Origin of the sequence: Bacteroides sp. LFL-34, from assembly GCF_027257075.1 — a bacterium.
GTDB classification, from domain to species: domain Bacteria; phylum Bacteroidota; class Bacteroidia; order Bacteroidales; family Bacteroidaceae; genus Bacteroides; species Bacteroides ovatus.
On sequence record NZ_JAPQKZ010000038.1, the window covers coordinates 1 to 57,671 of the forward strand.

Consider the following 57,671-nt stretch of genomic DNA (forward strand, 5'->3'; position numbering starts at 1 on the left):
AACAATCCACCTACGCTCCCTTTAAACCCAATAAATCCGGATAACGCTCGGATCCTCCGTATTACCGCGGCTGCTGGCACGGAGTTAGCCGATCCTTATTCATATGGTACATACAAAATTCCACACGTGGAATACTTTATTCCCATATAAAAGAAGTTTACGACCCATAGAGCCTTCATCCTTCACGCTACTTGGCTGGTTCAGGCTCTCGCCCATTGACCAATATTCCTCACTGCTGCCTCCCGTAGGAGTTTGGACCGTGTCTCAGTTCCAATGTGGGGGACCTTCCTCTCAGAACCCCTATCCATCGTTGTCTTGGTGGGCCGTTACCCCGCCAACAAACTAATGGAACGCATCCCCATCGATAACCGAAATTCTTTAATAAAAATATCATGCGATATTCGTATGCCATCCGGTATTAATCTTTCTTTCGAAAGGCTATTCCGGAGTTATCGGCAGGTTGGATACGTGTTACTCACCCGTGCGCCGGTCGCCATCTTCAGTTTGCAAGCAAACTAAAATGCTGCCCCTCGACTTGCATGTGTTAAGCCTGTAGCTAGCGTTCATCCTGAGCCAGGATCAAACTCTTCATTGTAAAAGTATTTTTATCATCCCTTAGGATGACTTTTTTGCTCTGTTCAGGACGCCGTAAATTTATTGACCTTATTCAAATACCTATTAGTCTTAATTGTATCACTACTTCATAAGACAAGTATTGACGGTTCTATTTTTTTACTTGTACTACTTGTATTGTTTATCAATATTTCAAAGAACTTGCTGCTTTCGTTTTAAAAGCGGGTGCAAAGGTAAGGGCTTTATTTTTAACTACCAAACTTTTTCGGAAGTTTTTTTTAGTTTTTCTTTTTACTCGATTTCTCTGGCTCTCTATGCGAAAGGGAAAGAAGGTATGAAAGAATAACTCTTGCCAATTTCCTTTGCGAATCGGACTGCAAAGATAAGAACTTTATTTATTATAATCCAAACTTTTTCGGAAGTTTTTGTTCTTTTCTTTAAGTGGGATTCCACTTTTTCACTAAGTCAATTTGTCAAGGCTTTCTTCTCTTGGAAAGCGGGTGCAAAAGTACGCCCTTTTGGTATACACTCCAAATATATCAAACTATTTTTTCTAATTATTTTTGAGTACATTTGCTAAAGTGCTGACGCATAACGATGTTGTAGAACATATTTTTTATGTATAGGGAAATTGTGCGCGGAAACGACGAGAGGGATACACATTATTATATCACACGCGGGCGCGTAAAGGCGAAAAAGGAAAAAGCAAGAAGATGCCTGTAAGGGAAAAATCTGTAGTACAAAGACTCACCAACTCAACCCATTTATTTAAACTTAGGTCAATACCTCCTTTTTTCAGATTACAGAGTGCAGAACGGAAATGTTCGAGAATAGTATACATTCTCGCTTAGTGATTAGTAAGGGCTCACCAATGTGAACAAATAAGCTATCAAATGTAGACAAACAAGCTCACTACTGTAAACAAGTCTATCTACTATAGTGAGCCCATAAGAAGCATTAAGAGTTTACAGAAAGATCATTAGGTATTAACCTATAATTGATGAAAGAATATAGAATAAGAGACGGTACTTCAAAAGCAGATACTAATGACACACTTTCGGCATTTATATGATAGAAAAAGGATCAAAATAGTGAGATATGAGATTAGTTGTTTACATCCAAACAGAAGTATATTTCACTATAAATCAATAAATTAAAAGTAAAACTAAAATTAAATAGGGTGAGGGTAACTTTTTACCCTCACCCTACTGCCACACGTTCCCTCACACCTTGCAACCACGATGAATAAAGGGATTGAACGAAGGTGTGAGGGTGTGAGGGTAAAAGTGATATAAAAATATAATCAGCTACAATTTTTCTTGGAGCAGACCGGGCTAAGGAACTACTATCGTTCCTTTCGCTGCCCTGAAATCAAGAGTTATTATAGTGTTGGCAGCCCATACATAATCTTTGTTCGGTTCATCCATGCCCTCTTTACGCAAATAGATTTCAAGAGTCTCCGGATTAACAGCATATTCGCGTTTCCAAGCACCAAATGAAGGATTAAGATTATCAAAAGCAGGAATATAAGGATGTATTCTGAAACGTCCTCCATTAGGTAAAGTAACAGAGAATGTTTTCCCGTCGCTACTTTCCGTAAAAGGCAAGATCTTTTCGTTGTTTCCTCCGGCTGCCGTTCCATACCCATAGATTACAGGCTTTTGGATGGAGATGGTCTTCGAACCTAAATCAACGAAAATGATATAAGTACCACTTTGGGGGATAACCACCAGTCCTTCGTCAGAGATTTCGAAGCCCACATTATTAGTCAGTCCGGTAAACTCTCCATCACCAAATATCTTGGATGTAGAGAAACGAAGTTTAGTTCCGGCATTGAAATAATTAATATGTATCCATCGGTCGGCACTGTTCCAAACCTTATCTAATGAGATAACCCCATCCGAGCCCCAATTCATGTTTCCAAATTCATCGCCAACCATATAAATAGCCTTCGCTGTTGAGGGGACATCACTTGGAGAGGCAAAAGTCACAGCTATTTTACCTCTATCTTGAGAGAAATCAAGTTCTATTGGTATATTAGAAGCAACAGGAACCGGTTCCAGTGCAGCACCTACACCACGATAATAGATTTGTCCATTATAGATGTTGAATTCCATAGTGTTCCAGTCTCTATTGTTATAGTCGGAAGTTGCATACATCTGAAGATTGCCTTGTGTTGTAGTGACAGCAGAGAAATTCTGCCCGGAAAGATCGAACGATACTTCCTGTCCGTCAAAACACTCACCTATTCCATAAACGGCAGGTTTCTCAAAAGCTATAAGATTACGGTTCATATCTACATATACCAAATACAGGCCGCTTGTTTCTACCGTCGCTCTTCCGTTACTGCCTACAACATAATTGACATTTGTACCCAAAGAGGCAAAACTTTCCGCATCAGATTTTTCCGATGCCCATTTAATTCCCTGACCAGCATTGAAATACTTGATAGTCCAGAATGCACCATTGCCAAGCTGTCCCACAGGGGCCATCTCTACCACATTTGTCGAATTCCAATTCCAGTTTCCAAATTCATCTCCAATCATATATAGTTTCTCCGGATACCCCTCCGGTTCGGGTTCTATGATCTCATTGCCCGTCATCTTCGCAAAGAATTTTCCTGTCAAGACTTCATATTGAAGCGTTACTTTATACTCACCTTTGTTTTTAAGATTGAGCTGCACTTGCGACTGGTTGGTTAGTTCGGCATATTCTTCAGTTAAAACATTCATTTTTATACTTCCTCCCGTTCCGGTGTACATAGAAGAGAATGTATATTTCTCCGTATCTGTTTCCTTCACATCAAAAGACGTATTATCGGTATAATTAAACGAAAACTCTGCCGGTAATATCACTTCTAACTCGCCACTGGACACCCAGGTAGCCACATGGTTAATATGGTCGTAAGACGGTTTTTGAAGAAAGAGTTCGTTTTCACCGTCTTCTGTCAGTTCGAATTTACTCGTCAAACGGAAATTGAATGGAACAATATTAACCTGTTTCAATAAAGGATTCACAATTAGCTGATACAATCCATCTTCCATTACTCTGAAACCGCCGGTTCCAGGAGCCAAAGAATAAGTTGACACCTCACTGTTGTCGTTTTGCAAAAGCGCTCCCTGCCCATAATAAACGGGTTGCCCATCCGGTCCGACTAAAGAGATATAAAAATCTCCGCTGGATGTCAGCCATGTGTTCAATGCGACCAAAGTGCCCTCTTTTATCACATTCATTTTACCATTGATTGCCTCTACCGAGAATTGGGACGCACTCCCCGTCAGATAGATACCTTCGGGAACATTGATTTCCCGTTCATAGTGTATCCCGTCGTCGGCACAACGACAGAAAATAAATGGCAACGAAAATACAAATAATAATTTTATTATAGTTTTCATCTTCATGATTACATTAAATTATAAATAACTATACTATTGGAATCTAATGGTATTTGACTAAAATTTCACATCAAACTGATGTTGCTTCTTGTCTTTTCCATTCGCTCCTACCACATCAATCACCATTTTTCCATCTTTTATCTTACAAAGCAGATAGCTGTTATTATCATTGACAAGGATGGGAAAGTTGGCTTTATCGGGTTCTGATTCACGGAAATAATATTTATGAGTGTGTCCGGATAACATCAGATCAATTCCAGCCGTATTTAAAACGGGCAACAAGGTTTGCTGCAAATGATAGTTTCCATGCCAATTGCCTATCGTCGGCGGGATGTGCAGGAATGCGATCCGAAGGGATGATTGCTTAAAATCGTTTTCTTCCACCACACTCCGCAACCATAGGGTTTCTTCTTCTCGATAATTGTCATAGTCGGCAATACCGGCATACTCCAAATCCGAATCCGGCTTATCTTCACCGGAATCAAGAACAAGAAAACAAACCTTACCTATGTTGAAACGATAATAAAAAGTTCCGGTAGACGTAGGAAAATACTTTATCAACGCATCGGAATAAACTCCACGTGTTTCATGGTTTCCCCGGTTGAAAACAATAGGCACTTCGGACGCAAACAATTCGACACAAGCATCAATATAATCTTTACATATCTGCTCCTGCCCCTCTACCCATGACGACATATCTCCATTAAGCAAAACGAAATCAAGAGATTTGAAATCTACTTCCCGACACAGAGACTTCATATAGTCACTCCGCCCGTGAATATCATTTAATACCAGAAAGGAAATTTCTTTCTTCCGGTCGTCGAAAGTTCTGAATCTGAAAGGTTCTTGCTTGTATACATTTGAAGCAGCAATCAATCCATAAGTTACCCAGTCACTCGAAGGCCAAGAGACAACTTCTCTCGAAAAAATCCGGTATCTGTATTCCCTGCCGGGTTCCAAATGTTTGATGCGTACACGGTGGATTGTATCATTGGCCCGCTTACGTCCGGACTCCGTATCGTAATATCGCGGACGTTCCTTCCCATAGAAATGATCTTCACCGGCAGGCGCCACTTCCACCCACGAAAGAGCAGGTTTGTTTGTAGTCCATACCACTGTCACGCCGTCGGTACTCATATCACACAGGTAAGGACCGTGTGTGATCTTTATACTGTCACCGTCATGTGCAGAAAGCCGAGCGGCAAAGATGACAAAAAATACAATTATCCAATTTCTCATAGAACGGTTCCTCCTTCTAATTTATTAGTTTGACCGATATGGTTTGTAAATCATTACTGTTGCAGCCGGTCATAATTTCAAATTCACCGGGTTCTACCACATAGTTCATGGCAGCATCATAAAAGCCTAAAGCTAAAGGAGAAATGTCAAACTGAACGGTCTTTGACTCCCCCGCTTTCAGGAATATTTTTTTGAATGCCTTCAACTCCTTTACCGGACGCACAACAGAAGCAACTTTATCATTCACATACAGTTGCACAGTCTCTTCGCCATCTCTGTCTCCGGTATTGGTTACTGTCACCGAAACGGAGATGGTCTCCTGTCGCGTATATTCTTTTTGGGTGCTCTGCGGAACTGAATAACTGAATGTGGTATAACTCAAACCGTAACCAAAAGGATAGAGCGGAGCATTCGGAACATCGATATGCCGGGTGGTTGAGGAATGGGGCATATCTCCCGGACGTCCGGATTTCTTATAGTTATAGTAAACCGGTACTTGTCCCTCTACCCGTGGAAAAGAAATGGTCAATCTTCCGGAAGGATTATAATCACCGAACAGTATATCAGCAATAGCGGTTCCTGCAGAAGTACCTAAAAACCAGGTTTCGAGAATGGCCGATACGTTCTTGTCCACCCATTCGATAGACAGCGGACGCCCATTCATCAATACGACGACAACGGGTTTCCCTGTGGCAACCAGTTCTTTTATCAATTCTTCCTGCACACCCGGCAAATCCAGTTGGGCACGGCTTCTCGATTCGCCACTCATCAAAGCTTTTTCACCGACAACGGCAATCACCATATCACTTTTGGAAGCCAATTTCACTGCTTCTTTGAATCCTGACTTATCTTCTCCGTCAAAATCGCAACCACGGGCATATCCAACTTTCGTTTTGTTACCGCCGATTTTGTTCTTTATGCCCTGCAATACAGTCGTCACATGGCGATCTTCCCCTCTTGCTCTCCACGAGCCCAGCAGTTCGGTCTGATTATCGGCCAGCGGACCTACCACGGCAATGGAACGGACATTTTTTGCCAGCGGTAATGTATGATTGTCATTCTTCAGCAGGACAGCCGATTTATGAGCCATGTCCAGTGCTGCATCCAGAAATTCTTTTTTCATGATTGTCTGCGATTCGTATTCTTCATTACAGAATTTATATGGATCAACAAACAGTCCCAAAGCATATTTGATATGCAGAATCCGACTGACGGAATTGTCGACATCTTCCATACTGATTTTACCGGCTTCTATCAGTTCTTTCATGTATTTATTATAGAGCCCATCTGTCATATCCATGTCGATGCCGGAATTGAAAGCCAGACGGGTAGCGTCTTTATCGTCTTCCGCCACTCCCTGCGCCACCAGCTGCTTCACTGCTTCCCAATCGCTTACCACAAAACCATTGAAATTCCATTGCCCTCTCAATAAGTCTTTGAGCAGGAACGGATGTGCGGACGCAGGAATACCATTTATATCATTGAAAGCACTCATAAAAGTAAGTACTCCCGCATCAATGCAAGCCTTAAAAGGAGGTAGATAAGTATCAAACAAAGTCCGTTCCGACATATCCACCGGAGCATAATCTCTTCCCGCCTGGGGAAGTCCGTAAGCTACCCAATGCTTTGCACATGCCAATACTGAATTATTCTCCCAAAGATTCCACTGAAAACCATTCACTCTTGCTTTGGCTATTTCACTTCCCAGGTAGGTGTCTTCTCCTGCTCCTTCCACTACCCTGCCCCAACGGGCGTCTCTTGCGATGTCGACCATAGGAGCGAACGTCCAATGTAGTCCGGCTGCCGAGGATTCAATCGCAGCAATCTTGGCAGCTCGTTCGATCGCTGCTAAATCCCAACTACACGATTCCGCCAAAGGAGTCGGAAAGATTGTCTTATATCCATGAATCACGTCCATCCCAAAAAGAATCGGTATCTTTATCCGGGAATAACGCATATTCTTTTCCTGCAAATCACGCAATGTCTTTGCACCGGATATATTCAAAACAGAACCTACAAGTCCGCGTGCTATCAATGAATCGCTCAAATATTCTGATTCAGGACCGGTTAGAAGGGTACGGCCTACGTATTGGGATAACTGGCCGATCTTCTCTTCCACAGTCATCCGTGAGAGCAAATCTTTAACAAATGAATCCGCTTCCGGAGTATGAGGTAGTTTACTATTTCCGACGATCCGGGTATGCGGATCGCGAACATAAACTCTTATCCAATCAATATCGAAATCAAATTGCTGCAATTCCTCCGCAGGATAGCCGACATCCAACTTGTCAAATGCTCCTACCTGCCCGGTGATAGCAATATCCCAAACTCTGTCCAGCCGATTCTCTTTACGAGCCTTAGTGATAAAATCAGTATATGCATCCCCCAACTGTGTACGGGTATGTATCTGGTAATTGACTTTATTATCTATCAGAAACGTAATGATGGCATGATTGTTATCAACAGGATCGGGATCTATCTGAACCGCATATACATGGAAATTATCTCCCGGCTTATCGTCTCCGATTTCAGTATATCGTATCTGACCTTTGGGTAGATTGATTCCCAACTTTTGCGTTTCCGAATTGAACAAATGCAAAGTTTGATTCGCTTTGGCCGGATAAGGATTTTCCCCGAAAGCTTTGGTAAAAAACTCCAGTATATCTATTTCGGCTACTCCAGCTCCTTTATAATGCCTCAACCAAAGTGCATTCCAAAGCCCATATAGATATGGGACTTTGGCTTTGATCTCTATGCGGCAGAAAAGAGGATAATATTTCTCCGTATCGGAATCTCTGCTGGACAGCGCTCCCGACCACCATCCGGTCTTGCTCTTCACACTGGGATGAACGGGACTGAGCGCATCTTTACTTTTGAATGAGCGAATTCGACAAATCTTCTCTCCTGTAGGAAGGGTTTCGATAAAGACCTGCTCCGGACGGTATGTCTGAAGCATGGCTTTATTTTCCTGATTATAGGTGGGTCGCCCCACTTTTGGGGAACCATATATTCCCCAATACCGGGAGTCAATCACATCTCCGTTAAACTCGTCTCCATCGTAATAAATCCATCCGGGAGGGGTTTCTGATGAAGGAGGAATAACGGTTTGGGCTTTCACCACCCCGATACAGCAAAATATGATTATTAGAATCTTTATTTTCAACATGATATTTCTTTTTAATGATTTACCAACCCGGATTCTGTTTCCAGTTCTTCAACTGCAGAATCTCACTTTCAGGTATGGGATACCAATACATTTTAGAATCAAACACTCTCTTTTCTACCACAGCACGGGAATAATCAAACTTCTCGACGGGATATTCCGGCTTTTCAGGAATCTCTGGTTCTGTTTCATCCCGGGTAAATACACGTACCCAATCTACATCCATCGAAACGTTTCTCAAATTGGCATTCCTGTCTTCGGGATAGCCGATACCATTTTCATTCTTTCCTCCGATTTGTCCGGTTATCGCAATGTCCCAGGTTCGCTTTTCTCTTCCCTCCGCTATTGCTTTGGTTATAAATGTATTATATCTGTCATCATAGTCAATCGTCTTGAATGTATTGGTTACTTTACCATCCAACAGGTAGCTGATGATAGCATGCTTATCCGGAGAAACCGGGTCCGGATCTACCTGAACGCCATACGTATGGAAGTCTGCTCCCGGATCAAAATCAAGCACTGTATGTCGTCCGTACCCATTCACGTTGATTCCCAGATTGCCTGTTTTATTATCATGCAAATGTAAAGCCTGGCTAAGCCGGCGGGGTGAAGCCGTATTCTCAAATTCCTTGACGAAAAACTCTTCGATGTCAAGTTCCGCAACACTGGCTCCTGCATAATGACGACACCACGGTCCCATCCATATACCATATATATAAGGTATTTTTGCACGAATCTCAATGCGGGAATGCAGAGGGTAATATTTCCCCTGATAACCATATTTGTCGGTATCCCGGCTGGACAAAGCTCCCGACCACCATCCTTCTCTCGTACTGGCAGTGCTTAATGTCGGAGCCGGTGGATTGTCGTCCTTGGTGGCTGTTATCCGGGCAAAGCTCAATCCGCCACTCCCTTTCTCAATCGTAATCTGTTTTTTACGATAAGTCTGGATATTTCCGGTGGGTTGTCCATACTGGGAGTTTCCTACCGGAGTGTCGCTTCCATACTGTCCCCAATATGAGTTGTTTATGACCAAATCATTGAATTCGTCTCCATCGTAATAATGCCATCCTTCCGGAACTTCGTTAGCCGGTATTACGGAATTCCGGGTAACAGCTCTTCGAGCCTGATTCTTACGGGTGATTTCAAGACCTAGCAAATCTCCTCCGAGTGTTTCTTGCGCAATCTTCCACCGTCTTACATCCCACGAACGATGCTCCTCAAATGCCAGTTCGACACGACGTTCACGCCGGATACGCTCACGCATTTCGTCCTGCGTCAATCCGGAAGGCAGATTCGGTTGTCCGGCACGGCTGCGCACTCGATTGACGTATTCTGCTATATCCGCATTTTCGGGATCGTATTCGTTCAAGGCTTCCGCATAATTCAGGTAAATCTCCGCTAAACGAAACAACGGCCAGATATGTCCCTGACTTCCTCCGCCGGTTTGGATATTCACATCTTCATTAAGGTATTTTTTCAGATAGAATCCGGTTTTGGTTGCATTGGTAACGCCCAGACCGTCTTTTCCACCGTCCCAATTCTCTACCGCCGTGCTTTTCCAAACGGAATCATTCAGCAGAATGGTAGCATTCAACCTGTCATCCCGGTAGAATTGCGGACGAACGGCATTTTCCTCATTCTCCCAACTAAAATAGCTGCCATCTTTCATTTCATAAGAGTCTACCAGATTCAACGAAGGATTGACGCCGCCTACCCCACCATAACTGACAGGAAAGTTGTATTTTTCAAAGTCGGAACTGTTTCCGTAACGACGCATCAGAATAAACTCGGAATTCTGAAAGTTATTCTTGAATAAAGTGGCATAACTGCCATACAACGAATATATGCCCAGATCAATTACGTCTTTCGCAGCCTGTGCCGCAGCTTTCCATTTCTCCATATCGGAAGGAAGATCGCTTTCCGAAAAATTCTGCCAGTCCAGATACAAGGGACTGGCCGCATACAATAAAACTCTGCTTTTCAAAGCCAATGCGGCTCCCTTCGTTGCACGTCCCAAATCCGAATCGATTCCTCGTCCCGGAGTTAAATCGAGCACTTCGGCTACCTTATCACATTCGCTGGAGATGAATGAGATGCAATCGTCCATAGACGGGCGTGGAGTCTCCGAATAATCCGCATTGACGGATAGTGTAGAAGTAATCACAGGTACAGGTCCGAAACGTTTCACCAGCTCGAAATGGAAAAACGCTCTTAAAAAACGGGCCTCATATTTCCATGTTTTCAAGTCATTCAGACGGTTCTGATATTCATTCTGATTATCCGGATCGAGTCTGTATTTATCCAGATTCACTCTGTCTACATTTTCTATAAATTCATTCGCTATGCGAATTCCTGCGTAATACTTATTCCACAAATCATCCGGATTGGACCTTGAATTCCAGGCTCCGGTGTTGAAGTGCTGGATGTTGCAGGAGGCATTAGCATGTTCGGCATCATCGGTAGCGGCATCCAACATAGCTTCGGAACCGATACGGTTGAAACCATCAGGCAGATACCGATAAGCATTGACTAGAAATTTGCTTGTACGTTCATAGGAAGTAAAGGTCATCTCGTTGTCGATAAACGAATCATACTCTCTGTCCAGATAATCACTGCATCCGGACAATATGCTGATAGCAGCAAGAGCATTCAATATGATAGATAAACCTATTGGGTATTTCATAATTATTATATTTTTGTTCTTACCTATTAAAAATCAATTTTTATTCCCAGGTTGTAGGAACGTGTCAACGGATATGTAATCAAAGAACTGCTTTCCGGGTCGGCCAATCCGTCAAGATGACTCACGGTGAAAAGATTGCTCGCATTAGCATACACATACAATCTGGACAATTTTATCGCTCTTGCTATTGACTGGGGGAAGGTATATCCAATCCGGATATTCTTCATTCTGAAGTAGTTTCCGTTTCTTTTCCAATATGTAGATATCCGGTAATTGTTTTCAAATGTCCGGGTAGACAAACGGGGATAAGAAGCATTGGGATTCTCCGGTGTCCAGCTGTCGAGAGCCAGTTTTGAAGCAGAGCCATTGTCGGTAAAGGAATAAGCCAACGGCCCGCTCAAATAGATGTCTCTATTGGCAACGCCATGAAATAAAGCCTCAACGTCTATCCCTTTCCATTCAAAGCCTATTTTCAAAGCATAATTCCACTCCGGAATATTAGAATATCCCACAGGATAGGAGTCATTGGAATCGACTACTCCATCACCATTTTTATCGATATATTTTATATCACCGGGGTTTACTTCTCCAAACTGCGGTACCGGTAAATGTGACTTCAGACTTCCATTCGAATCGAAATCACTCTCCTGATACAGTCCGTCAGCAACAAGTACAAAAGGAGTATTCACGGAACGTCCTTTACGATATTGATAATCGTAGAGTTTCACTTCTTCCGCCATATCGACAATTTCATTCTTTGCATACCACGCCGATGTTTCAACGTAATAGTTGAAGTTATTTTTAAGACTGCTTTCGTACCTGATCGTACCCTCGAAACCTTGATTCTTTACTTTACCTACATTCATATAAGGCAATATGTCGCCATAAGAGGCTCCAACAAATCCGGGAATAGTGGAATACGGCTGTGACAGGATATCATATCTTTCTTTATGGAAATAATCGAATTCTACCGACAGCCCTTTCAGTAAAACTGCATCCAATCCGATATTGAATACACGTTCCTTCTCCCAACTAATATCGGGATTGGCAATCATATCTGCCCGAAACCCGCCTGTTGATGACGACCCTGTACCTAAAAAATAGGAGCCGTTACTGCTATAAGTCTGGTCGAACAGATAACGTCCGTTCTCATTCTGATTGTTTCCAACCAGTCCGATAGATGCTCTTAGTTTCAAATATTCAACCCAGTTGATATTTTTCATGAAGTTTTCTTTCGACAGTATCCATCCGGCGGAGAAAGCGGGAAAGAATCCATATCTTTTTCCAGGAGCATAATCATCACAACCTGTATATGAAGCTGCAAATTCTCCTATGTATTTTTGATTATAAGAGTAAGTTACCCGCCCTGCATAATTCAAGTATTTAATGTCATCACGACTTCCATATTTCTGATATAAATCAGACAGGAAAAAGATGCTGGCAGTGAGTTGATGTTGCTTGAAAACGCGATCATAATCCAACTGTGCCTTAAAGTTCAGACGGCTCCAGTCAGTACGGAATCCTTCATCGGATTCCAAAGGAGAATCAGCGCCGTAGGGTGTATATAGCACCTCTCCCCCTGCTCCTTTGGAAAGAGAATAACGGGCATAATTCTGATTCTTTATAGATGAATCCGCCATATAGTTGTTGTAGGCAATACCGGCACTGACACTTAATCCCTTTGTCAGTTTCTCCAGGTCGTATTTAGGCATAAAAATCAGTTGGAAAGTCCGGCTGTTTTCTTTATAAAGCCCTCTGCTGACGATATTACCGACCGGGTTGGTAAAAGCGGCATTTCCTCCATACGATCCGTCGGGGTTGTACACCGGAAATGCATTCGGAGCTGTTCTCCATATCGCTCCCAAAAGTCCGTTGGCAGAACTGCTGCCTCCGGGAATAGAGCGATTACCTACACTCCCGCTAAAATTGAGTCCGGTAGACAGGTGCTTGCTTATCTGGATATTCAAATTAGACCTGAAATTAAAGCTCGCATAATAGGCATTCGAGTTTTCCCGGCGTTTTTTATCGGTGTCTTTGTAGAAACCGATGTTCTGCAAAAGATTCATCATTACATAGTATTGCACCACATCTCCTCCTCCTTTAAAACTTAAATCAGCCATACTCAAAGGAGCTGTATTATTCAAAATGGCCTTTTTCCAGTTTACATTGGGGTAAAAGTAAGGATCGGTGTTGTTCTGATAGGCATTCAATTCCTCTGGAGTGTATAAACGAGGCAATCCGTCATTCACACGCGCCTGATTGTATAAGGTGGCATAATCATACGCATTGATAGGATCGGGAACGCCCAACGGTTGTTGTATTCCCGTTTGTAAACGGATACTGACTTGCGGAGCGGAAACGCATCCTTTCTTGGTTGTCACCAATAAAACACCATTTGCACCACGCATACCATATAAAGCCAGAGCCGAAGCGTCTTTCAATAATGTTACAGACTCGATTTCCGCAGTGGACAGACTTTCAATCGGGGCTTCGAAACCGTCGACATATACCAGCATTTTTTGTCCGCTTGCATAGGAAGTACGTCCCCGGAGGTAGAGATTCGCGATAGAGAAATCATAGCCGGGCTCTCCGCTTTGTTGCAACAATGTTAGTCCGGGAAGCTGTCCTTGCAGACTATTTCCCAAGCTTGCGGAAGTAGTTTTCAGCAAATCTTCCCCACGTATGGAAGAAATGGCACTTGTTCGCCTCCATTCCGGTTGTTGCCCATAGGCGACTTCTACAAGTGCAGAATCGGCTATGTGTTGAGCAAACAAAACGGGAGCATAAAAAGTGAGAATAGTAGTCAAAAGTATAGCATAACGCTTCCCTTTGTATATACTGTTTATTATTGTCATACCTTTTATTTTTAGTTGATTGAACATATTTACCATCCCGGATTCTGAAGCATATACCCTTTATCTATTTCGGTCTGCTTGATAGGATGTAAATAAGAACGGTCACTCCATAATCTGTTTTCAAAGACATAAGGTTTGTAATGTACTTTACCCGGTGCTCCTGTAACAGCGGAGAGCTGCAATCCATACATGGCACCTTTCATAACACCTTCATCATCGGCTATCAGCCAACGTCTTATATCCCAGAAACGATGATCTTCATAAGCCAGTTCCACGGCTCGTTCTCTTCGCAGTTTCTCCCTGAACTGCTCTTTATTCAAAGTGGAAGGAAAGCCCGGCATTCCGGAGCGTTCACGAACTTTCAGGACTGCATCGAATGCTTCTTTCGGGGGAGTTTCATAATATTCATTCAAAGCTTCTGCATAATTCAGATAGAGTTCGGCTACCCGGAAGACAATCCAGTCCATATTAGTGGAGTTGCGCGGAGCCGTTGCTCTTAGTACGCGAGGTACCCATTTGCGAACCAGGTGTTTCGTTTTATCATTGGCTACATTGTGAGCTCCACCGGGCAGAAAATTAAGAATTCCAATCTCTGTATTCCAGTTAGCTCCATGTGCTGCAATGGTTTGCGCAAAACGAGGGTCCAGTTCGTCGTACTTTTCAAGCAGATCATCGCCACCATCCATATTCCATGTTTGTTGGTTCCCGTCTTTTTTCTCATAGAAACGCACGAAATTGAAGGTTGTAAAAAGACCGCCGTCGCTCCAACTACTTCCCGCCCATGCCGGTATATTGCTTGTTATGGGATGACTGCTTGTTGTGAAATTCCGATATTTTTTGTTGGCCAGAATTATTTCTTTGTTATCGGGAGCAGTCCACACATGTTCGTAATTTGTTTCAGGTGTTCCCTCATCGTACAAGTCATAATAGCCAGAAGATTCAACAGCGGTAATGGCTGCCTTGGCTGCTTTAGCAGCTTCATTCCAGCGTTCTTTACTATAGTTTCCATATCCTATCAGGTCATTATTTCCACTTAAAGGAAGGTACGGATCGTCGGTATTGAACAAAGGACTCGCCGCATACAGGAGTACTCTGGATTTGAGGGCTAAGGCGGCTATCCTGTTTGCCCGTCCTACCAATATCGAATTCGTATAATAATCCGGTAATATGGAGGCAGCCCGGTCACAATCGACAAGAATGGAGTCTACACAATCGGAAAATGTATTACGGGGTAGTTTACCATCTTCCGACGGATTTATTCTACGGTGTATTATAGGCAGTCCACCATATCTATATACTCCTTCCCAGAAGACCAAAGCCCGCATAAAATAGGCTTCGCCTCTGGAACGTGTCTTAAAATCAACGTCTCCCGGATCATCGGGCACTTCGTCAATACGTTCAAGCACGATATTGCATTTTCGTAATGTCTGCCAACGGGTGTTGTGACGGGGGTCTTCATCCCAGTCTATGCTGCTGTTGTTATGATTGTCCACGTTCCACGAGGCATTGCCCTTCCCCCAGTTTGCACCTTGTTCGGCTTCATCACACGCTCCTGCCAGGGTTGAGGTTGCACACAATTTACGGTCGATCCCGCTACTTCCCATCGAGAACCCCAGCGGCATACCTTCTGCATAGATGCCTGTTATGTATTGTTCTGTCAAAGTCCTGTCGGCAAAGACACCGTCTTCATCCAAATCGACAGAGGGCGGAGCTTCCAGATAGTCACTACACGAAAACATCAATACAGACGACAGAAGTATTGCACATATATATGTTATTCTTTTCATGATTATCAAAAATTTATATTAAGACCAATATTATATACTTTCTGCAACGGATATGTATTGATTTCAACATTTCCACTTCTCGAAGGTGCTTCCGGGTCCAGATCTACCACATCTGTCCACGTGAATAAATTGGAACCGTTGAAATATAATCTTACACTATTCAGGTTAAGCCGTTTGACAAAACCTCCGGTAAATGTATATCCTACTTCGAGGTTTTTCAATCGCAAATAACTGGCATCCCGTATCCAAAGAGTAGAAGGACGATAGTTGTGATCGGTTTCTCCGTTGGGATTCAGAGACAAACGGGGAAAGGTGATCTTTTCTCCTGCCTCAGACCGTTCCTGTGTCCAACGTTCTTTTATCAGAGATTTCGCACTCTCTTCTCCTTTCGCGAAAGGCCACATCGACCGTCCGAAATATTTAATGGATACATTGTCAGCTCCCTGAAATAAGATGGAGAAATCAAATCCTTTATATTGCGCTCCGAATGAGAAACCGTAAATAATCTCCGGTACGGGGGTGTATCCTATCGGAACCATGTCGTAATCATCAATCACTCCATCCTGGTTGACGTCTACATACTTGACGTCTCCCGGTTGCAACTGATTCCCGCTCCATGAACTTTTAGGACGGTCTAATGCATTGATTTCTTCCCACGAGTTATAGTATCCGTCAAAGATCAGTCCGAAAAACTGATTCTTTCTTCTTCCGGTAGTCATCTGATAATCATATCTCTTCTGCACTTCATCCATGTAGATGATTTCATTCCTCGCAAATGAATAATTGAAGCGTGCCCAATAATGGAAATCTTGTATATGATGTCTAAAATTAAGGTCCATTTCCCAACCGCGATTTTCCATTTCTCCAAAATTATATGCAGGAAGATTAGCACCTATAATCATGGGGGATGTTGATCTGTTGGCTAATATGTTATTTCGTTTTTCTTTGAATATATCAAATGAAGCAGTCAGACAATTATTGAACAGATTAATATCTACACCGACATTCATCTTTTTCGCCTTTTCCCAAGTCAAATCAGGATTACCGATTTTATTTTCAACAATCATCAGTGAAGTATACGGATTGGAAGCCAAACCGAAATTATACTTGTTCACACCCGAATCGCTCGCTGCTCCATAAGAAGACGGCAGATACAAAAATCGATCACCACCTATCTGATCGTTTCCTACCTCTCCGTAGGACCCTCTCACCTTTAGATATTTAACGATATTGTTTTTCGGAAAAAACTTTTCTTCACTGATGACCCAACCTAATGAAACAGCAGGAAAAAATCCGAACCGTTTGCCTTTGGCAAAATTCTCGGTTCCGTTGTATCCCATATTGAATTCTGCCAAATAACGGGAGGCATATTCATAGGTCAATCGTCCTACCAATCCCTGATAAGCATTAGGTACATAATATTGAAGGGAGGGGGAATAGTATTTACTCTGATTATACAGAATAAGTGCTGTCGTTTTATGAAGCCCGAAAGTTCTATTATAATCAATTCCAAACTCCATATATACTTTCCGGTTCTTATCCCATCCGGTACTTACAGACCAGATACTCTCTTCTGATTGGGGGATCAGATAGATGTAATCCGGATCTTCCGCATCACGGCGCGCAAGATAATAAGGAAAGGTTTTCGAATATTTCTTACGGCTGTAATAATAGCTATCATACGCGATACTCCCGTGTACGGACAAACCTTTGGTCAGCAAAGATGATAAATCATAATTCAGACGTAATGTTGTATTGATGTTATTTCTATTATCTTTCTGATAACCGTTGCTTAATAAGGTTTGCCAGGGATTGACGCTTCCCAATCCATCCTGTATGCGGACAATTTTATTGTCCACCAATCCCGGAGAGCTCAAGGGATTGGCAAAAGAAATAGCTTGCCAGATTCCACTGTTACCGGAGCCCGGAGTAATCACTCTGCCTATCTGGGCGGCCATTTGAACAGTTGTCGAAAAGTCCCGCGTTATCTGAAAATCGAAATTAGTTCTGAAGTTATAACGGGTGTTACGGGGATTTACATCATGATCCGAATCTATCTTGGTATGTTTATAGATACCGGTCTGATCGAAATAACTTCCCGATATAAAGTATTTCACACGTTCTGTACCACCCGAAAGGTTGATGTTATGTTGAGTGCGGGTAGAAAACTTTCTAAGAAAATCGTCTATCCAGTTAGTGTTCGGATGCAAAATCGGATCAAAGCCATTTCTGTACAATTCAATATCTTTATCCGTGAATTTCGGTTGGTAGGTAGAACCCGAAACCCGGGAGTCATTTTCTAAAGCTTCATTGTATAAAGTTGCATAATCCGCACTATTCAGATAACTGGGGAGCTGGGTAGATTGCTGCAAAGCAAAATTACCCGAATAGCTCAACCGGGGACGCCCTCTTTCCCCTTTACGGGTAGTAATTAATACTACGCCGTTAGCTCCCTTTACTCCATAGATCGCTGTTGCCGAAGCATCTTTAAGTATATTCAATGATTCAACTTCATTCGGATCTATGCCGTCAAAATTAGTTCGTTCGATGCCATCGATCATTATTAAAGGAGCCGTGTTGTCTGTAAATGTACTGACACCTCTGATTAACAGACTGGAAGCGTCTTCGCCGGGAGCACCACTTCTTTGAAAAGCAATCAATCCCGGCATTCGTCCTACCAGCATGTTACTAATATTGGATTGTTGTGTCTGTACCAGTTCTTTCCTCGAAATAGAAGCGATAGATGCTGTCACACTTTCTTTCTTCTGCTTTCCGTAGCCGACAACAACGACTTCCTCCAGACTTTGCTCGGCTTCTTTTATTTCAATAGAAAGCACTTTATTGTCTTTTACAGGTACTGTCGTCGTGACATAACCGATATAACTGATTTCCAAAACTGCATTCGGATTTACAGATAAGGCAAAGCGCCCGTTTATATCGGAAATTATGCCGTTAAATGTACCGACTTCCTTGATATTGGCACCGATAATCGGTTCTCCTTTTGTATCGGTAATAGTACCGGTTATTCTCCGAGGTTCCTGTGGCTGTGAAGAAAGATTCTTTTTCACTGCCGTTTTTCTCTTTACAACAATCTGTTTTCCATTTATTTCATATACCAGATTTGTCTTTTCAAACAAGGCTGACAATTTTTCTGTGATTGTCTTCTTCCTAGATAGATCTACACTGACAACTTGATTTAAACTAGGTCGGATATCTTTCGAATAGATGAAAACGTAGCCTGTTTCTTTCTCTATATCTTTAAAATATTCCAGTAGAGTCCCTTTCTTTATATCATAGAGTTCGCTCGTTCCATTTCCATTAGCGAGAGTTACATTCGCTATAAATAGAAAAATAACAAAAAATTTCACAAACAGATATGATTTACAAAGAAAATATGCCCTATTTGCATGATTGTAATAGGAATTTTCCATATTTTTGCGTATCAATTTTTAGGTTTTTCATAAGTAATTGAAAAATTTAAATCTCACGGGTTCGGAAGAGTTGCCTCTCTTCCGAACTTCTTTTTTACAAAGGCTTCATTTCTGTGGTTTATTCATAGGCATTAAATTTTTAGGGTTATTACTCGATTTTTATACTTCCCGCTTCAATTGTACACTGGACATCGTACAGCAACGAGAAGGTTTTCATGACTTGTTCTATATCATCAAATAAGATAAGTTTTCCCATTGTACACTTTTGCGCAACTTCCGGCGTACATGTGATAGATACATTATAGTAGCGACTTAGCCGTTGGATAATATCTTTCATTGTCTCACCCCGGAACTGAAGTACGCCATCTTTCCATGAAATATAATCGTAAGCATTAACTTCGTCGATGCCGGATATCCCATCACTCAACTTAAAACGCTGATTAGGCAAAAGGACAAAATCTTCATTGGAGTTTGCTTTTACATTTACTTTTCCTTCTACCAACACCACGGATTGCAATGCATCATCAGCATAGGCAGACACATTAAACTTTGTTCCCAATACATTAACTGTCAGTTGGGGTGTCTCTACATAAAAAGGCCGGGAAGTATCTTTGGCAACTTCTATATAAATCTCTCCTTCTACTTTTATCCTGCGTTCGCCCGGACCAAAAGAGGAAGGGAAACGTAATTTACTTCCGGAATTAATCCATACTTTCGATCCGTCTGCCAATACAATGGATGAATGGCTACCATAAGGAACTATCAGTGTATTTTGTTTTCCGGGTTGAACCGCTCCCTCTTTGATTATCTCTGTTTCCTTACCATCGGATTGAATAGTAATATTGCTATCATAAGTAATGACGGCATTATTCTCTATCTGAATCGCTTCCGCATCATCTCTTATCAGCATTACTTTCTGATACAGAGTATCTGCTTTCACATTGACAAGCAGATCATCAGCAGTTCCGGACGTCTGAAAAGAATGAATCAACCAGAAAGAAACAATACCTAATATTAGTACACAGGCGGCAGCATAACGGGTAAATAAGATAAAACGATGTCTCTTATCACGACGCTCCATGCTTGTCTCTATACGTGCCCACAATCTTTCTGATTCTTCGGGTAAGCGCTGAACCGGATTCAGCCGGGCAGATAATATGATTTTGCGGGCCTCCTGTAGGGATGCTTGATCTTCGGGATGCTCTTTTTGATAATTAACCCACCATTCTTCCGATTCCTGGGTAGGAGCCAGACACCACAATATGAAGTCTTCATTTTGTAGCCATTGTTTTGTCGATTCGGGTATTCGATCTGAATGCATACTCGTTCTTTTTACGGTTTCACTTTAAAAACACGCAAAGAACAAAAATACCCCCACGAAAATTAAAGAAAATAACCGAAAAGGAAAAAATAAATAATTTGAGGCTGAATTTTACGCATTTGTTCGATAGCCCGATACACTAATTTCTGTGCTGCTTTAGGTTGTATTCCCATCAATTTCCCGATTTCCTCATAGCTAAGTCCTTGGGTATAACGAAGATATACAGCCTCCCGTTGCCGGTCTGTAAGGCTATCCAGCATCTTTTTCAGCTGTTTTTGCATAGCGGCTCTTTCTTTTTCTTCATCTATGAGTTCAAAGCCGTTCACTTCAATAAGGAAACTATAGTTATCAGAACCTTCTTCCAGAAATTCGGTATTCATTTCTTTTTTCTTAATGGTCCGAATCCGGTTCTTCAAACAGTTCAACAGATAGAACTTCATATTCTGACTTTCCCAAAGTTTGTGCTCACGCTCATATAAATGCAAAAAAACATCGTGAATGGCATCTTCTAAAAGTTCTTTACTAATGCCAAAAGCAATGCCGTATGAAAACAAATCGTTCTCATACGTCTCATATAACCACTTATATAAGGATTGCTTATTCTTCACACTATCTTCACAAAAAGTTAGAATCCTATCTTCTAAAGAATATTGAAATGGTAATTATCACCAGCCTGTCTCATCCCATCCGGCAGCGGAGTACCATTGTATCGACTGACGATAAAAAGGATTTATCTCCTCTTCATACGACTGACGAAATATATAAGTAGAAAGTCCTGCAGAGCCATTCATCGAGAAACTACCGCCATAACTGGAGTAATTATTAGGAGTAGTCTTCCAATAAACCACAGCAGCATCATAAGCAGCTTTCCAAGCCTCATATTCGCTAGTCTCACTACCTAAAGAACGTATTAATCCATCAAAATCATAATAATACTTACTGGACCGACAATCATAACAGAGTATGCCCGATGTGGCTATCGCTTGTCTGCCCTTAATATATTTCAGAATAATCTCACTACTGCTTTTAGCCAGTTGTTCCAACATGGAAGTGTTCACTACAGAAACAGAGACTCCTGCCGTCCAGGGATCACCTAAGCCCCAATTATATGGCAATTTGCCAGTATAAAGATTTTCATCTGCATAAAATTCAAAATATGCCTTTGCTATGTCCGTAGCCGATGCATTATTGGCAAACATAGCCGGAACTACTTTCTGATATGGAGCACCCGGTGCGGGTATCTCTGTCGGAGAGCCTATTATGTAATCCGCATGTTCCTTCAATTCATAGACCACCTCAACAGATTGCATAAAGCATGCATCGAAAAGAAGAAAACTCAAATGAGGCGCATTACGCAGAACATCTTTTAACTCGGAAATATCCATGTAATTTGAACCACCATCCTGTCCCCACCAACGGGTTTTATTCTGCGATTTTGCCAACCATCCTTCTCCATGAGACCACAAAACCAACCCATAACTCTGTGCCGGATATTCAGAAAATGCCGTGTTGATAACCTCCTTCATCTTAGAGACATCTACAGAGTTTCGTCCTTCATACGTAGCGATTAGCTCCTCCTGTACGACATTCTTCTTTTTATCCTTCTTCAATCGAATTAGTTTAGGACTTGATCCGGTATCAATGTATACGAGTAGGTTATAAGAGTTATCATCTACAGACTGCATTCCCTCTGTCATTTCCGCCAAATCCTCTGTGGCAAAGCTGCGAAGAGAATTGTCACCTGCTATATAAACAAGAACTGTACGCATCTGGACTCCTCTTTCATCATCGTCATTATGACAAGCGATTACCAGCATAGCCAAACACACAAACAAGGAGAATATTTTTATCTTTTTCATTAGATTTCAAGTTTATTACGAGGCAAAGATAAAAAAATAAGAGATGCAAAGCTGCATCTCTTATTATATTAACAATTTAACTATTGCTTATTATTCTTCCGGTTTTGTAAAGCGGAATTTATCTGAATCAATCCGCGATACCGTCATTCTATTATTCTTCTTATATTTATTCAGAATCTTCGTTGCTTCTTTTTCCAACTTCTTTCTGTTTTCCGAGAAGTAAATCATACATGTACTATTCTGCTGCAGTTGGTTATCCTCCAGATAATTTTTCAACTGATAACTATATAATTCACGATGAGCCAAGAACCCTTCTTTGCTAACCTTCGCACTATCTAATATCTGAATATCCGTGAAATAGACTACCGTATCCGTAAATGAAGCAGAAATTCCAAAAGCATAAACCGGTTTAGAATGGTCTTTTTTCAGAGAAAAAGCGGAGCACATGGTAAACACAAGTGCAATTGCAAATAGTATTTTTACGTATTTCATATCATATAATTTTTAACCTTGCAAAGGTAACAAAAAAGAGGAGATTACCTCTATTTATCTCAAATAAATAGCATTTCTTAGTCATAGACCCATAGCAGGACTGGTTTCTTTTCCGCTTTGAGCAACCCGTCAACTTTCCTCATCACTTCATCGGATATTACAGGACACCCTTGACTGATTCCTAACGGAAGATGCAAAGGATACACCTCTGTTTCCGGCAACGGAGTATAAGAATGCAACACGATATACCGCTTGAAAGCATTATCATTCGTCGCTTCCAATCCATGTAATTTATAATGAATATTGATTCCCCACTTGCTATACGACCGGATACCCACCTTGTATTTCCCCAAAGAAGAGCAATAACTACCTTCCACATTGCTGAATACAGGCTTGGACACAGTGCTATTTTTCCCATATCCATGAGCACAGAGACTGGCATACTTCACGGAATCTCCTTTGAAATCCCATACAAAGAAACGCCTTTTACCAGAATGAATACTGAAATCTACCAGAAAGCAATAATTCGTATTATACCCATTCTTATCACAATAAGCCTTTCCCGCCTGTGCTTTTTCCCGCAAACGCTGCTCTACTTTAACAGGCACCGAATCAGAAGAGGATGCCGCACATTTTGCATACGCCACCATCCCTGCTCCCAAAGCAATAAGAACCAATGATATTAAAACTGACTTTTTCATAAAACTCACATAGTATAAGATTGAATTATAGAATGGGGCTTATGTAAAAAGTCGCATAAGTACATTCTTCTATATGAAAAGTGCGACTTATGCGACTCAAATTCTTTTTTCTTTCAGAAACTGATATTCCTTACTTATCCCAAGTAAGATTTGAGCAATTTACTACGATTACTTTGTCTAAGTCTTCTAATTGCTTTTTCTTTAATCTGACGAACGCGCTCACGTGTGAGGCCAAATTTATCGCCGATTTCTTCCAATGTCATTTCTTGCTGTCCGATACCGAAAAACATCTGAATGATTTCTTTTTCTCTATCGGTTAACGTAGAAAGAGCTCTATCAATTTCCCTCGCAAGAGACTCATTAACCAGAGAGCGGTCCGCCATTGGCGAATCATCGTTAACCAACACATCCAACAGGCTGTTATCCTCCCCTTCCACAAAAGGCGCATCCACCGAAATATGACGGCCGGATACCTTCAGCGTATCAGAGATTTTATCAACCGGAATTTCCAGTTCGTCTGCCAACTCCTCGGGAGACGGACGCCGCTCGTTTTCCTGTTCAAACTTCGAGAAGGCTTTGCTGATCTTATTCAGCGAACCTACCTGATTCAACGGGAGACGAACAATACGCGACTGCTCTGCCAATGCTTGCAGAATAGACTGGCGAATCCACCATACAGCGTAGCTAATGAACTTAAATCCACGTGTTTCATCAAATTTCTCGGCAGCCTTAATCAGTCCTAAATTGCCTTCATTAATCAAGTCAGGCAAACTCAAACCTTGGTTCTGGTACTGTTTAGCCACAGATACGACGAAACGAAGATTGGCACGTGTCAATTTTTCCAATGCTACACGGTCACCCTTACGAATGCGTTGAGCGAGTTCCACTTCTTCCTCGACAGTAATCAGGTCTTCACGGCCGATTTCCTGCAAATACTTATCAAGAGAAGCGCTCTCTCTGTTAGTGATACTTTTGGTAATCTTTAGTTGTCTCATTCTTTAAAAACAGATTTGGAGTGCAAAGTTACGACAAATAATTTGTTAACATACAAAATTAAGTAACTTTTACACTATATTTTTCATCTAATAAAACAAAAAGAGATGCCGACAAGTTGATTGGCGGCATCCTTTTTCTATTTCATTAGCTTATCCTGCAATCTTCTTACCTTATTTTTATATATTACTCTTGAGTCAGATCGACAGCGAAATATCCGCGTTTACCTGATGGGAACACACCGGTCAGGAATAATACCTGGTTCGGAGACTTAACAGCAGCTTTCATTACTTCTTCCAGATCGCTGACTTTGCGCATCGGCTGGTCATTAGCTTTCAGGATAATGAAGCCTTTACGAACTCCTGCATCTGACATCTTACCGGAAGAAACTCCTGTCACTTGCAGACCGTAACCTAGATTCAATTGCTTCTTCAAGTCATCCGGCAACTCTTTGAAAGCAGCTCCCAGGATTTCCATGCCTGCATCCTTCACGATCTTGGTAGTACCTTGCTCGTTCTTCAACGTTACTTCAACGGTCTTTTCCTTCTTATCGCGCATCAGTTTTACTTTCACCTTATCACCCGGACGATGTTTAGCAAGTGCTTCCTGCAAGTCAGCCATATTGGATACTTTCTTATTATCCACACCGATAATTACGTCATCGACTTTGATATCAGCTCCGGCAGCAGAACCATTCTCTACGATTTCAGAAACCCATACTCCTTCTACAACACCCAGTTCTTTAGCTTTATCTGCCAATGTCTTACCGGATTTGTCAATCGGTTGACGGTCGTCCATCAAACTGCTACCGATAGAGCCACCACGAATACCGAGCAATGCACGTTGTACTGTTCCATATTGTTTCAAGTCGGCAATTACTTTCGTCATAATGCTGGTCGGGATAGCAAAACCGTATCCTGCATAAGCACCTGTCGGAGAAGAAAGCACTGAATTGATACCAACCAATTCACCTTTGGCATTTACCAGTGCACCACCACTGTTACCCTGGTTGATGGCAGCATCCGTCTGGATGAATGATTCTATACCACCATTATATACTCCCAGAGAACGGGCTTTTGCACTTACGATGCCGGCAGTTACAGTAGAGTTCAAATTGAACGGGTTACCTACTGCCAATACCCACTCTCCTACTTTCAACGCTTCGGAATCTCCCACCGGAATAGTCGGGAAATCATCACCCTCAATTTTCACCAGCGCAAGGTCGGTGCTAGGGTCAGTACCAATCACGCGTCCCTTAAACTCACGGTTATCATTCAGTTTCACACTGATTTCATCCGCACCTTCAATCACATGATTATTCGTTACGATATATCCATCCTTCGAGATGATTACTCCCGAACCAAAACCTACACGAGGTTGAGACTGTACCTGACGTTGCTGTCCGCGTCCATCACCAAAAAAGAAATCGAAAATGTCCGGCGCTTGCTGAACAGTTCTTGTTTTAGCTTCTTGAGTAGACCTTATATGTACGACAGCATGAAGTGAATTCTCGGCAGCCTGTGTCAAATCAACAGGTTGAGCGTTCACAGCGTCAAAAGCAGCCAATTTGACATTGGGATTCTGCTTGAACATCTCATTAAAAGATGTTTCTTTTGCAGATTCGTTAGATTGCAACAATTTGTAAGTTGTCAATCCTGCAACTCCTGAGCTAAGAAGAATGATTGCTCCTACTCCCAGAATGTTCTTTGTTGTCTGTTTCATGATTTATAATTCTTTAAATTGTTAATATTCGACATTGTTTTAACTTTTACGACGTTAAAATAATAACAAATATCGTTCACTTATTCTACTTGTCACTCTTTTTTGTCCACTTTTAACAGAGAATATTTGGAGCTTAACAGCGGTTAACGACAACACCTGACAAATTTACATTCGTTGTATGTCAGATGGCTTTAACACTCTGACATTCATTCAGTAAAGTCAGATTTTCATGACACCGATTCCAGGTAAGTCATTCAGAGTGATCTTTCCTTTCACCACTTCCACCCCTTTAAAGCGATCATTAGAGATAAGCAGGTTGCCATCCAGGTCGGCAAAATCCACTAATGGCGAGAACTGTGAAGCTGCAGAAATAGCACAGGAAGTCTCTGTCATACAGCCCACCATGACACGCATGCCGAGTGCATGAGCCAATGTCACCATCTTCCATGCTTCACGCATACCGGTACACTTCATCAGCTTTATATTGATTCCCGTGAAAGCGCCTTTTAAAGCGGCTACATCTCCCAGACGCTGCAAGGATTCATCCGCAAATATCGGTAGCGGGCTCTGTTGTGTTATCCAGGCAATATCCTCTAGCTTCTCCTTAGGCATGGGCTGTTCTATCATCACAACGCCTTTTTCTTTCAGCCAATGAATCATATCGAGCGCGTATTGGGGGTCTGCCCATCCTTGATTGGCATCTATCGCTATCGGAAGGTCTGTTACCGAACGAATGGTTTCAATCATCTCCTTATCATTGTCCCGTCCCAGTTTCACCTTTAATATATTAAACTGATCGGCACACTCTTTTGTTTTCGCCCGCACTACATCCGGCGCATCGATGCCTATCGTAAAGGTAGTGGAAGGTGTCTTTTCTTTGTTCAATCCCCATATCTTATACCAGGGAGCGCCTAATAGTTTCCCTACCAGATCATGAAGGGCGATATCTACCGCAGCTTTCGCTGCCGTATCCTTTGGCGAGAGGCTGTCAACGTATGACAAAATGTCATCTAGCTGAAAAGGATCACTAAACTGTTCCAGATTCACTTTCCCAAGGAAATTCATCACAGACTCTACTGTTTCTCCCAAATAAGGAGGCATAGAGGCTTCTCCATATCCCGTCACGCCTTCATATTCTATTTCTACCTGCACATCGGGAGTTGTTGTACGCGAATAAGTGGCAACTGTAAACACGTGCCTCAACTTCAATTCATAAGGGAAAAAAGTCATTTTCATCTTCCCTCCCAAACCGAGCTTATTTATATGAATGGTAGAAAGCAACGATTCTCCGGCTAGTGCCTGACGGGCTACTAACCCCGAACTGAAAGCAGCCAAAGCTGCCGTTTTCAAAAAATCTCTCCTGTTCTGCATTCTTTTATTGATAAAAGGGGTTCTTATTTGTGGTATTCATTCCTTTCTCCTTATTTATATAAGGTAAGAAACGGACAGCAAAAAGTAAACGCTTCGTGTTGAATTCATCATAGTTTTGATCCGAAGGATTCATGCTGCTGACGTGCACATCTCCCAATGCGTGGATAAACTGCTTGTTTCCGAGGTAAATGCCGACGTGAGAAATACCTTCTTTACGTTCCGCAGTCGCTTTCCGGCCGAAAAACACCAGATCTCCCCGTTTGACATTAGAGAAGTCAGGAGCAATATCGATATGTTCGCCCACATAGGCCTGTTGAGAGGCATCTCTCGGGATAATAATGTCATGCATAAAAAGTACGGTCCGTACCAGTCCGCTACAATCCACTCCCTTGGAAGAGGTTCCTGCCCATAGATAAGGAATTCCCATCATCGAGTAAGCTGTTTCAATGATACTTTCAACATCTTGTTTCAGTGAAGCTCGCCATTCCGCTTCCGGTTGGGAAATGGATTTCGAAAGATATGCTTTCCGTCCGTCGGGATAAGACACTTGATAGAAATGTCCTTTGCTCCCCTCCCACTTCAAACGATTGCCCGCAACAACATCGGATACGGGTTGGGAACTCTCATCCGGTTTCTCATACGCAAATCCGTAGTGCGAGGTAACCACTATCTTTTCTGCCCGATTCCATTCATCATACCGTTCTTTCGACATGGGGGTAATTACCATCCGGTGCACCCATCCGGTATAATCATCCGGTGTTTGTATCTCGTACCAACCGTTATACTGAAGCACCTTGACCGGCATTCCCAACAATGCCTGCGTACTCATGCCGGAAGTAAATTTGCCTTCCTCGCGCAAATTGCAAACTGAAATATGTACTACCCCATAAGCCGAATCGGCAGGCATGGGACGTATTTCCTGTGCTTTCAGGCTAGCTGCCATCATCGCCAGGAAACAATAGAAAAGGAGGATATTCTTCTTCATTAAAATCCATTTTAATGATAGCAAAGTTAGAAATTATTTCTATTTGTGATACTTTCTTTGGCTAAAACAAAATAAATGACGTATTTTTGCAGTCTAAAGCAGTTGGCCGGTCTGTCGCGTGCATGTTTCGTGCAGGAGGAAAGTCCGGGCAACATAGAGCATCCTACTTCCTAACAGAAAGCTGTCCGCGAGGGTAGAGTAACGTAGAAGAAAATAACCGCCGCTCCTTTCGGGGAGAGGTAAGGGTGAGAAGGTGGGGTAAGAGCCCACCAGTCGCATGGCGACATGCGGGCTGTACGTCTTAGGAGTTGTAAGGTCATGTAAACCGGCGTTATGAGAGTTGCTCGCTCCATGTCGGAGGGTAGACCGCTAAAGTGTCGTGGTGACACGCCACTCAGATAAATGACAGGCACCTGATATAATTAAAGATTAATAATCGGAAATTATATGGGTACAGAACTCGGCTTATAGGCTGACTGCTTTTTCTTTTAATTATCCATTTAATTACAAATGACTAATGGATGAGGATCGACTGTTCGAGCAAGTCTGTTGTAATCAGTAATTAGTTGCTTGCAATTAGTAATTAGCGAAGAACTATGAAGAAGAAAATCACCGATATATGGAAGTTTCTTACGTATGACATCTGGCGCATTACGGAAGACGAAGTGACCCGAACCAAGTTCTCACTCTACAATATTATAAAGACCGTCTATCTTTGTATCAATCGGTTTACCAAAGACCGGATGGCCAATAAAGCTTCTGCACTTACTTATAGCACATTGCTTGCCATTGTACCGATACTTGCCATCCTGTTTGCCGTAGCGCGTGGTTTCGGGTTCGACAACCTGATGGAACATCAGTTCCGCAACGGTTTTGGAGGAAATACAGAAACAACGGAGGCCATTCTCTCATTTGTCAATTCCTATCTTTCACAGACCAAAGGAGGTATTTTCATTGGAGTTGGTTTGGTAATGTTGTTATGGACGGTTATCAATCTGGTCAGTAATATTGAAATCACCTTCAACCGTATCTGGGAAGTGAAAAAAGCACGATCCATGTATCGCAAGATTACGGACTATTTCTCCATGTTCCTGCTGATGCCGATTCTGATCGTGGTATCCGGAGGACTTTCTCTGTTTATGAGCACCATTCTCAAGCAGATGGATGATTTCGTCCTGCTCGCTCCTGTTATGAAATTCATGATACGGCTTATTCCTTTTGTCCTGACATGGCTGATGTTCACCGGGCTGTACATCTTCATGCCGAACACGAAAGTGAAATTCAAACACGCTCTCATTGCAGGTATTCTGGCAGGGTCTGCTTATCAGGCTTTTCAGTTCCTGTACATCAACAGCCAGTTGTGGGTGTCAAAGTACAATGCCATTTATGGTAGTTTTGCCGCACTTCCCTTATTTCTGCTTTGGTTGCAGATATCCTGGACAATCTGTTTGTTTGGAGCCGAACTGACGTATGCCGGACAGAATATCCGCAGCTTTAGCTTTGACCAGGACACCCGGAACATCAGCAGACGATACCGGGATTTTATATCCATCCTGATTATGTCACTCATAGCCAAACGATTCGAAAAGAACGAACCGCCCTATACGGCTGCAGAAATATCGGAGGAGCATCAGATCCCCATCCGACTGACAAATCAGGTACTTTATCAGTTACAGGAAATAGAATTGATTCACGAGGTTGTTACCGACGAAAAAAGCGAAGAAATCGGTTACCAGCCTTCAATGGATATCAATCAACTGAATGTGGCTGTCCTGCTGGACCGTTTGGACACATACGGCTCCGAGAATTTCAAAATAGACAAAGACGAAGAATTCAACGACGAATGGAAGGTGCTGACCGAATCCAGAGAAGAATACTATAAAAAAGCAAGTAAAGTATTACTGAAGGATTTGTAGGAAAGTCAAACCTTAAATCGCGAGAATGAACTTAACACAATATTAGAAAAAATGAAAAAGCTACTGCTAAGTGCATTTGTCATCTGTCTAGCAGGGACAAGCATTGCACAAGAATCTCCTTTATGGATGCGCCACTGCGCTCTTTCTCCAGACGGAACCACCATTGCATTTACCTACAAAGGAGACATCTACACGGTACCGTCAACCGGCGGACGTGCCACACAAATCACCACCAATCCGGCTTTTGATACGGAACCGGTATGGAGTCCCGACAGTAAACAAATTGCCTTTGCATCGGATCGCATGGGAAGTCTCGACGTTTTCGTCGTATCCAGTGAAGGAGGAGCACCCCAGCGACTGACCACTCATTCAGGCAGTGAGAAACCTGTTGCCTACAAAGACAACAAACACATTTTATTCACAGCCAACATTGCTCCCTCTGCCGAAGATGCCGGGTTTCCTTCCGGCCAGTTCCAGCAAGTGTACGAGGTAGCCGTGACGGGAGGACGCCCCGCTATGTTCTCATCCATGCCAATGGAGTGCATCTCTATTAATAAGGAGGGAGTGATGCTCTATCAGGACAAGAAAGGATACGAAGACTATTGGCGCAAGCATCAGGTATCCCCTATTGCCCGTGACATCTGGACATACACTCCCGGGAAAAAACCTGTTTATCAAAAACAAACTACTTTCGGAGGTGAAGACCGCGAACCGGTATGGAGTCCTGATGGTAAATCATTCTATTATCTAAGTGAAGAGAAAGGTTCCTTCAATATATTCCAACGTACTCCCGGAACCACCACTTCCCAACAAATCACTTTCCATACAAAGCATCCCGTACGTTTTCTAAGCATTTCAACCACCGGCACACTCTGTTATGGTTATGACGGCGAAATTTATACACTTACTCCGGGCAAACAACCCCAAAAGGTAAATATAAGTATCCTGGCAGACAAGAATGACAAAGATATTATCCGCCAAATCAAATCCAACGGGGCTACCGACATCGCTGTATCTCCCAAAGGAAAAGAGGTCGCATTCATTATGCGCGGTGATGTTTACGTAACCTCCATTGACTACAAAACAACCAAACAAATTACCAACACACCCGATCAGGAACGTAACATCAGTTTCGCTCCCGACGGACGCACACTCGTCTACTCTTCAGAACGCGATGGATTGTGGCAGCTTTACACTTCCACCATCGTACGCAAAGAGGAGAAACAATTCACCTATGCCACAGAATTGAAAGAAGAACGTTTGACAAACTCCAAAGTCGCTTCTTTCCAACCACAATTCAGTCCTGACGGTAAAGAGGTTGCTTTCCTCGAGAACCGTACCGCTATCCGTGTCATCAATCTAAAAAACAAGGCTGTGCGCACAGTGATGGATGCCAAATATCAATATTCTTATGCCGACGGTGACCAATGGTTCCAATGGAGCCCCGACAGCCAATGGATTCTATCAGACTTCATTGGCATAGGAGGCTGGAACAATAAAGACGTTGTTTTGCTGAAAGCCGACGGAAAAGGCGAAATGGTCAATCTTACCGAAAGCGGATACAGCGACAGCAACGCCAAATGGGTGTTGGGCGGGAAAGCAATGATATGGAACAGTGACCGTGCCGGATACCGTAGCCATGGTAGCTGGGGAAGTGAAGACGACACCTATATTATGTTTTTCGACGTCGATGCCTACAACCGCTTCCTGATGAGCAAAGAAGATATTGCCTTACTTGAAGAAGCGGAAAAGGCAGAGAAAGCAGAAAAAGAAAAAAACAAGAAAGAAAAGGCAGAGAAGAAAGAAGACACTAAAGACAGTAAGAAGAAAACGAACCAGAATGAGAATGCGAAAAAAGACAGTACAGAGATAAAGCCTCTTACATTCGATTTGGAGAATCGTTTTGACCGCATCGTCCGTCTAACTGTAAATTCTTCCCGCCTGGGTGACGCTGTCATGAGCCCGAAAGGTGATATTCTTTATTACCTGGCAGCTTTTGAAGGAGACTACGACCTTTGGGAGCATAAACTGAAAGAAAATACGACTAAAATATTATTGAAAGGAGTTGGCGGCGGCTCACTCATACCGGATAAAGAAGGAAAGAATATCTTTATGTGCACAGGCGGCCGATTGAAGAAAATAGAGATTGCCGGTAGCAAAATTACACCGATAGAATTTGAAGCATTCTTCGATTACCGTCCTTATGATGAACGCGCATACATCTTCGACCACGTTTGCCAACAAGTAAATGACAAATTCTATACTGCCGACTTGCATGGAGTGGACTGGAAAGGATATAAAAAAGCATACGAACGCTTCTTGCCCCACATCAGCAACAATTATGACTTCACGGAAATGTTGAGTGAATTGCTTGGCGAATTGAATGGTTCCCATACCGGAGCCCGGTTTGCAGCAGGAGGCAGCGCAATGCCTACCGCTACTCTGGGAGTCTTTTACGATGAGTCATACGACGGTGCCGGGTTAAAGATCAAGGAAATCATGAAGCAAAGTCCTTTCACGCAGAAAAAGACAGAAGTGAAGGCAGGTTGCATCATTGAAAAAGTAGACGGCACAACGATTGAAGCCGGTGCTGATTACTTCCCGTTATTTGAAGGCAAAGTCGGACGCAAAGTAGTACTTACCGTATACGATCCTTCTACTAAAAAACGTTTTGAAGAAACAGTAAAGGCAATCAGCTATGGAACTCAAAGCGAGCTGCTTTACAAACGTTGGGTAGAGCGCTGCACCAAGAAAGTGGAAGAGCTTTCCGGCGGACGCATTGCTTATGTACATATTAAAGGTATGGACAGCCCCAGCTTCCGCAAGATCTATTCCGAACTGCTCGGCCGTTATCGCAATAAAGAAGCCGTAGTGGTAGATACCCGTCATAATGGCGGCGGATGGCTACACGATGATGTAGTCACCTTACTTAGTGGAAAAGAATATCAACGTTTCGTGCCACGCGGACAATATATCGGCAGCGATCCATTCAACAAATGGCTGAAAGCCTCATGCATGCTAACTTGCGAAGACAATTATAGCAATGCTCATGGCACTCCTTACGTATATAAGACTCTAGGTATTGGTAAACTGGTAGGCGCCCCGGTGGCAGGCACGATGACCGCCGTGTGGTGGGAACGCCAGATAGATCCGTCTATTGTATTCGGTATCCCGCAGGTGGGTTGTATGGATATGCAAGGCAACTATCTCGAAAATCAGACCTTGCAACCTGATATTCTAGTTTATAACGAACCGGCAGCCAGCCTGAAAGGAGAAGATGCACAACTGAAAGCAGCAGTAGACTACCTATTGAAAGATTTGTCAAAAAAGAAATAAATATAGCATTATTGATGCCACCGGAAAAGCGGCATCAATAACACGCTAACTATCAACACCTTAAAAAAGCCATTTATTGGTTTTAAAGAAACAGGTCGTTCCTTTAAAAGGAAAGCATCGTTGGTTTAAAAGGAACGTCCCCTTCCTTTAAAACCAACGATGCTTTCTGTTATATGCTTATCCTAAAGGGCTAAGAATATAATTATTTTTCAATCAATAACGATTGTATGAAATCACCTTTTCTTTCGGCTTCCTTATCTTCTTACGTTTTTCCTTTGCCGGATAGCCAATGACAATATCCAGCAATAAACGTTTCGAAGCAGGAATACCGGCAAGCTGTTTCAGCTCTTTTTCATCGAACCAACCCAGAATACAAGAACCCAAACCTTCGGCTTCAGCTGCCAGAGAAATATGAGCAGCCGCTATTCCAATGTCGATCAACGGAAAATGCTTGCCTTTTACCTTTCCGCCAAGCAGGGAGGTTATATTAGCAGATTCTTCTACAACCAGAATATGCACGGGAGCATCTTTGGCAAACTTATTCATTCCCAAGCCAGCAGCAGCTTTCCCGGCTTTTTGAGCCAGTTCCTTGTCTGTGATGACCACAAACCTCCAAGGTTGTGCGTTGCAGGCCGAAGGCGCCAAACGTGCAGCTTCAAGTACCCGTTCCAACTTTTCCGGCTCCACCGGACGTTCTTTATCATACGAACGGTCACTTTGACGAGCCTGCACCAATTGAAGAAAATCAGTATATGCCATTTCCAATCCTCCAGTCACTTATTTATATTTTCTCATTTATATTGAATCATCCGGCTGATATACTTGCCGATAATATCGAATTCGATATTTACCACACTGCCAATCTCAAATGTATGGAAGTTCGTATGCTCGTATGTATAAGGAATGATAGCCACCTGGAAAGTATCATCCGTCGGATTACATACCGTCAGGCTAACACCGTTCACAGTCACCGAACCTTTATCCACGGTGATATATCCGCGTTTCGCCATCTCCTTGTCAAACGCATATCGGAATGTAAAATACCAGCTGCCTTCCGCATCCTTAATATCGATACAAGTAGCAGTCTGATCCACATGTCCCTGAACGATATGTCCGTCCAACCGACCGTTCATCATCATGCTACGTTCAACGTTCACCTTATCCCCCACTTTCAACAAACCGAGGTTAGAACGCTCCAACGTTTCTTTCATGGCAGTCACCGTATACGTATCATCCGTCAGAGTCACTACCGTCAGGCATACACCATTGTGAGAAATACTCTGGTCGATTTTCAACTCATTCACAAACGAACACTTAAATGTAAAGTGTATATTCTCCTGGTCTTTCACCAGTGCTACCAAAGTAGCATATTCTTCTACGATTCCAGAAAACATAATTCTATTTACTATTTACGATTTTACAATTGAAAGTACTCTCTTAATGCAAGGGTCAAAGATACGAATAAGGAAGCAGCTTAGAAAATAAGAGCAAAAAAAAATGGGGCTTTTCACAAAGCTCCATTTTTCAGTTTTCAATAGGTATTAGTTTTTTTTTAAGGTAAAAAGATTGTTTTCAGGATAACGGTGCAAATATAGGCGGTTTTACCGATACTATCCAAATTATAAAACATGTCATATAACATCTTTTTGAAAATTCTTTGGATTTATTATCATTTGAAGCAAAATCTCCTGTAACTTGTCCGTTACAGGAGACAAATATAAGATAATTTTTTAAGGAGCCCTAATTTCTGTTTAAAAATCGGCAGAAAATTACTTTTCCGGGTAATTTTCATCGGTTTTTCCACGATGTTTTAACACTTTGGCATCAATGAAGAATACAATCTCCTCGGCAATGTTGGTAATATGATCTCCCGAACGTTCCAGTTTACGGAACACGCTGACTAAATCTACGCAAGTATGTACAGCTTCCGGATGTTCGATAATATAGTCTGAAAGAATCCCTGTTGCATCCGCATTGATTTCATCTAGCAAATTATCCTTAGCAAACACTCCTGCCGCCAAATCATTACTCTCTTCATTCAAGGCACGTTTTGCCAGTTCCAGCATCGACAACACCTCTGCCTGCATCTCTGCCAGGCGAAGACGAGACAACAGCTCCGCATCCAATACCGGTTCTTTGCAACGAAGTACAAAACGGGCGATCCCTTCCGCAAAGTCACCCAAACGTTCCAGATTTGTGTTAATCTTCAACATAGCCAACACAAAACGAAGATCAATCGCCACCGGATTATACAATGCGATAATATCTTCCACATCACTATCTATCTTCAATTCAAAAGCATTCACCCTGCGCTCGCGAACCATCACCTGTTGAGCCAGCTCCTTGTCAAGGGTCAACACAGCCTCTCCGGCACGGTCAAGCTGGTTGTACACCAAGGTCCACATTTCATCAATTTCCTTCTTCAATAGGATGAGTTCCGATTCTATAAACTTTACCATAGTCTATTATATATAAATGATTAATATTCTATCAATTGGGTTCCAGATACCCGGATTACCCAAAACGTCCCGTTATGTAATTCTGGGTAGCCTCTTTCTCCGGATTGGTGAATATCTTTTTCGTCTGATCGAACTCCACCATTTCTCCCATATAGAAAAACGCCGTCTTATCACTGACACGGGCCGCCTGCTGCATATTATGCGTAACGATTACAATCGTATAATCCTTCTTCAGTTCATGAATCAACTCCTCCACTTTCGCCGTAGAAATAGGATCGAGCGCAGACGCAGGTTCATCCATCAGCAATACCGAAGGAGAGACAGCCATCGCACGGGCGATACAAAGACGCTGCTGCTGTCCGCCGGACAATGCATAAGCCGATTCCTTCAACTTATCTTTCACCTCATCCCAAAGAGCCGCTCCTTTCAATGTTTCCTCCACACGCTGGCGAATGAAAGCATTATCTTTTATTCCGTTCACACGAAGTCCGTAAGCCACATTCTCGAATATGCTTTTCGGGAAAGGATTGGGACGCTGGAACACCATTCCCACATTCTTGCGGAGTTCGTCCACTTCCACGCCTTTCGCATAGATATTATGTCCGTCGATACGGATTTCTCCCTCCAGACGGGTAGCAGGAATCAAATCATTCATCCGGTTGAAAAGCCGGAGGAAAGTAGATTTGCCACAACCGGACGGTCCGATAAAAGCAACAACCGATTTTTCCTCAATCTGCATGCTGATGCCCTTCAATGCATGAAAGTCCCCATACCAGAAGTTCACATCACGCGCATCTATTTTCACTGTATCCATATACTAATTTAGTTCGTTTTTACTCTTTTCTCAAAATACTTTCTCAAGGCATTAGCCAGCAGATTCACCAACAGGATAATCATAATCAATACCAATGCCGTGCCATAAGCCAGCGGCAGTTGTGCCTCCATATCCGTTCCACTGGTGGAAATCACATACAAATGATAAGGCAAGGCCATACACTGATCCAAAATGCCGGTAGGAAGTTGCGGCAGGAAATATGCGGCACAAGTAAACAGAATCGGCGCCGTCTCTCCCGAAACACGTCCCAAGGCGAGAATCAACCCAGTGATAATGTTCGGCATACCCATCGGCAAAATAACATGCCATATCGTCTGCAACTTCGTCGCTCCCAATGCCCGGCTACCTTCACGCATACTGTCGGGGATGGCTTTCAAAGCTTCCTCCGTTGTCCGGATGACCAAAGGTACGCAAAGCAAACCTAATGTCAAAGAGCCTGCCAGAATACTATCACCAAACCCCATATAATTGACAAACAGCGCCATACCGAACAATCCGAATACGATGGAAGGAATACCGCTCAAGTTATTGGTCATCACCCGGATAAAGCGTACCAACCTGCCTTTCGGCGCATACTCATTCATATAAATCCCACTCATCACCCCTATCGGGAATGCAAACAGCGCACTTCCCACCATCAGGTAGAAGGTACCGACAATAGCCGGCCAGATACCGCCACCTGTCATTCCGTCCGTAGGAGCCGAAGTGATAAAATCCCAACTGATAGCACCGATTCCCTTATAGATGATAAATCCCAGAATCGCAAACAATATCAGTACAATGCAAAGACTTAACAACCGGAAAATCCCGAAAGCGAGTTTCTGCGAACGGTGTTTAGCTTTATTATTACTCCGTATTTCCATCTTATTTGCTACGTTTTAATCCTTTAGAAGAAATATATTCCACACTAAAGTTGATAATCAATGTTATGAAGAACAGTACGACACCCAACAGGAACAATGCCTGATAGTGCGGACCACCCGCAGGAGCCTCTCCCAGTTCGGCGGCAATCGTAGCCGGAATGGTACGCAAAGGCTCAAGGATCGTTGTCGGAATCACAGCCGCATTACCTGTCACCATCAATACTGCCATCGTCTCCCCGATAGCACGTCCGATGCCAAGTACCACACCAGATGTAATACCCGAAATAGAATAAGGAATTACTACCTTATATATCGTCTGCCATTGAGAAGCCCCCAACGCCAGACTCGCTTCCCGCATTGCACGCGGACAGTTACGCATCGCATCTTCCGTCACCGTTATGATGGTAGGCAATGCCATAATGGCCAGTACGATACTCCCTGCCAGGCCGCTCTCTCCCACCGGAAGATTAAACAACTTCTGAATCAACGGAACGATGACAATCAACCCGAAAAAGCCATAGACCACGGAAGGAATACCGCTCAACAGTTCGATAATCGGTTTCAGCCAGTTCCGTACTTTCGGGTTTGCCACTTCAGACATATAGATAGAAACCGAAAGCCCGAACGGCAAAGCAAAAAGGATGGCGAACAGACTCACCCACAACGTACCGGTAATCAACGGCAGGAAGCCGAATTGAGCTGCCGGAGTGGCCGTAGGAAACCATTCGGCACCCGCAAATACATCTTTCACGGAAATGGTGTTATCCTCTATGAAATGCACCGCGTCCGGATGAACAATAAACTTCTGCGGAACAAAAGCTACGATACCCGGTGTTTTCTCTACCAGTTCCGTAATCTTGTCGCCTGCATATTCATAAGCAGGTCCCAACTCCTCTTCCGTACAATATTGCGTTATATCCTCCAAACGAAAAACCCGGATAGGGAGATCTTCCCCACCGAGTTCCTTCCAGTTTGTAATCTCCTCATCAAAAACATCCTTTATCTGTGCAGGGCTCAACACACTAACTTTGTTACTCTTATTCAGCGCCAACACATATCCCTCTTCTATCACCTTACTCTTGAACAACCCGAAAGCTTCCGTGAAAAGGAAGAGCACAATCAGCAGAATAGTAATACTTGTCACGAAACCGCTACAAGTCAACATTCCTTCTATAATCCTTTCAAATACCTTTTTCATACCTACTATGATTTCTGATGCAAAGAAAGCGTCTCTTTATTAAGGAGGTGTGACTAACGTTTGAAGGAAATGTTTCAATCATGTTACGTTTGTGTTACAAGTATCATTTCCATTCCGGATGAAATGGAAATGTAATATCCGATTGCTTAATTTGCAAAGTCAATAAAAAGAAGAAATATGAAAGTGAGAAGAAACTTATTAATCGCCCTTTCCTTACTCTCGCTCGGTGCCAACGCACAACGTATAAAAGGTAGCGACACGGTACTGCCTGTCGCACAACAGACAGCAGAGCGGTTTATGAACCAGCATCCGGATGCTCGTGTCACTGTAACCGGTGGCGGAACCGGTGTGGGTATCTCCGCTTTAATGGATAATACAACGGACATTGCAATGGCTTCCCGCCCGATCAAGTTCAGCGAGAAGATGAAAATTAAAGCAGCAGGAGAAGAAGTAAACGAAGTGATCGTTGCCTACGACGCCCTCGCCGTGGTGGTGCATCCCTCTAATCCGGTGAAACAGCTGACCCGCCAACAACTGGAGGATATTTTCCGGGGGAAGATAACCAACTGGAAACAGGTAGGCGGAGACAACCGAAAAATAGTAGTCTACTCGCGTGAAACATCGTCCGGTACTTACGAATTTTTCAAAGAGAGCGTACTGAAAAATAAAAACTACATGGCAAGCAGCCTTTCCATGCCGGCAACAGGTGCTATCATCCAGTCTGTCAGCCAGACCAAAGGAGCTATCGGATATGTAGGACTGGCCTACGTGTCTCCCCGTGTCAAAACGCTTTCCGTGTCTTATGACGGAAGCCACTACGCCACCCCTACGGTAGAGAATGCCACCAACAAAACCTACCCTATCGTCCGGCCGCTTTACTACTATTACAATGTAAAAAATAAGGAACAAGTTAACCCCCTGATTCAGTTTATTCTTTCATCCGACGGACAGGACATTATAAAAAAGAGCGGTTATATTCCGGTTAAATAAAAAAAATGTCCTACTTTTGTAGCCTAAATACAGATAACATTAACCGTTATGACAGATATTAAAAACGAAGAAGCAGGCGAAAAGAAAAGCTTGAACTTTATTGAACAGGCAGTAGAGAAAGACTTGAAAGAAGGTAAAAATGGTGGAAAAGTGCAGACGCGTTTCCCGCCCGAGCCCAACGGCTATCTTCACATCGGCCATGCCAAAGCTATTTGCCTTGATTTCGGCATCGCAGAAAAACACGGCGGTGTATGTAACCTTCGTTTCGACGACACAAACCCTACCAAGGAAGATGTGGAATATGTAGAAGCTATCAAAGAAGATATCCAATGGCTAGGCTACCAGTGGGGAAATGAATACTACGCTTCCGACTACTTCCAACAATTATGGGACTTCGCTATCCGCCTGATTCAGGAGGGAAAAGCATATATCGACGAACAGAGTTCCGAACTGATTGCACAGCAGAAAGGTACTCCTACCCAACCGGGTGTGGAAAGCCCTTACCGGAACCGTCCTATCGAAGAGAGCCTCGAACTTTTTAAGAAAATGAATAGCGGCGAGATCGAAGAAGGCGCCATGGTGCTCCGTGCCAAGATTGACATGGCTAATCCGAATATGCACTTCCGCGATCCGATTATTTACCGTGTAGTGAAACACCCGCACCACCGTACGGGTACTACCTGGAAAGCTTATCCGATGTATGACTTCGCCCACGGACAGAGTGACTTCTTCGAAGGAGTGACTCATTCTCTGTGCACACTTGAATTTGTGGTACACCGTCCGCTTTACGACCTCTTCATCGATTGGTTGAAAGAAGGAAAAGACCTGAACGACAACCGTCCCCGTCAGACTGAATTCAACAAACTGAACCTAAGTTACACCCTGATGAGCAAACGTAACCTGCTCACACTGGTGAAAGAAGGATTGGTAAACGGATGGGACGACCCTCGTATGCCGACGATCTGCGGTTTCCGCCGTCGCGGTTATTCACCGGAGTCCATTCATAAGTTTATCGATAAAATCGGATATACCACTTACGATGCCCTGAACGACATCGCCCTGTTGGAAAGCTCTGTCCGGGATGATTTGAACAGCCGTGCTACCCGTATATCTGCAGTAATCAACCCGGTTAAATTGATTATCACCAACTATCCGGAAGGACAGGTTGAAGAACTGGAAGCAATCAACAATCCGGAAGATCCGGAAGCAGGAAGTCACCTGATCGAGTTCAGCCGCGAATTGTGGATGGAGCGCGAAGACTTCATGGAAGACGCTCCCAAGAAATATTTCCGCATGACACCGGGGCAAGAAGTACGTCTCAAAAATGCTTATATCGTGAAATGTACCGGTTGCAAGAAAGACGAAAACGGTGTTATCACAGAAGTATATTGCGAATATGACGCAAATACCCGCAGCGGCATGCCGGATGCGAACCGCAAGGTGAAAGGTACGCTCCACTGGGTAAGCTGCAACCACTGCCTGCAAGCAGAAGTACGTTTGTACGACCGTTTGTGGAAAGTGGAAAATCCACGTGACGAACTGGCCGCCATCCGCGAAGCAAAAAAATGCGAAGCACTGGAAGCCATGAAAGAAATCATTAATCCGGATTCATTGAAAGTTCTGCCCAACTGCTACATAGAGAAGTTCGCAGCTACCCTGCCTCCACTCTCCTATCTGCAGTTCCAACGGATCGGTTACTTTAATATCGACAAAGAATCAACCCCGGATAAACTAATCTTCAACCGTACAGTAGGGTTGAAAGACACATGGGGTAAGATTAATAAATAACTAAGCTTTCAAGCTTAACTTTACAATGGGGCTGTGTCAAAAGGATCATCATCTGAACTTTTGCAACAGCCCCATCTTAGCAATTAAAAATCTAAAAGTAAAATGGGTAGAAAAAATTCGCCATCAGCAAAAAAGGAACTAGTCACACTAATCACAAACTACGAAGAAGCAAAAGCAGAAAACCGACAACTTTATCTGGATGCTGACCAATTGGCCGACATCGCCGACTGGTATGCCTCCGAACGAAAATTTGAAGAAGCACAAGAAGTAATCACTTATGGACTTAAAATACATCCGGGAAACACAGATTTGCTTATAGAACAAGCATATCTTTACCTGGATACCCAAAAGCTGCAAAAAGCAAAAAAAGTAGCGGATTCGATTACCGAAGAATTTGATTCCGAAGTGAAACTGCTGAAAGCCGAACTATTGCTGAATGGAGGAAAACTGGAGGAAGCTCAATGGCTGTTAAGCACAATAGCGGATGCCGACGAGCTGGAAACAATCATTGATGTTGTATTTCTCTATCTGGACATGGGATACCCGGACGCAGCCAAAGAATGGCTCGACAGAGGTAAATCCCGTTATACCGAAGATGAAGAATACATGGCTCTCACAGCCGATTATCTGGCATCGACCCATCAGGTAGAATCAGCCATCATCTATTACAATAAACTCATTGACAAATCTCCATTCAACCCTTCCTACTGGATGGGACTGGTGAAATGTTACTTTGTCCAGGAACAAATAGACAAAGCCATCGAAGCCTGTGATTTCGCATTGGCAGCCGACGATCAGTACGGGGAAGCTTATGCCTACAAGGCACATTGTTTCTTCTATCTGAACAATTCGGATGATGCCATCGAGAATTACCAAAAGGCGATTGAGCTCAAAGCCATTCCCCCCGAACTGGGTTACATGTTTATGGGAATATCCTACGGTAATAAAGAAGAATGGCAAAAAGCCGATGACTATTACGACAAAGTGATCGAACGTTTTGAAGAAGACGGAGACAAGCAGTCTATTTTATTGATAGACACCTATACCAGCAAAGCATTCGCCCTCTCTCACCTGGAAAGGTATAAAGAGGCGCATGAGTTATGCGAGAAAGCCAAAGAGATAAACCCGAACGAGGGATTGATTTATCTGACAGAAGGAAAACTATACCTGGCAGAGGAACTAGAAGACGAAGCTGCCATCTCTTTCGAAAAAGCGATAGAGATCAATCCGAACATAGAAATGTGGTATATGATTGCCTCTGCTTATTCGGAAAGTGACTATCTGATCGAAGCGAAAGAATACTTTGAAAAAGTGTACCAGATAAATCCGAAATACGAAGATGTGACGGAGAAATTGAGTGTTCTTTGCCTCATGCACGGTGAAATCGACAACTTCTTTAAATATAACAAGGAATGTGAACATCCACTGGAAGAAGACATGATCCTGGATCTGTTGAACAGTCCCGAACACAGAGAAGAAGACGAAAGAACTCTCAAAGAAGTGTGGGAACGCATGAAAAAAGAGAATAAGAAAAAAACAAAAGGAAAAAAATAAATCAATTTATAAATTCTATCCTCAAAAAACATGGAATCAGTAGCAGAACTTCTTAAATGGGTATTAGAAAACTTGAACTATTGGGTAGTCACTATTTTTATGGCTATCGAAAGCTCTTTTATTCCCTTCCCCTCGGAAGCCGTAGTACCCCCTGCCGCATGGAAAGCTATGGCAGACGACAGTATGAATATCTTTCTCGTTGTCCTATTTGCAACTATAGGAGCAGATATCGGTGCATTAGTTAATTATTACCTGGCACGTTGGTTGGGTCGTCCTATTATCTATAAATTCGCTAACAGCCGTTTAGGGCACATGTGCCTTATTGACGAAGAGAAAATACACCATGCAGAAGAATATTTCAGAAAGCACGGTGCAGCCTCTACTTTCTTTGGCCGTCTTATTCCGGCTGTACGCCAACTTATCAGTATTCCCGCAGGGTTAGCCGGCATGAAAATAGGTCCTTTCCTGCTTTATACAACTCTCGGCGCTGCTATATGGAACAGCATATTAGCTTTGCTCGGATACCTGATTTACCGTTTTACAGACCTCAAAACGACTAACGATGTCTATGTAATGGCCACCGAATACAGTCACGAAATCGGCTATGTCATTATAGCAGTGGTGGTAATTGTAATCGTTTTTTTGGCTTATAAAGGGCTGAAAAAAAGAAAATAAGTAGTAAAATACTCATTGCAAAGCCACAGAGGACGCAGAGAACACAAAGCAAGAACATAGAGTTACCGGGGCATCCATTATTGTAAATCGGCTATTACCCGTTAAATTCTTACTTCTTTGTGTATTCTACGTCCTCTGTGGTTTATTTTTTGTGGTAGATAAGAGCTAATTAGAAATTAAACTGAACTCCTACTCCCAATATCTCTTTAAATTGCACACGAGCACCTTTTGTACCATCCTTTTGCACGATTTTCACATCATCGTCATACATCAGGTTAGTAGTAAGTGTGGTTGAGAACCATTTATTGATAATCATATTTACTTGTACTTCCCAGTTCACATCTATATTCAGCGGCTTATGCAGATAATCGGAATATAGATCCAAACGTGAATATACCGTCATATTTTTCAAGAATTCATATTTGGCTTCTCCTTTCAAGTTAGCACCGAAGCTGGATAATAGATGTTTGCCCGGATCCACTCCATAAGCTCCTTCGTCAGAGAGACGGTCATTGAGTACAAATGTTCCGCGCCACGCAGCAGGAGACAATACAACGGTAAATATCTTACCCGGATCATACGTAAAGCCCAAACCGGTAGTCAAATAGGCAGGAGCCATAAATTCGGAGATAGCAATGTCTTTATTGACGGAGTAGTCATATCCTGGAGAAAACTGTGTCTGGAAAGTGGCGAACGCACTGGCATACCAACTTTTGGCAATAGCATAGCCATAATTCGTATTCAAATAGATTTTATCATTTGCTTTCCTGGTTCCGTCGTCACCGGTCTTATTTAATCCATAAGCCAGTTCGATACGATTATTCCACAGATGTTTTCCTTTCTTATAATTAATCTGATAAGTGCCCTGCAAGTCAAAGGCAACGGAGTTATCACCTCCGGCAGCCCAATTAGTGAGGCTCACTTGCGTTAGTTTCAGTCCGGCAAATCCTTCTTTTGTCCAGGGAGAAATTTGTGTACTATCGGCAGTTTGGGCCGACAAGGTTCCAACGCCCATACATAACAGGGCGATGAATAGAGTTTTCATTTTGTTCATGATAGTTGAGGTTTAGTGTAGAAAAAACACAACCTAACAAGAACGGAGCCTTGGCAGTTTACCAAGCCTTTTTACCAGTTCCCATTAGGTCAAAATCTTTAAGATAAGTAGCAGGCTTAAGTATTAAGTATTAGCCATATTCGTTTATTAGCTGCAACTAATAGTTAATACCTAATACTTAATACTCCATATTCTATATTACTTTACAGCAGCTAAGGCTTTGTCATAATCAGGCTCCTGGGTGATTTCAGGAACAAGTTCCGTATATGCAATTTTGCCATCTTTGCCAATCACAACTACCGCACGCGCCAAAAGTCCTGCTAACGGACCATCTGCCATACGCACTCCGTAACTTTCGTCGAAATCAGAGAAGCGGAAATCAGACAATGGAATTACATTTTCAATACCTTCTGTCGTACAGAAACGGCCGTGTGCAAAAGGAAGATCCTTAGAAATAGCCAATACTACCGTATCTTTCAATCCGGCAGCCATTTTATTAAACTTACGTACAGAAGTTGCACATACGCTGGTATCCAGACTAGGGAAAATATTTAAAATCACATTTTTACCATTTAAATCTTTCAGAGAGAAAGAAGATAAATCTGTTTTTACCAGCTCGAAGTCAGGAGCTACCTTACCTACTTGTATAAATTCACCGATCAGTTTCACCGGTTGTCCTTTGAAATTTGTTGTTGCCATAATGCATGTATATTTAAAATTTACTTTATATAGGAAACAACTATTCCCCCAAATATGTTCACGGAAAACCTTTTCTAAATTCAATTTGTTATTCCTCAACGAAATCACTCTAGTGTTCAATTTAAAATATAAAATGTATGGAAACTGTATTCAATGAGATTCAACATTCAGTAAAAAATTGGTGGACTTCTCTTCTTTTGGGAATCGTGTATATCATTGTAGCCCTTTGGCTCATGTTCTCACCCGTAAGCACCTATGTAGCTCTAAGTATCATTTTCAGTGTATCGATGCTGATAAGCGGTATTCTGGAAATCATCTTCGCTCTTAGCAACCGGAAAGGTGTCCCGAGCTGGGGGTGGTATATCGTAGGAGGACTCATCGACCTCGTTCTGGGTATTTACCTGATTGCCTATCCGATGGTCAGCATGGAAGTTATCCCTTTCATCATAGCCTTCTGGCTTATGTTCCGAGGGTTCTCCTCCACCGGCTATTCCATCGACCTGAAACGTTACGGAACCCGCGACTGGGGCTGGTACATGGCTTTCGGTATTCTTGCCATCCTGTGCTCTCTTTTAATATTATGGCAACCCGCCATAGGAGCGCTCTACGCAGTGTATATGATTTCTTTTGCTTTCCTCATCATCGGACTTTTCCGTGTCATGCTTTCATTTGAATTAAAGAATCTGCATAAAAGAAAATAAAAAGCTTTCGGCACTTACTTTGGGATTTTGTTTATCTTTGTAGGCAATTTACATAAATCAATTAATTAAAAAGGAAGAAAATTATGGCAATGCATACATGGTTTGAGTGCAAGATCCGTTATGAAAAAGTAATGGAAAACGGAATGCAGAAGAAAGTAACTGAACCTTATCTTGTTGACGCACTCAGTTTTACAGAAGCAGAAGCACGGATTATTGAAGAAATGACTCCGTTTATCTCCGGAGAATTTACCGTTTCGGATATTAAACGTGCCAACTATAGCGAACTTTTCCCTAGCGACGAAGAAAGTGCCGACCGCTGGTTCAAATGCAAACTTATTTTCATCACTCTGGATGAAAAAAGCGGTGCTGAAAAAAAGACTTCCACCCAAGTACTGGTACAAGCTGCCGACTTGCGCGACGCAGTCAAGAAGCTGGATGAAGGAATGAAAGGAACCATGGCAGATTATCAGATCGGTATGGTATCCGAGACTCCGCTCATGGATGTATATCCTTACAGCGCCGAACCGAATGACAAACCGGAGTTTGATCCATCAAAAGCATAAGTAACAATGAGTATTGCTGACAATTTAAAGCAAGTGCTGGCCGAACTCCCTCAAGGAGTCCGGCTGGTTGCTGTCTCAAAATTCCATCCCAATGAAGCGATAGAAGAAGCATATCAGGCGGGACAGCGTATTTTTGGAGAAAGCAAAGTGCAGGAAATGACAGCTAAATACGAAAGTTTGCCCAAAGACATTGAATGGCATTTCATCGGACACCTGCAGACGAACAAAATCAAATACATGATACCATACGTAGCGATGATTCATGGAATTGATAGTTATAAACTGCTGGCCGAAGTCAACAAACAAGCTGTCAAAGCGGGACGTACAGTGAACTGCCTATTGCAGATTCACGTTGCGCAGGAAGAAACCAAATTTGGTTTCAGTCCCGAAGAATGTAAGGAGATGTTGAATGCCGGAGAATGGAAAGAGCTGACTCATGTACGCATCTGCGGATTAATGGGGATGGCCAGCAACACCGATTGCATTGAACAAATCAACCGGGAATTTGGTTTACTAAATAGGCTCTTTAACGAGATAAAAACAACTTGGTTCATCCACTCCGATACTTTCTGCGAGCTGTCGATGGGAATGTCACATGACTACCACGAAGCCATTGCCGCAGGAAGTACGTTGGTACGGGTAGGAAGCAAGATTTTCGGAGAACGAATTTATTAATCAGGAGTAAAAAACATATTGCTATGACCGATTTAAAAACTACTTTCGCAGGGCTTTCCCTTAGAAACCCTATCATTATCAGTAGCTCGGGGCTGACCAACAGTGCCGGCAAAAACAAAAAATTGGCCGAAGATGGTGCCGGTGCAATTGTTCTGAAATCACTGTTTGAGGAACAGATCATGCTGGAAGCAGACCAACTGAAAGATCCGGCTTTCTATCCGGAAGCCAGTGACTATCTGGAAGAATATATCCGTGAGCACAAGCTATCCGAATACCTGACTTTAATAAAAGAAAGTAAGAAGGTATGCCCCATTCCTATCATTGCCAGCATCAACTGCTACACTGATTCCGAATGGATTGACTTTGCAAAGATGATTGAAGAAGCCGGTGCCGACGCATTGGAAATCAATATCCTTGCCCTGCAATCGGAAGTGCAATATACATACGGTTCATTCGAACAACGCCACATCGATATTCTCCGCCACATTAAAAAAACAATCAAGATACCTGTAATCATGAAACTGGGTGATAACCTGACAAATCCTGTGGCATTAATCGATCAGTTGTATGCCAACGGTGCAGCAGCAGTTGTTCTCTTCAACCGTTTCTATCAGCCGGACATCAATATCGAAAAGATGGAGCATATTTCAGGCGAAATATTCAGCAATGCTTCCGACCTCGCCATTCCGCTTCGTTGGATCGGAATTGCGTCTGCAGTAGTAGACAAGATCGACTATGCAGCTTCCGGTGGTGTTGCCAATGCAGAATCAGTAGTGAAAGCTATCCTTGCCGGTGCTTCGGCTGTAGAAGTTTGTAGCGCAGTCTATCTAAATACAAATGCATTCATCGGAGAAGCCAACCGCTTCCTCTCTGCATGGATGGAACGCAAAGGGTTCAGGAATATAGCTCAATTCAAAGGCAAACTGAATATTAAGGATGTTCAGGGTGTTAATACATTCGAACGTACACAGTTCCTGAAATATTTCGGAAAGAAAGAATAAGGAAAAAGTATACTAAATCAATAAAGAAAACGGTGAACAAATTGTGCTATTTGCAACAGGATGTTCACCGTTTACTTTTTTAATCACTTATTAATTTATCTCGCTTAGCAGAGAAATCTGTTATAACAGGTTGCTTGCCAGTTCACTCAATTCACTTCGTTCACCTTTCAGCAAATTGACGTGTGCAAAGATATTCTGGTCTTTCATACGATCAATCATATATACCAAGCCATTGGACTGACTATCCAGATAAGGTTGGTCAATCTGCTGGATATCTCCCGTAAATACCATCTTCGTACCTTCTCCTGCACGGGTGATGATTGTCTTTATTTCATTCGGGGTCAGATTCTGCGCTTCGTCAATGATGCAATACATTTCGCTCAAACTACGACCACGGATAAATGCCAGAGCTTCAATCACCAGCTGCTCGCTTTTCTGCATATCTTCTATGCGCTTCACTTCGGTAGAGTTTGTAGCAAACTGACGTTTTATGACGTTCAGGTTATCAAACAACGGCTGCATATAAGGAGCTACTTTTTCCTGTGCGTCTCCCGGAAGGAAACCGATATCCTTATTGGAAAGCGCCACAACGGGACGTGCCAGCAAAATCTGTTTGTAATCCGTCAGCTTGCCCAAAGCAGCAGCCAAAGCCAGCAAAGTCTTACCTGTTCCCGCTTTTCCTGTCAGAGCCACCAGTTTGATGTTCGGGTCATTCAGAATCTCAAAAGCAAAACTCTGTTCCGCATTCCGTGGTTCGATTCCATAATTCTTACCCTTCATCACACGGATAATAGAATGGGTAAAAGGATTGTAGCGTGCCAATACACTATTCCGGTCACTCTTCAATACAAAACATTCATTGGGATGAATCAAATCCTTAAAGTCAAATTCACTCAAGTCAATGCCTTCCTTTGAAGAATAAATACGGTCGATCAATGCCGGATCTACATTTTCAAAAATCTCATTAGATTTCTCGAACACATCTACATTTACCACCTTATCCGTAATATAATCTTCGCAAAGCAGACCGATTGAACGGGCTTTCATGCGCAGATTCACATCTTTGGTCACTAAGATAGATTTCATTTTCGGATACTTGTCGGTCAGGTATTCGGTTGCCGCCAAAATCAAATGATCGGGTTTCTTTATAGGAAACGATTCCCACACTTTGGCAGCCGGCACATTGCTTGTCACGACAAACAGACGTCCCAATCCTTCGCCAAGCTTCACTCCGTCGGAGAAAAGCTCGTCGCTTGTCAGCACATCCAATTCGCGCACGAACTCACGAGCATTGAAATTTATCTGCTCGTTTCCTTTTTTGAACTTATCCAGTTCTTCGAGTACAACAAGAGGGAGGTAAATATCATTTTCCTGAAAATTCTTCAAGCAATTGTAGTCGTGAAGAATAACATTTGTGTCTAGCACAAAATTTTTCTTAGTTCCCATGATTTCTTAGATTTAAATGTTGATATTTGCAATCTCATTCGCCAATCCCCCATTTATAGTCAGATTGACGGTTCTAAAGATAAACAAATTAGTGGGCAATAAAGATTGCCCGACGTTAAATATTATAAAACATGGACTATCAGAACACTTTAAAGTACTTATATGAGAGTGCGCCAATGTTTCAACAAATAGGAGGCAAAGCATATAAGCCGGGTTTAGAGACCACACACAAATTGGACGAACATTTTGGGCATCCTCATCAACAATTCAAGACGATACATATCGCCGGAACCAATGGAAAAGGATCCTGTTCACATACCATCGCAGCCGTATTGCAGTGCGCCGGTTACCGGGTAGGACTATTCACCTCCCCTCATTTAATCGACTTCCGCGAACGTATCCGTATCAACGGTGAGATGATACCGGAAGAGTATGTAGTCAATTTCGTAGAAGAGCATCGCTCTTTCTTCGAGCCGCTGCACCCTTCATTCTTCGAACTGACCACCGCTATGGCATTCCGTTATTTTGCCGACCAGAAAGTAGATGTAGCAGTTATCGAAGTAGGCATGGGCGGAAGATTGGACTGTACGAATATCATCCATCCGGATTTGTGTGTTATCACCAACATAGGCCTCGACCACACCCAATATCTGGGTGACACGCTGACGAAGATTGCCAAAGAGAAAGCCGGAATTATCAAAGAAGGAGTTCCGGTCGTTATCGGCAGAGCCCAAGGGGCAGTGAAACGTGTATTTACCATGAAAGCTAAAGAAAAGAATGCGCCTATCGAATATGCCCGTGAAAATGCCCGGTACTGGGACATGGAAATAGTTCCTTATTCGAAATTGCAAGAAATAAGACCGATGATGGACAACACAATTCAGAGCATGCACGAAATGATCGAAGCAATGGACGAACAATCAGAAGAAGAGGCAAACCAGATGCGGCAAGCATTACTCATGTTAGACCTGTCAGACAGTCTACGTACGCTAGACCAGATACTCGACAAAAGAAAAGATGCTATCAAAATCCACAATGAGATGTTTCCTTTCGGACTTTTCACAGAGTTGAGCGGAGCTTACCAATTCGAAAATATGTTTACCATCCTAAAAGCCCTTGCGACACTGACCCGTCTGAACTACAACATCAGATCCCAGGACTATCGCGCAGGTCTTGCAAACGTATGTCAGCTCACCGGTCTGATGGGGCGTTGGCAGAAAGTACACAGCTATCCGGATATTATCTGTGACACGGGACATAATGTTGATGGAATCGAATATATCCATGTACAGCTCAATGCCATTCACAAAACCTTCGATCAGGAGATCCATATTGTATTCGGCATGGTCAATGACAAAGACATCCGGGGGGTTCTGCGAGCATTGCCGAAATATGCCACCTATTATTTTACCAAAGCAAGCGTTAAACGCGCGCTTCCGGAAAATGAACTACTGGCATTGGCAGAAGAAGCCGGATTGAAAGGTACCACCTACCCCACTGTTGTAGAAGCTGTACAGGCGGCAAAAAAGAACTGCCCCCCCAAAGATCTGATCTTTGTAGGAGGCAGCAGTTTCATTGTCGCAGATTTGTTAGCGAACCGCGATACACTCAATCTCTACTAACGCATCCTTTGGCAGAGCTTTTACGGCAACCGCCGAACGTGCCGGAAAGGCTCCGTCAAAATACGTGGCATACACACCGTTCATCCCTGCAAACAGGGACATATCCTGAAGAAAGACAGTGGTTTTGGCAATGTTTCCCATTGTCAATCCTGCTTCTTCAAGAATGTGTTTGATATTCTCCAACGACTGGCGAGCCTGTCCTTCTATCCCTTCAGCCATCTGTCCCGTAGCGGCATCAATAGGCAACTGACCGGACACAAATACCATACCATTGGCTTCTATCGCCTGACTATAAGGGCCGATAGCCCCCGGAGCTTTCTCACTGCAAATTACTTTTTTCATATATATTTCTTTTTTCTGTTTACCGAATTTCAAAGATAAAAATAAATTTCGAGTAAGATTGACAAATCTGTTTCTTTTTATTATCTTAGCAGCTGATGAGCAAGCATAATTACGACATATTCATAAGTTACCGTAAAAGATGTTCGGGCGACAAGCCTGAAATGCTACAACTGATGCTGGAAGAATCCGGATTCCGCAAAAGGGTGAGCTTTGATAAAGACAATTTAAACGGTCGGTTTGATGTTGAGTTGATTCGCCGTATTGATGAGTGCAAAGACTTCATTATGTTTATGGTGCCGGAGACGTTTACAACGATCCGCCCGCTCAATGAAGAAGCGGTCGAGACAGGCGAAAAAGCAACATGGGACATGGAAGAAGTGGCTTTCTACGAACGGATGGCATCCTTGACCTATGAAGAGTTTGAAACGGAAATTAAGCAGATCAGCCATACCGGAGAAATCGATTTTGTCCGGATAGAATTAGGCCGTGCGTTACACCGCCGGAGTAGAAACCCCAAACAGATAAATATCATTCCGATTGCTCCGCAGGAAAGTGAAAGCTATGATTTCGCCACCCTGCAACTACCACCGGACATTAGCGGATTAAAAGATTTTCAAGCTGTATTTTACAGCAACTCACGAGTAGCCCGATTCAAAGATATAAAGGGTGACCTCCTGAAACAAATGTTATCAAAACCTTCTTATGTATCTGCCAAATGGCTTGTGATGACTTTCATTGCTCTATCATTAATAGTAGCAGGAAGCAAAACTTATACTTCCATCCAAAGAACGGCAGAACAAAAACTGGAATTCAAGGATTGCCGCACTTATGACGATTATAGTAGTTTCATAAAGAAACACCCGGACAGTCCTTTGAAATCTACATGCGACTCCATCCTGCATGAATTCAATGCACTCCGGAATGACGGACGCGCTTCCGTAAACAACACCGGAAACAGGGATATAAAAGACAGAGAGAAAGAATGGGTAGACGTAAAATGGAATCCCACAATCACACTGCCCCAGCTCCGCTCCCTGGTGGACATGATGAATAATATGCTGCTGATTCCGGCCAAAAACAAAGAATTCATCATGGGGAAAACTATGGGAAAAGGATATGACTCACCGCAGCACACCGTTGTATTAAGTTCCGATTATTATATGTGTAAATACGAAGTAACACGTTCGTTGTGGTATGCCATTATGAATGACTCCATTGTTACGGAAGAAGGCATGCTGCCTATGACACATATAACGTGGAATGATGCAGAGGCCTTCACCAAGAAACTGAACAAGCTCACCGGTTTACCTTTTTCCCTCCCTACGGAGGCGCAATGGGAGTATGCAGCCGCCGGAGGCGAAAGCTATCCTTATGCCGGTTCAGACAACATTCGTGATGTAGCCTACTATGCCTCCAATGCCAATGAACGCCTGCATCCCGTTGGCGAGAAACGCGAAAACGGATTCGATTTATACGACATGTCAGGCAACGCCGCCGAATGGTGTACAGACTGGATGAGCCGGTATGAAAATACACGGGTCACAGATCCCCAAGGTCCGGCAGAGAATCCCGGACACCATAAAAAGATAGTGAGAGGAGGCAGCTACCTGGCCAACGAACGTGATATGGACATTCGCCATCGTAGCGTACAGACTTACGATACATCAGAACCACATATCGGATTTCGTGTGGTACTTAATCCTATTCAATAACACTATGAATGCAGAATAAAAATGAGCAGGAAAACTATTTTCAGAGTATTCATCCTCCTGTTTTTTTCCATCGGAGGGCAAATGAGTGCCAATGCACAGACAACGACACCCTTTGAAACGGTGTTCGACGCCTGTAAGAAAGCATGTGAAGCATTGGACGGCGGCTTTGCCAGTGGCGAACAACTGCTGGCAGTAAGCAAAACGCTGCGTGATGCAGCCCCTATCCCATTAACCGTCAAACAAACCAAGGGCGATGTCTTGAGCCTGAAAGGACATCTGGTATTTGACTACGAATTCATTCAAGCCTGCGTTGATAATGAAACAATCTATGAAATTGCGGACAAGTATGCGGCAGAAGCGAGGATGAGAGGTGATAAGGACTCCGCCAACAAAGTAAGATTAGATACCAAAATGGTGGCTGCCGGTCAGACCTGTACTTTCGAGATTCCGAGCTGTTCGGGAACCTCGCAGATAGGCTGTGTGGCAGAGGTGAATCGCTCTTTCAGTTGGAAAATAAAGACAATCGGTTATCAATCGAAAAGTGAACGGGAATACAAATGTAATGACAGCGTCCGGAAAGGTCTTCCCTTCCGAAAAGAAAAGGTTAGCTCGGATGAACGATATAAAATCATCGTCTCGATCACCAATAAAAGCAAGAGAGACGGGAGCTTTGCCTTGATCTTATTTTAATCCACTAAAATCTCTATTATATGCGACAATTCATTCTATCTCTATTAGCCTGTCTATGTCTGACAGCCTACTCACAGACTACAAGCCAAGCCGACCTACTGGTTGAAGAAGCTCAAAAACTAGAAAGTAAACAAGATTACCCAACTGCCATTACCAAACTGAAACAAGCGGATGAATTATATGTCAAAACAGGAAAGACACAGAGTGCGGAACGCGCTACCTGCCTGCACATTCTCGGCCGTTGTTATCTGAATCTGGAACGTCCCGAAGGACTAACCTATACACAAATGGCAGCAGATATGCGCAAGACCATACTGGGCGAAACAAATATCAAATACATTTCCTCCCTGAACAACACAGGACTCTACTACCTGACTGTTGCAAAAGACTATCCTAAAGCAGCAGAAATTCATGGCAAGACATGGGAACTGTGCAGTCGCATTCAGCCCCGTCCTGAACAGGCATTCATGTTTCATATCAATCTCGCCCGCTGCTACATAGCTTTAGGAGAAATGGACAAAGCAAGTGCCATCGTAGAAGAGGAAATAGCCATCAGTAAAAAGATGTATGGCGAAAAGTCCCTTTCAGTTGCCCGTCAACTCCAGCAGATAGGTTCGTTGTACTACCTGTCGGGACGTAAAGATGTAGGAGTCACTTATTATGAGCAGGCCTTCAACATCTTTCCTGACGATTCAAAAGAATACGAGCAACTTCTCGATTGGATATCATCCATCTACGTGGAACTGAACAATCAGCCGAAAGTATTAGAATACATGAAATTGGTAGAAGCTCACAATAAAAAAGAATTGGAAAAGCCTTGCGACGAACCTGATTGCCTGACCGAGCGTGCCCAGTATTTTGCCAGCATAGGTAACAATGATAAGGCAAGGGCACATTTTCTGGATGCTTTAAAGAAATGCGATGTGAATACTGATAAGGAGATTGTTTTTAAAGTACGCCACAACTATGCGCAATTTCTTTCCGGAATACAAGATCACGCATCTGCCGGCGAATACTACGAACTGGCAGCAGACATCCTTCGCAACAATCCTGCCGAACAGGCTAAATTTGCATTGGAATCTTATCTGGGCGGACTCAATTATAGCATTGCCGCCAAGTATGAGGCCTCCAATCGTATGCTCAACCAGGCACTGTCGGTTTATGCACAGATGTTGCCGGACAAACTGGACAAATATGTAGACGCCTCCGTTGCATTGTGCCGTAACTACGGATTCACCAAGGAGTACGGAAAAGCCCTCGAAATACTCACAAAAGCCGAAAAACTGCTTCCGACGGGTGATAAGTCAGATAAGATGGGGGAAATTCTGCGTTCCAGAGGCAGTATCTTATACCGACAAAAACAATATGCAGAAGCAGCAGCAAACTACCAACAGGCTGCAGACATTTACAAAATTCTTCCCGGCAGTGATGTAAAATATCAGGATGCACTTAGCAGTCTGAATCGTTGCCACACCATGATGGGCAATGAGACAGCAGCCAGGCAGACAGAACAGGATGCCGAACGTCAACGAATGGCGGTTTTAAACAGGCTATTGAAAGAGAATCTTGAACAATTGGACGCTTATCGCCTGCAATGGGGAGAAGACGGTTTGATGTATGTCTCCGCATTAGGGACTATCGCTGACATCTACTATACCCAAGGACAGACCGACAAGGCATTAGCCTATATGGAACCTTTCCTCTCCAGCGAAACAACCGCGCTGCGTAATCTTTTCCGTCTCTCGAAAGCCGATGAACGCCTGGCATTCTGGAAGGATATCCGTTCCTCACTGGACAGTATTCCCCTCCGTGCAGCCAATATCGCCGCAACAGGTACACCTGAACAAAAACAACGTTTTGCCCGGTTAGGTTACGATGCATTATTGTTTTCAAAAGGTATTATGCTCAATTCGTCTATTGAACTGGAGTCTCTGATCCGCGCTTCGGGAGATAAATCCCTGCTCGACCAATACAACAAGGCTACCCTTATGGCGGAACAAATTTTATCCATGCAAAGTGAACTCCCGAATGCAACCAATCAGACGGAAGCACGGAAAAATATCATCCGCCAGAAAGAGGAGTATGAACAGCTGCAACTGGACTTGATGCGAAAATCTACTGATTTCGGCGACTATACCCGTTATCTTTCTGTCAAATGGCAGGACGTACAAAAGCATCTGCATGGAAACTCCATCGCCATAGAATTTGCTCTCATAGACGATGAACTACTAGCTCCGGACAAACACCTGACCGCTTTCGTACTTCGTCCGGGTGACGTGTCTCCCACCGCAATCAAGTTAATGAGTCAGAAATTGCTATCGAAAGAGATGCAATCGCCTACGGCTTTCACCACAACCGAAAACGGGGCACATTTCTGGAAAGTGCTGGATGAATATATCAGCAAAGCGGATACTATTTATTTTTCACCTGACGGGATACTTCATCAGTTACCTGTAGAATATCTTCCGTATGGAGCGGGTAACCTGCCGTTAGCATTCCAGAAAGCCGTCTATCGTTTATCGTCAACAAAAGAAATCGCACTCGACAAAGCTTCACTGAACTACTCATCAGCCGCACTTTTCGGAGGATTAGACTACGAAATGGCTTCAACCAAAGTTCGCAATATTGTTTCTACAGATCATAACTCCGGGAAATTCCGTAACGGACAGAATGGGTATCATGAGTTACCATATACGCTCAATGAAGTAAATAACGTAAATTCCCTATTGAAAGAAAAGAAGATTAAAACCAATCTATTCGTAGGTGAAAACGGAACGGAAAAGCAGTTCCGGGCACTCGACGGCAAAGCTGTTTCGTTGATTCACATAGCTACTCACGGAGACTATAAAGAATTGAAGCAACGTGAAGCCGATGATGCGATGAAGCATTGCTTCCTGATTATGTCCGGCGCCAATGCCACGGAAGAGAATAACGACGGACTGCTCCGTGCAGATGAAATCAGTACACTAAACCTCCGCG

40 protein-coding genes, 1 rRNA gene and 1 other RNA gene (1 of these 42 running past the window's edge) are annotated in these 57,671 nt (G+C 43.0%); 15 read left to right on the plus strand and 27 right to left on the minus strand.

The features are described from left to right. The 17 genes from N5O98_RS19820 to N5O98_RS19905 all read right to left on the minus strand — a co-directional run. Positions 1-595, minus strand: a 16S ribosomal RNA gene (locus tag N5O98_RS19820); the annotation flags it as partial. 1,312 nt (positions 596-1,907) lie between these two features. Next, entirely contained in the window at positions 1,908-3,968 is a 2,061-nt protein-coding gene (locus N5O98_RS19825) for a SusF/SusE family outer membrane protein (RefSeq protein WP_224262682.1), read from the minus strand. Between the two features lie 57 nt (positions 3,969-4,025). Next, positions 4,026-5,207 carry a metallophosphoesterase gene (locus N5O98_RS19830; RefSeq protein ID WP_004296678.1) on the minus strand — a complete coding sequence of 394 codons (1,182 nt, stop codon included), beginning with the start codon at positions 5,205-5,207 and terminating at the stop codon, positions 4,026-4,028. Positions 5,208-5,223: 16 nt separating this feature from the next. Then, the gene (locus N5O98_RS19835; RefSeq protein ID WP_004310282.1) at positions 5,224-8,373 is read right to left on the minus strand and encodes a glycoside hydrolase family 3 N-terminal domain-containing protein; all 3,150 of its coding nucleotides are present in this window, start codon (positions 8,371-8,373) and stop codon (positions 5,224-5,226) included. A 19-nt stretch (positions 8,374-8,392) separates the two neighbouring features. Further along, positions 8,393-11,056: a RagB/SusD family nutrient uptake outer membrane protein gene (locus tag N5O98_RS19845; RefSeq protein WP_004310281.1), complete on the minus strand. Its 2,664-nt coding sequence runs from the start codon at positions 11,054-11,056 to the stop codon at positions 8,393-8,395. 26 nt (positions 11,057-11,082) lie between these two features. Then, the gene (locus N5O98_RS19850; protein ID WP_008025350.1) at positions 11,083-13,911 is read right to left on the minus strand and encodes a SusC/RagA family TonB-linked outer membrane protein; all 2,829 of its coding nucleotides are present in this window, start codon (positions 13,909-13,911) and stop codon (positions 11,083-11,085) included. Between the two features lie 29 nt (positions 13,912-13,940). Then, entirely contained in the window at positions 13,941-15,698 is a 1,758-nt protein-coding gene (locus tag N5O98_RS19855) for a RagB/SusD family nutrient uptake outer membrane protein (RefSeq protein ID WP_022199540.1), read from the minus strand. 5 nt (positions 15,699-15,703) lie between these two features. Further along, a complete protein-coding gene (locus tag N5O98_RS19860; protein ID WP_004310277.1) occupies positions 15,704-19,129 on the minus strand; it encodes a TonB-dependent receptor in 3,426 nt (1,141 codons plus the stop codon). A gap of 148 nt (positions 19,130-19,277) precedes the next feature. After that, the gene (locus tag N5O98_RS19865; protein WP_004310276.1) at positions 19,278-20,450 is read right to left on the minus strand and encodes a FecR family protein; all 1,173 of its coding nucleotides are present in this window, start codon (positions 20,448-20,450) and stop codon (positions 19,278-19,280) included. A gap of 62 nt (positions 20,451-20,512) precedes the next feature. Next, positions 20,513-21,058: an RNA polymerase sigma factor gene (locus tag N5O98_RS19870; protein WP_004296671.1), complete on the minus strand. Its 546-nt coding sequence runs from the start codon at positions 21,056-21,058 to the stop codon at positions 20,513-20,515. 57 nt (positions 21,059-21,115) lie between these two features. Continuing rightward, a complete protein-coding gene (locus N5O98_RS19875) occupies positions 21,116-22,309 on the minus strand; it encodes a clostripain-related cysteine peptidase (protein ID WP_004310275.1) in 1,194 nt (397 codons plus the stop codon). 90 nt (positions 22,310-22,399) lie between these two features. Further along, positions 22,400-22,801 carry a hypothetical protein gene (locus N5O98_RS19880; RefSeq protein ID WP_004310274.1) on the minus strand — a complete coding sequence of 134 codons (402 nt, stop codon included), beginning with the start codon at positions 22,799-22,801 and terminating at the stop codon, positions 22,400-22,402. 77 nt (positions 22,802-22,878) lie between these two features. Next, on the minus strand, positions 22,879-23,502 hold the full coding sequence (locus tag N5O98_RS19885; protein WP_022199541.1) for a murein L,D-transpeptidase catalytic domain-containing protein: 624 nt from the start codon (positions 23,500-23,502) through the stop codon (positions 22,879-22,881). A gap of 134 nt (positions 23,503-23,636) precedes the next feature. Next, positions 23,637-24,497: a sigma-70 family RNA polymerase sigma factor gene (locus tag N5O98_RS19890; RefSeq protein ID WP_002561589.1), complete on the minus strand. Its 861-nt coding sequence runs from the start codon at positions 24,495-24,497 to the stop codon at positions 23,637-23,639. A gap of 184 nt (positions 24,498-24,681) precedes the next feature. After that, a complete protein-coding gene (locus N5O98_RS19895) occupies positions 24,682-26,217 on the minus strand; it encodes a trypsin-like peptidase domain-containing protein (protein WP_004296667.1) in 1,536 nt (511 codons plus the stop codon). Between the two features lie 219 nt (positions 26,218-26,436). After that, positions 26,437-27,588 carry a dipeptide epimerase gene (locus N5O98_RS19900; RefSeq protein WP_022199542.1) on the minus strand — a complete coding sequence of 384 codons (1,152 nt, stop codon included), beginning with the start codon at positions 27,586-27,588 and terminating at the stop codon, positions 26,437-26,439. Positions 27,589-27,592: 4 nt separating this feature from the next. After that, the gene (locus N5O98_RS19905) at positions 27,593-28,573 is read right to left on the minus strand and encodes a C40 family peptidase (RefSeq protein WP_008651519.1); all 981 of its coding nucleotides are present in this window, start codon (positions 28,571-28,573) and stop codon (positions 27,593-27,595) included. Between the two features lie 98 nt (positions 28,574-28,671). Between N5O98_RS19905 and rnpB the strand changes: the two genes are divergently transcribed. The 3 genes from rnpB to N5O98_RS19920 all read left to right on the plus strand — a co-directional run bounded on the left by rnpB (position 28,672) and on the right by N5O98_RS19920 (position 33,825). Further along, an RNA gene (gene rnpB / locus N5O98_RS19910) (RNase P RNA component class A) lies at positions 28,672-29,057 on the plus strand. A gap of 112 nt (positions 29,058-29,169) precedes the next feature. Beyond that, positions 29,170-30,489 carry a YihY/virulence factor BrkB family protein gene (locus N5O98_RS19915; RefSeq protein ID WP_004296663.1) on the plus strand — a complete coding sequence of 440 codons (1,320 nt, stop codon included), beginning with the start codon at positions 29,170-29,172 and terminating at the stop codon, positions 30,487-30,489. A gap of 51 nt (positions 30,490-30,540) precedes the next feature. Then, on the plus strand, positions 30,541-33,825 hold the full coding sequence (locus N5O98_RS19920) for a S41 family peptidase (protein ID WP_008651518.1): 3,285 nt from the start codon (positions 30,541-30,543) through the stop codon (positions 33,823-33,825). A 213-nt stretch (positions 33,826-34,038) separates the two neighbouring features. Here the strand turns inward: N5O98_RS19920 and N5O98_RS19925 are convergent, their stop codons facing one another. The 6 genes from N5O98_RS19925 to pstC form a co-directional block, all read right to left on the minus strand. Further along, positions 34,039-34,584 (minus strand): nitroreductase family protein, encoded by a 546-nt coding sequence (locus tag N5O98_RS19925; protein WP_008777194.1) that lies wholly within the window; start codon positions 34,582-34,584, stop codon positions 34,039-34,041. Between the two features lie 32 nt (positions 34,585-34,616). Beyond that, the gene (locus N5O98_RS19930) at positions 34,617-35,219 is read right to left on the minus strand and encodes a riboflavin synthase (protein ID WP_004303876.1); all 603 of its coding nucleotides are present in this window, start codon (positions 35,217-35,219) and stop codon (positions 34,617-34,619) included. Positions 35,220-35,594: 375 nt separating this feature from the next. Continuing rightward, positions 35,595-36,284 (minus strand): phosphate signaling complex protein PhoU, encoded by a 690-nt coding sequence (gene phoU, locus N5O98_RS19935; protein ID WP_004296659.1) that lies wholly within the window; start codon positions 36,282-36,284, stop codon positions 35,595-35,597. A gap of 55 nt (positions 36,285-36,339) precedes the next feature. Continuing rightward, positions 36,340-37,098 (minus strand): phosphate ABC transporter ATP-binding protein PstB, encoded by a 759-nt coding sequence (pstB, locus tag N5O98_RS19940; protein ID WP_004296658.1) that lies wholly within the window; start codon positions 37,096-37,098, stop codon positions 36,340-36,342. 8 nt (positions 37,099-37,106) lie between these two features. Next, a complete protein-coding gene (pstA, locus tag N5O98_RS19945; RefSeq protein WP_118161539.1) occupies positions 37,107-37,982 on the minus strand; it encodes a phosphate ABC transporter permease PstA in 876 nt (291 codons plus the stop codon). A gap of 1 nt (position 37,983) precedes the next feature. Beyond that, entirely contained in the window at positions 37,984-39,180 is a 1,197-nt protein-coding gene (gene pstC / locus N5O98_RS19950; protein WP_004303879.1) for a phosphate ABC transporter permease subunit PstC, read from the minus strand. A gap of 177 nt (positions 39,181-39,357) precedes the next feature. Between pstC and N5O98_RS19955 the strand changes: the two genes are divergently transcribed. The 4 genes from N5O98_RS19955 (at position 39,358) to N5O98_RS19970 (ending at position 44,187) form a co-directional block, all read left to right on the plus strand. Further along, positions 39,358-40,170: a PstS family phosphate ABC transporter substrate-binding protein gene (locus N5O98_RS19955; RefSeq protein WP_004296655.1), complete on the plus strand. Its 813-nt coding sequence runs from the start codon at positions 39,358-39,360 to the stop codon at positions 40,168-40,170. 48 nt (positions 40,171-40,218) lie between these two features. Beyond that, the gene (locus tag N5O98_RS19960; protein ID WP_004303881.1) at positions 40,219-41,958 is read left to right on the plus strand and encodes a glutamine--tRNA ligase/YqeY domain fusion protein; all 1,740 of its coding nucleotides are present in this window, start codon (positions 40,219-40,221) and stop codon (positions 41,956-41,958) included. Positions 41,959-42,060: 102 nt separating this feature from the next. Next, the gene (locus N5O98_RS19965) at positions 42,061-43,512 is read left to right on the plus strand and encodes a tetratricopeptide repeat protein (RefSeq protein WP_004296653.1); all 1,452 of its coding nucleotides are present in this window, start codon (positions 42,061-42,063) and stop codon (positions 43,510-43,512) included. Positions 43,513-43,542: 30 nt separating this feature from the next. Next, a complete protein-coding gene (locus N5O98_RS19970) occupies positions 43,543-44,187 on the plus strand; it encodes a DedA family protein (RefSeq protein WP_004296652.1) in 645 nt (214 codons plus the stop codon). Between the two features lie 169 nt (positions 44,188-44,356). Here N5O98_RS19970 and N5O98_RS19975 read toward each other — a convergent pair whose 3' ends face one another. Next, a complete protein-coding gene (locus N5O98_RS19975) occupies positions 44,357-45,241 on the minus strand; it encodes a DUF3078 domain-containing protein (RefSeq protein ID WP_004296651.1) in 885 nt (294 codons plus the stop codon). 198 nt (positions 45,242-45,439) lie between these two features. After that, positions 45,440-45,940 (minus strand): thiol peroxidase, encoded by a 501-nt coding sequence (gene tpx / locus N5O98_RS19980; protein ID WP_004296650.1) that lies wholly within the window; start codon positions 45,938-45,940, stop codon positions 45,440-45,442. Between the two features lie 137 nt (positions 45,941-46,077). On the opposite strand from tpx, the gene N5O98_RS19985 reads away from it, so the two are divergent. From N5O98_RS19985 to N5O98_RS20000, 4 genes are all read left to right on the plus strand, one after another. Beyond that, positions 46,078-46,641 (plus strand): HdeD family acid-resistance protein, encoded by a 564-nt coding sequence (locus N5O98_RS19985; protein ID WP_004296649.1) that lies wholly within the window; start codon positions 46,078-46,080, stop codon positions 46,639-46,641. Positions 46,642-46,724: 83 nt separating this feature from the next. Beyond that, positions 46,725-47,204: a DUF4494 domain-containing protein gene (locus N5O98_RS19990; RefSeq protein ID WP_004296648.1), complete on the plus strand. Its 480-nt coding sequence runs from the start codon at positions 46,725-46,727 to the stop codon at positions 47,202-47,204. Between the two features lie 6 nt (positions 47,205-47,210). Continuing rightward, on the plus strand, positions 47,211-47,879 hold the full coding sequence (locus tag N5O98_RS19995) for a YggS family pyridoxal phosphate-dependent enzyme (protein ID WP_004296647.1): 669 nt from the start codon (positions 47,211-47,213) through the stop codon (positions 47,877-47,879). A gap of 23 nt (positions 47,880-47,902) precedes the next feature. Beyond that, entirely contained in the window at positions 47,903-48,880 is a 978-nt protein-coding gene (locus N5O98_RS20000) for a dihydroorotate dehydrogenase-like protein (protein ID WP_004296646.1), read from the plus strand. 120 nt (positions 48,881-49,000) lie between these two features. Here the strand turns inward: N5O98_RS20000 and N5O98_RS20005 are convergent, their stop codons facing one another. Beyond that, the gene (locus tag N5O98_RS20005; protein WP_004296645.1) at positions 49,001-50,326 is read right to left on the minus strand and encodes a PhoH family protein; all 1,326 of its coding nucleotides are present in this window, start codon (positions 50,324-50,326) and stop codon (positions 49,001-49,003) included. A 131-nt stretch (positions 50,327-50,457) separates the two neighbouring features. Between N5O98_RS20005 and N5O98_RS20010 the strand changes: the two genes are divergently transcribed. Then, positions 50,458-51,948, plus strand: coding sequence for a bifunctional folylpolyglutamate synthase/dihydrofolate synthase (locus N5O98_RS20010; protein ID WP_004303885.1), 1,491 nt, complete (start codon positions 50,458-50,460; stop codon positions 51,946-51,948). Here N5O98_RS20010 and N5O98_RS20015 read toward each other — a convergent pair. After that, entirely contained in the window at positions 51,916-52,290 is a 375-nt protein-coding gene (locus tag N5O98_RS20015) for a RidA family protein (RefSeq protein WP_004303886.1), read from the minus strand. The genes N5O98_RS20010 and N5O98_RS20015 overlap by 33 nt on opposite strands. 95 nt (positions 52,291-52,385) lie before the next feature. Between N5O98_RS20015 and N5O98_RS20020 the strand changes: the two genes are divergently transcribed. The 3 genes in view from N5O98_RS20020 to N5O98_RS20030 are tightly spaced (at most 21 nt apart) and all read left to right on the plus strand, a layout consistent with a single transcriptional unit that may run on beyond the window. Then, positions 52,386-54,002, plus strand: a complete 1,617-nt coding sequence (locus N5O98_RS20020; RefSeq protein ID WP_008020296.1) for a formylglycine-generating enzyme family protein — start codon at positions 52,386-52,388, stop codon at positions 54,000-54,002. 21 nt (positions 54,003-54,023) lie between these two features. Further along, a complete protein-coding gene (locus tag N5O98_RS20025) occupies positions 54,024-54,692 on the plus strand; it encodes a hypothetical protein (protein WP_004310258.1) in 669 nt (222 codons plus the stop codon). Positions 54,693-54,712: 20 nt separating this feature from the next. Beyond that, positions 54,713-57,671, plus strand: partial view of a CHAT domain-containing protein gene (locus tag N5O98_RS20030; RefSeq protein ID WP_004310257.1) — the 5' portion only. 323 nt of this gene lie beyond the right edge of the window; the window shows 2,959 of its 3,282 coding nt (coding positions 1-2,959); its start codon is at positions 54,713-54,715; its stop codon lies beyond the right edge, outside the window.

Excerpts from the sequence above, each read along its gene's own strand:
- N5O98_RS19825 (WP_224262682.1), bottom strand. The coding sequence starts at position 3,968 with ATGAAAACTATAATAAAATTATTATTTGTATTTTCGTTGCCATTTATT.
- N5O98_RS19830 (WP_004296678.1), bottom strand. The coding sequence starts at position 5,207 with ATGAGAAATTGGATAATTGTATTTTTTGTCATCTTTGCCGCTCGGCTT.
- N5O98_RS19835 (WP_004310282.1), bottom strand. The coding sequence starts at position 8,373 with ATGTTGAAAATAAAGATTCTAATAATCATATTTTGCTGTATCGGGGTG.
- N5O98_RS19845 (WP_004310281.1), bottom strand. The coding sequence starts at position 11,056 with ATGAAATACCCAATAGGTTTATCTATCATATTGAATGCTCTTGCTGCT.
- N5O98_RS19850 (WP_008025350.1), bottom strand. The coding sequence starts at position 13,911 with ATGACAATAATAAACAGTATATACAAAGGGAAGCGTTATGCTATACTT.
- N5O98_RS19855 (WP_022199540.1), bottom strand. The coding sequence starts at position 15,698 with ATGAAAAGAATAACATATATATGTGCAATACTTCTGTCGTCTGTATTG.
- N5O98_RS19860 (WP_004310277.1), bottom strand. The coding sequence starts at position 19,129 with ATGGAAAATTCCTATTACAATCATGCAAATAGGGCATATTTTCTTTGT.
- N5O98_RS19865 (WP_004310276.1), bottom strand. The coding sequence starts at position 20,450 with ATGCATTCAGATCGAATACCCGAATCGACAAAACAATGGCTACAAAAT.
- N5O98_RS19875 (WP_004310275.1), bottom strand. The coding sequence starts at position 22,309 with ATGAAAAAGATAAAAATATTCTCCTTGTTTGTGTGTTTGGCTATGCTG.
- N5O98_RS19880 (WP_004310274.1), bottom strand. The coding sequence starts at position 22,801 with ATGAAATACGTAAAAATACTATTTGCAATTGCACTTGTGTTTACCATG.
- N5O98_RS19885 (WP_022199541.1), bottom strand. The coding sequence starts at position 23,502 with ATGAAAAAGTCAGTTTTAATATCATTGGTTCTTATTGCTTTGGGAGCA.
- N5O98_RS19890 (WP_002561589.1), bottom strand. The coding sequence starts at position 24,497 with ATGAGACAACTAAAGATTACCAAAAGTATCACTAACAGAGAGAGCGCT.
- N5O98_RS19895 (WP_004296667.1), bottom strand. The coding sequence starts at position 26,217 with ATGAAACAGACAACAAAGAACATTCTGGGAGTAGGAGCAATCATTCTT.
- N5O98_RS19900 (WP_022199542.1), bottom strand. The coding sequence starts at position 27,588 with ATGCAGAACAGGAGAGATTTTTTGAAAACGGCAGCTTTGGCTGCTTTC.
- N5O98_RS19905 (WP_008651519.1), bottom strand. The coding sequence starts at position 28,573 with ATGAAGAAGAATATCCTCCTTTTCTATTGTTTCCTGGCGATGATGGCA.
- N5O98_RS19915 (WP_004296663.1), top strand. The coding sequence starts at position 29,170 with ATGAAGAAGAAAATCACCGATATATGGAAGTTTCTTACGTATGACATC.
- N5O98_RS19920 (WP_008651518.1), top strand. The coding sequence starts at position 30,541 with ATGAAAAAGCTACTGCTAAGTGCATTTGTCATCTGTCTAGCAGGGACA.
- N5O98_RS19925 (WP_008777194.1), bottom strand. The coding sequence starts at position 34,584 with ATGGCATATACTGATTTTCTTCAATTGGTGCAGGCTCGTCAAAGTGAC.
- N5O98_RS19930 (WP_004303876.1), bottom strand. The coding sequence starts at position 35,219 with ATGTTTTCTGGAATCGTAGAAGAATATGCTACTTTGGTAGCACTGGTG.
- phoU (WP_004296659.1), bottom strand. The coding sequence starts at position 36,284 with ATGGTAAAGTTTATAGAATCGGAACTCATCCTATTGAAGAAGGAAATT.
- pstB (WP_004296658.1), bottom strand. The coding sequence starts at position 37,098 with ATGGATACAGTGAAAATAGATGCGCGTGATGTGAACTTCTGGTATGGG.
- pstA (WP_118161539.1), bottom strand. The coding sequence starts at position 37,982 with ATGGAAATACGGAGTAATAATAAAGCTAAACACCGTTCGCAGAAACTC.
- pstC (WP_004303879.1), bottom strand. The coding sequence starts at position 39,180 with ATGAAAAAGGTATTTGAAAGGATTATAGAAGGAATGTTGACTTGTAGC.
- N5O98_RS19955 (WP_004296655.1), top strand. The coding sequence starts at position 39,358 with ATGAAAGTGAGAAGAAACTTATTAATCGCCCTTTCCTTACTCTCGCTC.
- N5O98_RS19960 (WP_004303881.1), top strand. The coding sequence starts at position 40,219 with ATGACAGATATTAAAAACGAAGAAGCAGGCGAAAAGAAAAGCTTGAAC.
- N5O98_RS19965 (WP_004296653.1), top strand. The coding sequence starts at position 42,061 with ATGGGTAGAAAAAATTCGCCATCAGCAAAAAAGGAACTAGTCACACTA.
- N5O98_RS19970 (WP_004296652.1), top strand. The coding sequence starts at position 43,543 with ATGGAATCAGTAGCAGAACTTCTTAAATGGGTATTAGAAAACTTGAAC.
- N5O98_RS19975 (WP_004296651.1), bottom strand. The coding sequence starts at position 45,241 with ATGAACAAAATGAAAACTCTATTCATCGCCCTGTTATGTATGGGCGTT.
- tpx (WP_004296650.1), bottom strand. The coding sequence starts at position 45,940 with ATGGCAACAACAAATTTCAAAGGACAACCGGTGAAACTGATCGGTGAA.
- N5O98_RS19985 (WP_004296649.1), top strand. The coding sequence starts at position 46,078 with ATGGAAACTGTATTCAATGAGATTCAACATTCAGTAAAAAATTGGTGG.
- N5O98_RS19990 (WP_004296648.1), top strand. The coding sequence starts at position 46,725 with ATGGCAATGCATACATGGTTTGAGTGCAAGATCCGTTATGAAAAAGTA.
- N5O98_RS19995 (WP_004296647.1), top strand. The coding sequence starts at position 47,211 with ATGAGTATTGCTGACAATTTAAAGCAAGTGCTGGCCGAACTCCCTCAA.
- N5O98_RS20000 (WP_004296646.1), top strand. The coding sequence starts at position 47,903 with ATGACCGATTTAAAAACTACTTTCGCAGGGCTTTCCCTTAGAAACCCT.
- N5O98_RS20005 (WP_004296645.1), bottom strand. The coding sequence starts at position 50,326 with ATGGGAACTAAGAAAAATTTTGTGCTAGACACAAATGTTATTCTTCAC.
- N5O98_RS20010 (WP_004303885.1), top strand. The coding sequence starts at position 50,458 with ATGGACTATCAGAACACTTTAAAGTACTTATATGAGAGTGCGCCAATG.
- N5O98_RS20015 (WP_004303886.1), bottom strand. The coding sequence starts at position 52,290 with ATGAAAAAAGTAATTTGCAGTGAGAAAGCTCCGGGGGCTATCGGCCCT.
- N5O98_RS20020 (WP_008020296.1), top strand. The coding sequence starts at position 52,386 with ATGAGCAAGCATAATTACGACATATTCATAAGTTACCGTAAAAGATGT.
- N5O98_RS20025 (WP_004310258.1), top strand. The coding sequence starts at position 54,024 with ATGAGCAGGAAAACTATTTTCAGAGTATTCATCCTCCTGTTTTTTTCC.